The sequence below is a fragment of the Holdemania filiformis genome (genome assembly GCF_003459085.1).
Lineage (GTDB): Bacteria > Bacillota_I > Bacilli_A > Erysipelotrichales > Erysipelotrichaceae > Holdemania > Holdemania filiformis.
On sequence record NZ_QRUP01000014.1, the window covers coordinates 58,077 to 111,771 of the forward strand.

Genomic DNA, 53,695 nt, shown 5'->3' on the forward strand with positions numbered 1-53,695 from the left:
CAGAACTGCCGGATTGTCGGCGGCGAATGTCTGGCCCGCTGGATTCATCCGGAAAAAGGCTTGATTCCGCCCGATCAGTTCATTCCGCTGTTTGAGCATAACGGCATGATCACCCAGCTTGACCGGCTGATGTTTGAAAAGGCCTGCGCGTGGCTGCACGATTATCTGGAAGCAGGACGCCCGCCGATCAACCTGGCGGTCAACGTATCGCGGCTGGATTTGTTCCAGGACGATTTCCTCGACTGGTATACGGCAGTGAAGCGGCGTTATGCGATTCCTGACGGTCTGCTGGAACTGGAATTCACCGAAAGCGTCATGTTGAAAGATGACCAGATCTTTCTGCAGATCGTGGAAGAACTGCGGAAGCGGGGATTTATTTGTTCGCTCGATGATTTCGGCAGCGGTTATTCCTCACTGAACATCTTGAAAAATCTGCCGATTCAGGTGCTGAAGCTCGACATTCTGTTTTTCCGCAAATCCGTGGATATCGCCCGCGAACGCATTATTATCCGCAATATTCTGACAATGGCGCACGAGCTGCAGATGAAAACGATAGCGGAAGGCGTGGAAACGGCGGAGCAGGTGGAATTTCTGAAGGCTGCCGGCTGCGATATCGTGCAGGGCTACGTCTATTTCAAACCCATGCCGCTGGCGGATTTCGATCAGGTGCTGCAGGCGGAACTCGATCAGCCGCAGGGCTGCCGGGAACGGGCCGCGGCAGTCTGACACCGACGATGAATAACGTAAAAACCCACTCTTAAGGTGGGTTTCATTTTGTCTTCGCCGGGAAATACTCCAGGTATCGCGGGTCGCTTGTTGATGTCAGCGTTTATTCCGGATTCAATCGCATGCCGTTGGAGCTTAACAGCCTTTGCCGGTAGACGGAAGGGGAACATCCGGCATATTTATGGAAGCAGGCTGAAAAGTAATCAGCGTTCGCAAAGCCCAGCTGCTGAGCGATCACCTTGATCGGGAAATCTGGATTGCTTAAGTATTCCTGCGCTAAATGCAGGCGGTATTCCAAAATGAAGTTTTGCGGCGATTGCGAGGTGTGTTCTTTGAACAGCTTATACAGATAGATTTCACTGATGTTCAAACTGTCCGCCACTTCTTTGACGGTCAAATGATCGCCGATGTGCTGATAGACATAGCTGACGGCCCGGCTGATCAGATAGCGGGTCGAGGAAAGGGTGACCGGCTGCAAATCTCGCACGGCTTCCCCTTGCTGAGCCATCCGCACCATTTTGATCAGCAGCGAACAAAACAGATTTTGAACGATCAGACTGGAACCCAGCTGCGGCTGCGAGGCTTCGTCGAAGATTCGCTCAAATAAATAGCGGAGGATCTGCCGATCGTTATCGCGCACCTGATAGAAGGGAAACCACTCCAGTAACCGCATCATAAATTCATCCCGCATTGTCAGATTGCTGACATCAAAGTTGATAAAATAGGTTTCCACTTCTTCTTCCGGATTGGCTTGCGTCAGAATTCCCCGCGGGGGAATCATCACAGCATGGCCGGCATGGACGGGAAACGCCTGATCGTCGATCAGGAACAAGGCTTCGCCGCGCACGACGTAATTAATGCGGAATAAATGAACATAAGACTGCGGATTTTCCTCTGCCTTGGCTAGAATGCGGCCGACACGGAAGGCTTTCAGCCGGTAATGATATAATCGCTGCCCCAAGGAATCAGGTTGAATTGAATATTGAAAAAGCTCGTTCTGCATACCGTTCACTTCCTTGAATTCAGTATAACAGAATTCAAGGAAAAGCGTGTGACGATCACTTCGGACAAAAAGAATTATGATCTTTTACACCCTGAAAATAGTAAGGAACGCAAAGGATGCAGGAAACTCATAAGGAGAAGGAATTTGCGTCATTTCCGCTTAACGATATTTCCTTTGTCAAGAAGAACTATGATCCAGAGGATTAACCAGGAAATCCAAGCGGATGATGTTCAACGAGCCGCAAACAACTGCGATCCAACAGAATACCTTACCTAGGAAGACTTTGAGAATACCTGATTTTAGACGGATTTCAGAGGCCGCCGGCAGTTTTTATCGGAGCTGTTTTTCTCTTCTCTCCTTCCTCCCCGACGGGTAAAATTACGAACCCTGAGCGCGATAAAATTTATAAAAAACGCTTGAAATAACTCAAGAATGGAATATACTATGGGTGTAGGGACGCTTGAGAAAGCGATACCCGTCAGACACTATCTCTTATTTGAGAAGTGGTGGACAGATAAGCGCTGGGCTTCTGGGTGAGATGACGCAGCGCTTTTTCTTCTGAGTTCTATAATTTTTAAGATGCAGTCCAGGCTGGTTGTCAAGAGCTGGGCAACCGCCAGAATGTCCCTTATCGTTAAAGAAGACAAAAGTTCCATGAAAAATTTCATAGAAAGCCCCTCCTTTCCAGAGCTGAGAAAACAAGCTCGAAAAACAAATGAATCAAAAGGTGATCCATCCAGGACGGGCAACCGCCTTATCAAAGACCCTACATCTTTAATATTGCGCAAAATTCAAAAAAGCCCCTGTGAAAATTAAAAAAGTTAACATTACTTTTATGTTTTAGTAAAACTTCGCAAAGGCAATTCTTCCCGGCTGCGGACAACATAAACTTTGATTCTTGATGCTGGGCCGGGATCCCAATATTCTTGATGATTGTAATTCTTAACTCGAAAAGGGATGGGCGGCGGACAATGAAAGAAGAAATGAAGATTCTATGAAAATCTTTGAAAAGGGATTTCAAGGCGGGCAAAATATGGTAAAATAGAGATACATAAAAGGAGGCCTTGATTATGAAACTGATCTTAGCCATTGTATCGAATGATGATAGTTCCAGTGTTTCTTCTGCTTTAACCAAAGCCAATTTCCAGGTGACCCGGCTGGCGACGACCGGCGGATTCCTGCGGGCAGGCAATACAACGATGATCGTCGGTACAGATGATGACAAGGTGGATCAGGCGATCGAAATTATCGGCAATGAAAGCAAGCGCAGAACGGAAATCGTACCGTCCACCGCTTCTTACGATATTGGGCGTTACGCCTCATTCCCGGTTGAAGTTCAGGTCGGAGGGGCAACAATCTTCGTGCTGGACGTCGAAAAATTCCTGAAACTGTAATCCAAGGTCAAAAACGGGAGCGCTGAACTTCCGTTTTTTTGTTGACTTCCGCATGAAGAGATCGCCGACAGAAGTCCGGAATTCTATCGGGGTTTTTGAAATCAAGGTTTAAAAATAAAGAAAGTGATCCATCCTGAAATCAGGAGGACAGATCAGAATGAAAAAATGTATGGTGATGTACGTTTCATCAACCGGAAATACGGAACAGATGGCCGCGGCAATTGCGGAACAAGCGCGAAAAGAAGGTGCGGAAGTGGTGCTGTGTCCGGCATCCGCGCTGCCGAAGGCGGAGCTGCCGACGATCACGCACTGGGCGCTGGGCTGCTCGGCGCATGGCGTTGAGGAACTGGACGGCGGCGAGTTTTTACCGGCCTTGGAACAGATTGAACCGTATTTACGGGGAAAACCGGTCTTGTTGTTCGGCTCATACGGCTGGGGTGCAGGAGCGTACATGAAGCCGTGGGAAGAACGGACACGTTTGACGGGCGGCCTGCTGTGCGGCGAAGGCTTTGTATTTGAGGGCGCCCCGGCGGAAGCGGCAATTGAAGAAGGAAAGCAACGGGCGAAGATCCTGCTGGCGCAGTAAATCTTCGCTTTTCTTATGGTGTCGGCCTGCGTTATTTTGTGATACACTGAAAGCATGGACGGAGGGGAAAGCCATGCGCACGTTGACGAAGGAACAAGTGCTGCGCTGTCAGCGCCACGCTCATCATTTAGATAAGAAACTGCCGCGAAAACAAAGACTGGAAGCCGTTTCCGCCTGTGGGCTTGTCAACAGTCCGCCCGGCAGCTGGGAGCTGGCGATGGCGGTCCGGGTTGCGGCCCTGACCCGGGATGATCTGCGGAGTGATTTGATCGAAACGAAAAGCCTGATGCAGACATGGAGTCTGCGCGGTGCGCCGACGATCTTTCCCACCGCGGAAGCCGGTACGTTTTTAAACGCGCTGGCGGCTCAGCCGGACGAAGTGCCGATTTATGCTCAGCCGTTGTCCTATACCGCTCAGGCGTTAGCGGCTCATCGCCATGAACTGCTGGAAGCGCTGCGTCAGGCCTGCGCCGTGCTGGAGCACAAGACCATTGTCGGGAAAGCTCAGCTTGACCATGATTTAGCGGAAGCGATGAAGCCGTTTTTACCCAAGACGGTCCGCGACCATGCCGACGAACCGTCGCTGGTGGCGGAAAATCAAACGCTGCTGGAAGCGGCCGTATCCTATTTACTTCGTCAGTGCGCGCTGGAAGGCCGCGTGATGATGGGGGAACGGCAGGGAAATCAGCCTGCGTTTACCAGCCCTGCGGTCTGGTTTGATCACCCGCTGGATAGGTCAGCGCCGCCGCGGCAAATTGTGGAGAAATTTCTGCATTGTTACGGGCCGGCGACGGTTCAGGATTTTGCCCGTTGGAGCGGATGCGGTCTGCCTCAGGCTAAACGGCTATGGGCTTTGACCGAAGCGGATCGGGTGGAAATCGAAGTGGAAGGAAAGCGCGGATGGATGCTGGAAGCCGATCTGCCCTTGCTGGAAAGTCTGCCGCCGGAAAGTCCGTCAATTCAGCTGCTCGGCCCACACGATCCATTCCTCGATCTGCCTCAGCGCGGCTGGATTCTGCCGGATAAATCAGCGCAGAAGAAGGTCTGGCGAACGGTCGGCAGTCCCGGCGTAGTGATCCGGGACACACAGATTATTGGCTTCTGGAATGCCCGTGTTCAGCGGGAGAAGACGGCGGTCCAGTTCACGCTGTTTGAAACTCTGGACGAGGAAAAACGGTTCCAGGTTCAAACGGAAATGGCCCAGCTTCAGACCTTCCTCGGCCGGTCTCTGGGAACCTGCCGGTTCGTGGAGTAAGGCGAACGAACAGAGATTCAGCGCCGTTGGATTTGCCGCGCTGAAAAAAGGCGAAGGACTCTCATTTGACAGCCGGAATGACAGAAATGATCACAAAAATAAGAAACGAAGGGGGGAATTTCTATGAAAATCAGAACGACGGAAGAACGCGATCTGCCTGCGGTAATGGAAATCCTGCATCAGGCACAGGCGTATTTCAAAGCGCAGGGCATCGATCAATGGCAGGACGGCTATCCCGACGAGGCAACGATCCGTCAGGATATCCAGAACGGCACAGCCTATCTTGTCGAACTGGATGGCATCGTGGCCGCCTGCGCGACAATTGCTTTTACGCCGGATGAAAACTATACGACGATGGTCAGCGGCCAATGGCTGACCGACAGACCCTACGCCGTGATCCATCGGATCGCCGTCGATGACAAACTCAAAGGCCGGGGGATCGCCGGCTGGATTCTGGAACAGGCGGAACACTTGTGCAGACAGCGCGGGGTTGAAAGCCTGAAAATCGACACGCATCAGGATAACACCTCGATGCGGCGGCTGTTGGAAAAACAGAATTATCACTATTGCGGCGTGATCCAGCTGCATCGCGACCTGAGTCTAAGGGTTGCTTATGAAAAGAGGTTAGATAAAAAATGAGCACAAATCAATGGGAATTACTTCAAAAAATCGGGTTTGTAAGAGTCAGCGGCAGCGCGGAGGAGAAACAGGCGGCGGAGATTCTGCGTGAGGAAGTGGAAGCCCGCGGGGAAAAAGCCCGGCTGGAAATGTTTGAGGTCGCCGGCCAGGTCATCAAGAAGGTCAGCTGCGCTACCGAGAAAACCAGCTATCCGGTCACGGCTTACGGCAATTGCGGAGAAACCGATGAAACCGGCCTGACCGCGCCGTTCTATTATATGGAAGTTCCGGGGCCGGTCAGTCTCCAGCAGGCCAGCGGCAAGATCGTACTGGTCAACGGCTATCTGAATTATAAGCTGTATCAATCGCTGATCGACAGCGGTGCGGTGGGGTTCATCACCTATAACGGCGAAGCGCGCGACAGCGAGGAAACGACCGATATCGCTCATCGTGAGCTGCGGGAAAAGCTGGCGGAACTGGGAAAACTGCCGGGGGTCAACATGACGATTCACGACGCGATGCGGCTGGTTCAGGAAAACCCGAAGATGATCACGCTTGTCGTTCAGCAGGAAGCGGCCAACGCCGTTTCACAAAATGTCATCGCGGAAATCCAGGGCTTAACCCGGCCGGAGGATGTGATCGTGCTGACGGCGCATTATGATTCGGTCGAATACAGCACCGGCGTGTACGACAACGGGGCAGGCAGCGTGATTCTGATGGAGCTGCTTCAGCACTACCATGACCATCATCCTAACCGCACGCTGCGCTTTATCTGGTGCGGCAGTGAGGAACGCGGGCTGTTAGGCTCGCATGCTTATGTCGACACCCATGAGGAAGATTTAAAAGCGATCCGCTTCAATCTGAACGTCGACGTGGCCGGCGCAATTCTGGGTCATGACAGCGCCTGGTGCTTAGGCCCGCAGTCGTTGGAAGCGATGGTGCAAACCTATGCCGCCCACAACGGTATCCAGCTGGAAGTCAAAAGCGACGTATATTCCAGCGACGAAGTGCCGTTTTCCGATCAGGGCATCCCGTCGGTCAGCTTCATGCGTTTCGGCGAGCGGGGTGCGAATTATATCCACAACCGTCACGACGTCCTGCGCTATCTCAGCCCTGAAAGTCTGGAAAAAACGACAAAGCTGGTGCTGAACTTTCTGGATCAGCTCGATCAAAGCGCCGTCTTCCCAATTGAACGGACGATTCCGGAGGATCAGAAAAAGAAGATCGACGCTTATTTGAACAAGACGCAGGAAAAGAAATAAACATCCAGAGCGGCTGCCGCAAAGCGCCGCTTTTTGAAAGCTGAAATTGCCGCGCAGTCATCCCGCTCATCAGACAAAAAGCCGTTCAAGTTTACGCAATTCCTGCCGTGCGGCTGCCGGTTTATGGTAAAATAAAGAAAATGAAGGGGACGGGAAGCGCGATGAAGTTCAGCATCCGGCATAAAATCATTTTCTTTTTTTCGCTGGCCAGCCTGCTGGTCTTTTCCGCGTTGGGCGCGTATATCGGCTTTGCGGTCCGGCCCCGGACGATGACGCAGACCCGCTTCGCGATCAGTCAGATGGTCGAATCGAAGGCCAATGAAGTCAGCATGTGGGTGAAGCGCATGGCGGTGGAATACCGCACGATCGCCGCAATTCCGGCGTTCAGTTCAATGGATGTGCGCGAGATTACGCCGCTGATCGACCGTTTCACAGAGCTTTACAAGAAGAATGGGGAAACGATGGAAACCTTCTCTTATATCGGGAAAAATGGCTTCTGCTGGATCAATTCCAGCGCCGTGGAAAATCTGATGGATCACACCGACTACCAACAAGCCTATCAGAATGACCGTGAATTTATTCTGTCGCTGCCGGTGACCAATCCTGAACACCGGCAGGTGATGTTGTTTTACTATCCGATCTTAGGCAGCACGGGGATCAAGGAAGCGCTGATCTGCGCGGCGATCCCGACGGTGCGCTTAAAGGAAATCGTCAATCCGGTCCAGATTTACGAAGGCCGCAGCTGGGTCATGACGCGCAATAAAGACCTGATCACGACCGACGAGGAATACTTTGTTGAAAATGTTCTCTCCCGCCCTACGCTGGATGAGCTTGATATGCGCTCGATCACCAGCTCCGACCAGTTCCGTGTTCGCGATGCCCAGGGAAAACAGGCGACGCTGTTTGTTTCACCCGTGACGGAATACGATGACTGGGTGTTCTGTACGTTGGTGCAGGATTCAGTGATCGGCCGCTCCACCCATCAGATTTTAATCGGCGTGCTGATTCTGTTCTGTGTGCTGTTGTTGATCAACATCGTGATGGGGGCTTCGCTGGTACAGTGGGTGCTCAAGCCGATCCGTGCTTTGCAGGGACGGATGAAAAAGGTCGAGGAAGGCACGCTGGACGCCTACTACACGCTGCCCGGTACCCATGATGAAATCGACTCGCTGGGCCAATCCTACAACGCGATGCTCGACGAGATCATCTCGCTGATTGACAAGATCTATCAGGAACAGGCGGAAAAACGCCAGGCTGAGCTGAAGGTGCTGCAGGCCCAGATCAAGCCGCATTTCCTCTACAACACGCTGGATAATCTCAAATGGATGGCGAAGGCTCAGGGCGCTGACGAGGTGGCCAAAGCGATCACCTCGCTGTCAACCTATTTCCGGATCTTTTTAAGCAACGGTCAGGAAAAGATTACGCTGGCTCAGGAATTTAGACATACCGAGGCTTATTTGACGATGCAGAAAATCCGCTACGGTCAGAAGCTGAATTCCACGCTGGAGCTGGCGGAGGATGCACGCGATTTGCCAATGCTGAAAATTCTGATTCAGCCGCTGGTGGAAAATGCGATCAATCATGGCTTAAAACCCAAGGAGAACGGCGGAACGATTCAGGTCAGCGCCCGCTTGATCGGGGATCGGCTGGAAATTCAGGTGCGGGACGACGGCGTGGGGATGGATGAGGCCACGCTGGCGGCGCTGCGCGAAGCGCTGCAGAAAGAACAGATGGAAGGGCATTACGGGCTGCAGAATGTCTTGCGCCGCTGCCGGATTGAATACGGCGAAAAAGCTTGTCTGAGCATCGACAGCACGCTGGGCGTCGGCACCTGTGTGACGCTGACGCTGCCCGTTGGCGGAAAGGAGGAATCGGTATGATCCGCGCCTTGGTCGGGGACGACGAAGAAAATATCCGCAACGGTTTAATCCGTCAGATCGAATCGCTGGATCTGGGGATCCAGGTGGTCGCCGCCGCGGAAAATGGCCGCCAGGTCATGGAATACTATGAGAAGATGACGCCGGATCTGTTAATTCTGGATATCAACATGCCGCTGATGAGCGGACTGGAGTGCATCGAACAGATCCGCGCTCAGGATCCCGACTGTGTGATTCTGATCCTTTCCGGCTACGATCATTTCAGCTATGCCCAGAAAGCGATCCAGCATCATGTTGATTTCTATTTGTTGAAGCCGGTGGAGGATGAGGAACTGGAGGACGCGCTGCGCCAGTCCGCGGTCCGTTTCCAGCAGCGCATGGAACAACGCAAGCTGATCCGCCAGGCAAAGGAAGCCGAGCCGGAACCGGCGTCCCTGATCCGTTATTTATATGAACACTTTACCGATCCGGATCTTAACGCCGAGAAGCTGCAGGAACAATTTTCGATCAGCCATTCGACACTGTTCAAACTCGTGAAAACCGCCACGGGCAAGACGCTGGTCGAATTGATCACCGACCTGCGGATGGAGCTGGCGCAGAAGCTGTTGGCACAGAAGGAACTGCCGGTCAAGGAAATCGCAGGACGCTGCGGGTACAGCGATCAGTTTTATTTCTCCCGGATTTTTAAGAAGCAAACCGGCCTTTCACCTAAAGAATACCGTGCTGAGGTCTTGAAGGGAGAGCCGGAATGAAGCGGATCATAGCCGCGCTGGCCTTGTGCTTAGCGTTGTCCGGCTGTGTTCCGTCCTCCTCCGCGAATAAACAGACGGATGAACAGGGCCGGGTCAGCGGGACGTTTACCGGTACGGGGCAGGGAAAGCAGGGCGAGATCAAGGTCGACGTGATGATCGACCACAACCAGATCCAGCACATTGAGATTCTCTCGCATAACGAAATTCCGGGTTTCGATACGGCCATGGTGCAGATGAGCGACGAAATCCTGTCGAAGAACTCGCTTCAGGTTGAGGCCGTCAGCGGCGCAACCTATACATCGAAAGGCTTTCTGGAAGCCGTACAGGACGCGCTCGATCAGGCCGGGATCCGCGAGGATCAGCTGGGCTGGAGCGATGAGGAAAACGAGGAACAGGAAATTGAATGCGACGTGCTGATCGTCGGCGGCGGGGGCGCGGGATTTGCGGCAGCGATTGAAGCCCTGACGCAAAGCGACGATGAAGTTACTATTGTGGAAAAAATGTCCTTTGGCGGCGGCAATACGCGGATGTCGGGCGGGGAATTCGCCGCGCCGGGCAACTGGGTGCAGCTTCAGGAGGGCATCGACAACGACAGTCCCGAATTGTTTTATGAGGATTTAATGAAGGGTGGAAAAAATCTCGGCAATCCGGAGCTGGTGCGGATTCTGGCGGACAACGCCTTAAGCAACGCCGAGTGGCTGCGCGATACCGTCGGCGTGCAGTACCGCGATCATCAGTCGTGGTATGGCGGGCATACCGTGGCGCGCACGCTGTGGCCGGTTGGCGATGGTCCGCAGTATGTGGAAACCTTGATCCGCAAGGCGGAATCGTTAGGCGTAAATGTGGAGTACAACACTCGCGCTGAGCGTTTCCTGCAGGATGAAACAGGCCGGGTGATCGGTGTGGAAGCCACCCGCGGCGGCCGTCCGCTGCGCTTTTATGCGCGCAAAGGCGTTATCCTGACGACCGGCGGCTTCGGCGCGAACGTGGAAATGCGGATGCAGTATGACACACATTGGAACAAGCTTGACGCGAGCATTCCGACGACCAACTCCCCGGCGATCACCGGGGACGGGCTGCGGATGGCGGAAGCGATCGGTGCGAATCTGGTGGGAATGGAATACATTCAGCTCTATCCGGTTAACAATCCGGCTACCGGCAATTATTATTTTCTCGATTACGCCCGCCTGACCGCCAACGCGCTGTTAGTCAATAAGGAAGGATTGCGGTTTGTTGATGAGAAAGAAACGCGCGATAATCTATCGGAGGCCGCGCTGAATCAAACCGGCGCGATGATCTACGAGCTGATCGAACAGTCGGTTGTCGACGAGATGCAGCTGGACGAAACGATTGAAGCGGAGGTGCAGCGCTGTTATGATCAGGGCGTACTGGCGATGGGAACACTGGACGAATGCGCGGCGTTCTTCGACATTCCGGTTAAGACGCTGAAAGCAACGGTGGATCGCTATAATCAGTATGCCGAAGCCGGTCGGGATCCGGATTTCGGCCGGACCGATCAGCTCCAGCCGTTAGGCGAAGGTCCGTATATGATGTTCTCCGCCGTCGTGTCTGTGCATCATACGATGGGCGGCGTGCAGATTGATCCGGATGCCCGCGTGATCGATACCGAAGGTCACCCGATCCCGGGCCTGTATGCGGCAGGGGAAGTGACGGGCGGGATTCATGGCGCGAACCGTTTAGGCTCCTGTTCGATTCCCGATACCGTGACATTCGGCCGGATCGCCGCGCGCAGCGCGCTGGCAATGAAATAGATCGTTAGCATTGAAAATCAACCTGCCTTTCCGATACAATAAAGACATTGATTTCAATGAAGAACACAGGAGGAAAGCCATGATATTTGTATGTTATCCGAAATGCAGCACATGTATGAAAGCAAAGAAACATCTGAATCAGCTGGGATTGGCGTTTGAAGAACGGGATATTTCCCGGGAAAATCCGACCGCGGAAGAACTGGAACGGTGGATCGCGCTCAGCGGTCTGCCGGTAAAGAAATTCTTCAATACGTCCGGCCGGCTGTATCAGTCGCTGCAGCTGAAGGAAAAACTGCCAACGATGAGCGAGCGTGAGATGATCACGCTGTTGGCCAGCGACGGGATGCTTGTCAAACGTCCGCTGTTAATTAAGGAAAATCAGGTGCTGGTCGGCTATTGGGCCGAGGCCTATGCCGCGTTAGTATGAAGATTCTGTTATCGCCGGCCAAAACCTTCCGCAAACAGCCGCTGCCGGATGTGCCTGCCGGACAAACCCCGCAGTACATGGAAACGACGGAACAGCTTCGCACGGAGCTGAAAAAACTGACTGTCGATCAATGGCAGACGCAGTTTAAGCTTTCGGAAAAGGCAGCACTGGAAAACAGAGCGCGGATGAATCAGCCGCAGCCGGCGATGGCCGCGCTGGCAGCCTTCCATGGGGAAGCCTTCCGCAATTTCCAGGCGGAAACCTTGAGCGCGGAGGACTGGCGCTATTGCGAGGAACACCTGCGGATTCTGTCCGCGTATTACGGTTTGTTAAGACCGCTGGATTTTATTCAGCCGTACCGGCTGGATCCGTTGGATAAAGCCGGTGCGCTGACGCCGTTAAACCTATGGAAACCGATTTTAAGGCAGGCGTTAGACGGCGGGGAGATCCTGATCCTGGCGTCGCAGGAGTATGCCCGGATGGTCGACGTTTCCGACACGGTGACCGTGCAGTTTGTGAAGAACGGCCGCAAGTCGCCGTCGATGGAAGCGAAGAAGCTGCGCGGCAGAATGGCGCGTCAAATTGTGGATCGGCGAATCATAAAGCGCGCGGACGTGCGTTCGCTGGACGTGGAGGGCTATCGTTACCAACCGGAGCTTTCCACCGCGGAAGTCTGGGTGTTTGAGGAAGGGGAACAGAAATGAAAAACAAAGGGGTTCAGTTTATTTTATTGTCCGCGTTTTTCTTTGCGGTCATGAATTTGTTCGTCAAATTATCCGGCGACCTGCCGTCGGTCCAGAAAAGCTTTTTCCGCAATCTGGTGGCGGCCGGCGTTGCGGCGGTAATCTTGATCCGCAGTCATCAGGGATTCGGTTTCCAGAAAAAGAATCTGCCGCTGCTGATCCTGCGTTCGACGCTTGGTACGATTGGCATTCTGTGCAATTTCTACGCGGTTGATCATCTGGTGATGTCCGACGCGTCGATGTTAAGCAAGCTCTCGCCGTTTTTCGTGATCATCTTCTCGGCGCTGTTCCTGAAGGAAAAAGCGGATAACGTACAGAAGCTGAGCGTTGTGGCGGCGTTTATCGGCAGTCTGTTTATCATTAAACCCGGCTTGCGGATCGAACAGATCGTGCCGTCGCTGGTCGGTTTTGCGGGAGCGATGGCGGCCGGCAGCGCCTATACCTGTGTGCGCGGTTTAAGTCAGCGCGGCGAGCGCGGACCGCTGATCGTCTTCTTCTTTTCCGCTTTTTCCTGTCTGGTGACGCTGCCTTATCTGTTATTCAGCTTTGCGCCGATGACGTTGCTTCAGCTGATTTCGCTGTTGTTAGCGGGCGTGGCCGCGGCCTGTGCGCAGTTCAGCGTGACGGCGGCGTACAGTTACGCTCCGGCCAAGGAAATTTCGGTGTTCGATTATTCCCAGGTCGTCTTCTCGGCGATCCTGGGCTGGATTGTCTTTGGTCAGATCCCGGACGCGCTGTCGTTTGTCGGCTACGCGCTGATCATTGCCGTTGCGGTGCTGTTGTACCGGCATAATCAGAAGGTCGGCGGATGATCAAAGAAGGTTCGCTTTATCCCGTGTATGTCAGTTCTTTTCCGCCATGGCTGCGTCCGTGGACGGCAATCCCCGCAATGCAGCGGCTGAAAGAAATCGGCATGAACTGCGGTCTGGAATATACCCGGTATCCGATCTATCGCCATCTGACAAAACCCTATTCCCGATATGAACACAGCGTCGGAACTGCGTTGATCGTCTGGCATTTCACGCAGGATCAGGCTCAGACGATTGCGGCGCTGCTTCACGATCTCAGCACGCCGGTGTTCGCGCATGTGATCGACTTCCTCAATGAGGATCATCTGACGCAGGAATCGACGGAAGGGCCGACGCGCCTGTTGATCGAGCAGTCGCCGGAATTACGGCAGTTGTTAAAGGAATCGGGTTTAAGCGTCGGACAGGTTTGCGATTATCACCAGTATCCGATTGCGGATAACGATTCGCCGCAGCTGTCGGCGGACCGGTTGGAATATACGCTGGGCAACGCACTGGCTTTTCAGGCCTATCCTCTGGATCGGCTGCGGGCGATCTACGCGGATCTGATCGTCGCTCATGACGAACACGGTCAGCCGGAACTGGTGTTTCGCTCCTTCGATCGGGCACGGGAATTCGCGCGGCTGGCTTTGATCAACTCCTGGATTTACGTCGCGGATGAGGATCGCTATGCCATGCAGCGGCTGGCGGATTTAATCCGATCCGCACTGCATCGCCGCGTGTTGACGTTGGAGGACTTAATGACGAGTGAACCGCAGGTCATCGCCAAGCTGAAACAGGAGGCTCCAAGCGCTCAGGCATGGGATGCCTATTGCCAGCTGCATCAGCTGCGCCGGGCGGCTGCGCCAGGGGTGGAGGATGGCTGGCTGCAGGTCAAAGCGAAACGGCGTTGGATTGATCCGCTGGTATTGAACCAGGGGCGGTTAAGCAAGCTTGATCCGTTTTATGAAGCGGAGATCGAAAGGTTTCTGAATCAGGATCAGACGATCTGGCTGAATGAAATCCTCAATAAATAGAGAACGGCAGAAATGAATCTGCCTTTTTTATTGGGAAAATCCAATAAAAAAAGTGCTGAAAAGCACTGCAAAGATAGAAGCAAAGAATTTAACGAGATAGTTATGCGGCAACGCTTTTAAAACAGGCGCGATGGGATAAGCCTTATTCAGACAGTATAAACGAAATGATAGAGGCCAAACATGCCTGAATTCTCCAAAAGTTCTTTAAAGGTTTCCGTTTCGACAAGGAATCCGGATTTCCACCATGCCCGAAGCATGGAATACATCCCTCCGAAATGATGCGCGAAGATCAATTCCAACTGCTCAGGCGGCAGCTGTGTTTCTGTGCTCCACCCAGCCAGGCAATACTCTTTTTCCGCCTCGTAAATCCCGGAAAGACCCGGTCCGCCGGGACGTTCCAAGACTGAAAAAATCACATCCGCATTTTCTTTTATATAGGTATAAAACTCGATCGAATGAGAAAAGTCCATGTCAAACCGATACTTGCCAATTTCGCTCATCACGTCTTCCAGAATCATCACATCGGATTTTGTGAGGAAATCTTCTATGTTCTTATAATAGGCATAAAAGGTGTTGCGGCTGAATTCCGCTTCCTGACAAAGGTCGCTCACGGTAATCTTGTCCGCTGCTTTGCGTTGGCTCAGGACGGCGTAGGCTTTTAAAAAGGCTGTTTTTGTATTTTTAATCTGCTTCTCCACCTTCATGGAAATCACCTCATTACAAATCAGGGTTGAACTGTCATGGACTGAACAAATCGGCTTCCGTCTGTAAGTTGATACCATTCTAGCAAATCATTAAAATAAAAACAAGCCCGCGCAGAACCGGGCAAAAACACCAATTGTAAGGGAGGAAATGGAAATGAAAAGAACGATCTCTCTCATCCTGGCTTTAACGATGCTTGTCGGACTCTGTTCCTGCGCAGATCAGCCCAGCCAGGACAATCAGGGCAATCCTGATTCCCAAACCGCAGCCGCTTTTACTCCGGAAGGATTCGAGGATTGGTTTATCAGCAGCAAAACCTGGATGACCGTCGATAACGGTCATTGGTCCGATGATCCCGCCGATCAGATGACCGATGAAGAACTGTTAAAAGTCATGCAAGCCGCGACGCTCCCGGAAAGCGCCGGCGGAGGTACATCTGTTTATCTGGTCGCCGTCAAGGATGTCGAGGCCCAGCGGTCGATCATCGGTGAAAAGTATTGCCCGGTTGAAGATTCTTCCACGCCGGGAACGGTTACGATCCTGGTTTTGGCCGACAGCATCCTGTCCAATGAAGAAGGACGCTTAAATGAAAAGGCTCCGGATACGACAGTGAACAACAAAAATTATAATTTCGCATTCCTGGACGCCGGGACCGTTGTCGGAACGATGCTTGCCACCGCGGCGACCATGGGTTATTATGGCCACGTCTGGGGCAGCAATGTCGGCGAAAACGCTCCGTTTGACCTGGGCGGAGGCAAATGGCAGTCGATGAGTCAATTTGTTGAAAGCGACGCGATGGGACACAATGGATATTGGGATACCTACGGAACGCCGGATGACGAGCTGAACAGTGATTACGCAACGCCGATTCGCGGCAATTATGTACTGACCTGCGCCGTCGTTTTAGGCAAGCCGCTTGCGGATGAAGTCGATTCCGTCAGCTTTGCGACGAATCATGCCCGGCCAGCCCGGTATACGATCTGGGACGGCACTTATAATGAGGAACCACTCCCCAATACCGCGTATGCGGAGGATTCAAAGAAGGATGCCGTTGCCGGTGAGAATGAGTATATCGGCACAGGTACCGGTGTAGGCGGAGCTTTAAAGGTCAAAGTCACGCTTGACAACGATAAGATTTCCGCGGTGGAAGTGATCTCTCACCAGGAAACCGACGGGATTGGTACGAAGGCGATCGAGGCTCTGCCGGCGGCCATTGTTTCTGCGAATTCTACCGAAGTTGATAATGTAGCGAGCGCAACGATCACCTCGGAGGCGATCAAAGAAGCAGTCGAGGACGCGATTCGTCAAAGCAAATAATCAATTTTCCACAAAACAGGAGCGCCGGATTGAATTGCCGGTACTCTTTTTTATAGTTTGTGGTTGACAGGCCAGTTATCCTGTGGTAACATTCTATCGTAAGTTAGATAATGCTAACTTAATCGCAGATTTAATCTCCTCTTTCCTGCGATACTGAACAAGAGGGCTGCGGTCCCGGGTTTTCACTCCTGCTGGACAGGATGAAAATTCCGCAGCTTCCACGAACGGATCATCCTAACCTCTGTATTTCCTAACTATTTCCCCAATTAAAATTCAATCAGGATGATCGGAACAAGGCTTTTCCACGCTGGCAGCGGAGAGCCTTTTTTCTTTCTCCAACGGTTGCCTGCGGGAAGTCGCGGTCATAATGTTGCCTTACGCTAATAAAGTTAGTTAATCTTAACAAAATCCGTTGACATGCCGGGGGACCATGCTAAAATTGTACTGATATAGTTAGAAAGAGGGAGTGGCATGACCTTATTTGATTGTCAGGTCGGCGAAAAGGCGGAGGTTCTCGGCGTCAGCGGGGAACGGGCGATCCGCAAACGTCTGATCGATATGGGAATTACCACAGGCACTGTCCTGTTTATCAGAAAAGTAGCACCGATGGGCGATCCGATCGAGATTCGCTGCCGCGGTTATGAATTATCGCTGCGCAAAGATGAAGCCAAAACGATTGAAGTCAGGAGGGTCGGCTGATGAACTTTAAAGTCGCCCTCGCAGGCAATCCCAATTCCGGAAAAACGACGCTGTTTAACCGGCTGACCGGTTCCAAGCAGCATGTCGGCAACTGGCCGGGCGTTACGATTGAGAAAAAAGAAGGTTCCTTTCAGATTGAGGAGCATGAAATCACGCTGGTCGATCTGCCGGGGATTTATTCGATGTCCGTTTACAGTATGGAGGAAATCGTCGCGCGCGATTTCATCATGGACGAACATCCGGATTTGATTTTAAACATTGTCGACGGTACCAACATCGAGCGCAACCTGTACCTGAGCTTACAGCTGAAAGAACTGGGCATCCCGATGGTCATCGCGGTGAACATGCTCGACGAGCTGAAAGGCAAAGGCATTACGATTGATTTAAAACAGCTGTCGGCGCTGTTAGACACGCCGGTCGTCGCGATCAGCGCAAAAAACGGCAGCGGCATGGCCGAGCTGATCCATGAGCTGGTTCACAACACACATAGTTCGGTGCTGGACTATGATCCGGCGACGGAAACCATTTTAAAACAGATCAGCGTGATCCGTGAAGCTTGTCAGCACGATCATGTGCACGACAAGTTCTACGCGATGAAAATGCTGGAAAACGATGAGGCAATCGTCCGCGATCTGCGGATGTCCGACGCCCAGTTAGACGAGCTGCACGCCCTGCAGAAGCAGTTCTGCGATCAGCGCGGTCAACAGGAAATCGACATGGCGGTCGCGGATATGCGTTATTCGTTAATTGAAGCGATGATGAAGCAGTGCGTAAAAAAACGCGAAAGCGAAACCTCGGTTTCCGACCGCATCGACATGATCGTCACGAATAAATATCTTGGGATTCCGGTTTTCTTTCTGATCTTATTTCTGATGTTCATCGTGACCTTTGGCCCGATCGGCGAAGGGCTGAAGGGCTGGGTTGAAATGTTGATCAACGACGTGCTGGCGGAAAATCTGTTAGCGGCGCTGGCTTCGATGTCCGTAGCGCCGTGGGCGCTGGATCTGGTCAACACGGTGATCGGCGGGGGAGGCAGCGTGCTGTCGTTCATGCCCCAGATCATGCTTCTGTTTTTGTTCCTATCGGTGCTGGAAGACAGCGGATATATGTCCCGGGCCGCGTTTCTGATGGATGGAATGCTGCGCAAGATCGGGCTGAACGGCAAAGCGTTCATTCCGATGCTGATGGGCTTTGGCTGTACGGTGCCGGCGGTCATGGCCTCGCGGGTGCTGGAACATGAACAAGACCGCAAGATGACGATTCTGTTGATTCCATTTATGTCCTGCGGCGCGAAGCTGCCGGTCTATGCCCTGTTTGCCGGGATCTTCTTCCCGGAGCATTCCGGCATCGCGATCTTCAGCATGTATGTATTGGGAATTCTGGTCGCTGTCGGCTGCGGTTTCCTGTTGCGTCACACGGTGTTTAAAGACAATGAATCCACGTTTATTTTAGAGCTGCCGCCGTATCGGATTCCGTCGTTTCAGGTCACGATGATCCACATGTGGCAGAAAGCCAAAGGATTTTTGATCAAAGCGGGAACGATCATCTTTTCGATGACGGTGCTGTTGTGGGTGCTGACGAATTTCAGCTTCACCTTGCAGCCGGTAACGGATCCCACTTCCAGTATATTGGGGACTGTCGGACGCCTGATTGCGCCGCTGCTGATTCCACTGGGCTTTGGCCACTGGCAGTCGGCAATCGCGCTGATATCCGGGCTGATTGCGAAGGAAAGCGTCGTATCGTCGATGGCGGTCATGTATAACGTCGGCAATGTTTCGCAGCTTTCCGGCGTTCTAACCAGCGTCTTCACGCCGGCCTCGGCGATCGCGTTTATGACATTCGTGCTGCTTTATGCGCCGTGCGTCGCGGCGATTTCCGCGATTCACTCAGAAGCGGGCAGCTGGAAATACACGCTCAAGTCGATGGGCTTTCAGATCAGCGTGGCGTATTGCGTTTCGTTTGTCGTGTACCATGTCGTTTCCTTATTTATATAGGAAAGTAAATGATATTAAAGAATGAAAAGCTGCCGGAGAAGATCCAAAGTTGCGGCGATGGATTTTGCCAGCCGAATTTGCGGAGAAAGAAAGCGGTTTAGTTGTCCAAGCTTAAAGGATTTGTTATAATTAACTTCAGAAAGCGAGGACCGGATCATTATGGAACGCATTAATGAATCATCAGAAAATTATCTGGAAAGCATATTGATTCTGGAACAGCGCAACCCGAGCGTCAGAATGAGCGATATCGCCGCCATGCTTCATGTCAGCAAGCCCAGTGTCAATAAGGCGATGGGCGTCCTGAAGGATGCCGGATATATTCATCAGGAAGTTTACGGTACGATCCATTTAACCGAGGCCGGCCGGCAATATGCGGAAAAGGTTTACAGCCGGCATGTCTTGTTCAAGCGGTTTTTGACGGAAGTGCTTGAGATCGACGAGGCGACGGCAGAGGAAGACGCTTGTCACATGGAACACTGCGTCAGCGATGAAACCATGGATAAACTGCGGATTTTCTTAACCGAAGCTCTGGAACGCAGCGAACAGAAATCAAGTCAATAACGGAAGGAAGCGGCTCAGCGCCGCTTTTCTGTTGCTTAAAACAAAGAGTTCGCATAAAAAAACGCCGTAATTTTTCTGCGGCGTTTTTGAATAAAGTATTTCTTGTGATCGCGATCCTTGATTTTACTTATGCCCTCATCACTTTCCGGTAACAGATCGAATTGTGAGGACGGCTTGGAAGTTTATTTCGTTGCTTGAATGGAAGCCGCGACGTGCTGCGCCGCGATTCTTCCAAAGGTCATCGCGTTGGAAATGGTATAGCCGTTGGAATTGGTAACGGTTGTGACTTCGCCGGCGGCATACAAGCCGTCGATGACGCTGCCGTCAATCCGCGTAACCTGAGCGTTTTGGTTTTTGGTGATACCGCCATGACAAACGCTCGAGAAGAACGTTGTCTTTAACGCGTAGTAAGGACCTGTCGAGATCGGGAACCAGAACTGTGTCGTGCGGCCGTAGTCTTCGTCTTCCATCTTCGCCGCGAAGGAATTCCAGCGATCCACAGTCGCTTTTAAGGTTTCCGCGTCGATTCCGGTTTTCTGTGCCAGCTCATCGAGCGTATCCGCGACGACAACCCCTTCATGATCCTTGGCCGCATCCGCGATCTGCATCATTTGCAGCGACGCCTCATCGGCCAGACTCCAGAAATAATCAACGCCGGTTCTTCCGTAAAGATCGACGACGTCATCCTTGATTTCCTGATTCCAGGTCTGCGCCGTTCTTTTCTCATCCATAAAGCGGCGGCCATCCTGACCGACAAAAATCGTAAACATATACGGGAACTGGCTCGTGCGGTTTTCCACTTCGCGCAGATAGACCTGAACCTGATCAAGATTCTGAACGCCGGCGCCCGCCGCGGTCGCCATGACCAGGCCATCGCCGGTTTGGTAAGCTAAATTCGACGTCTGAAAATAGCGGTTTTGTTCGGCAACCGCTGCCATTAAATCCCCGTTGGCGCTGTATCCGCCGGTCGCCATGAGCGTCGCCTTGGCTTTAATCCGGATTGGTTCGCCATTTTCGTTCACACATTCCGCACCGATGACGCGGCCGTCTTCCATAATTAAAGCAGTGGCTTCCGTATTCAGCCGCACGTCGATGGCGCGGTCCGCAATGGCTTTTTCAAACGGTTCGCGTAAGCCGGAACCTTCGCCTTCCACCAGATGAATAGTCTGGAGCGTTCCGTAACCGTCTTTGACGATGACTTCCGGCTGGAATTGAACGCCCAGAGTGTCGATCATCCAGTCGATCGTTTTGCCTGCGCTTTCAATCGTTAAACGTGTTAATTCTTCGTCCAGAATGTAGTGCTTTTCCCGCTGCTGCTCCGCAATGACGTCCTCGACGTCGACATGCAGATCCAATGCTTTGGTGACTTCAGTTTCCACACCGCCGAAAATGCCCCCGGAGTAAACGGCGGCGCCGCCCAGCATTCCTGTTTTTTCAACGATCATGATGTTTTCAATCCCTTGATCCGCGGCTTCAACCGCGCTGGCGATACCCGCCGCTCCGCCGCCTACGATCAGGTAGTCAACTTCCGCGTCAAATTTACCAGACGGAGCCTGCGCTTCCGGCGCGGCGCTGCATCCGGCAAAAAGAAGGGCTGCCAGAAGGGGTAAGAAGATCTTTTTCAGTTTCATCTCTTTTTCCTCTTTTAACTCATCATTGATGAGTCTTTCTTTCTGATTTCAGAATACAACATCCGTTACCGGGACAGTCAAGCCGGATTTTTCTTCCCTTTTTCCGCCTTTGTGATCTTGTTTTTTCGCATTTCTGAACATTTAATTATTATTTTCACATTCTTTCTTGAAAAATCTGTCCTGTACGGGTATGCTTTGGCTGGGGTGATTTTCATGCGCGTTCAGGAAGTATGCAAGATAACAGGATTAAGCCGCAAAGCCGTTCATTTTTATATTCAGGAAGGATTGGTCAGACCCGCCAAGAATCAGAATGGTTATTATGATTTAAGCGAGGCGGACGTGAAAACTTTGGAAATTATTCAGCGGCTGCGGCAGCTGGATCTTCCCATCGAAGTCATCCATGAGGCGTTTCGCTATCCGATCTCATTGAATTTCTTCCTTCATCGCCACGTCTACCAGCGTAAACAGAAAATCAATGAAATGGCGGCGCAGCTGGAAGTGATCCGGTATATTCTCGAACGCATTCCCTGCAACGCGACGCCGGATCTGCTTTTGAAGCTGCCGCGCCAGCACTTTGATCCGCTGCCCCCCAACCATCTGGCAGATTCGCTGGGCGTAGTTTCGGATGCGCGGATGATCGCGATTTTATTGCTAGCGCCTTTTTTGGATATTGAAGTGGATCCGTACCGGCAATTTTTGTGGGATCGGATTTCGTCTGAGCTGAGACTGCAGTTTAAAGAGAATCTGACTGTTCTGCAGCAGCTGATTTATCATCTGAGCGCGCAGCAGATCCAGCGGTCGACGGAGGCGCAGTATGCGCTGTTTCTGAGGCTGTCCCAGGGTGACTCGCTGGAGCCTTTTAAAGCGGAGCTTTTAAATCAATGCCGGCTTCTGGGCGAAGACGAACAGCTTCAGGCGGTCTGGGTGCTGCTGTATGAGCTGATCCTGCGTCCAACTCTGGAATTTTATCAGAGTGCGCTGCTGGGCCTGATGATGGAGTTCAGCGATCGTTTCACATTGTGCATGCACCGGCTGGAAGCGATATTGAAGAACATTCAGGAAGATCCCGCGCCGCTTCCGCTGGTCGAACGGCTGAAGACAACGCTGCACGGGAAATTTGAGTTAGGGCAAGGTCTGAATTCTGATCTGTTTCTGGTTTATACCTTTAGCTGCAGTTTGTTTTCCAGCTGCACTGTTGAGCAGCTGCAGGAGTGGCTGAAGCCGTCATCTTATTAAAAGACCTGTTTCCAGAGGAGGAAGAACCAACCGTCGATGTTGTATTAGATAAAGGAAGGATGGGGGCAGGAAGCTTTTCCGTTATTTTTTTGCCGGCTGAGGAATAAACACGGCAGTGCGGGGTATATAAAAAAGAGCTGGAAAACGAAGAAAATCAACAAATGCAACGCCTGAATCAGTGGATTGCGGAGAAAATGGAAAAGAAATGCGTAATTTCTAAAAAGGTTGTTCTTTTCTCGTTGACAATTCACCGATTATCCGCTAGAATTAACCTCGCTTAGCTACGAATAAGGGTTTCCTATGCGGAAACTTATATTTATGCCAAGGAATGGCACGCTTGGAAGTGTGTGCTTGAAAAGATCGAAAGGAGAAAAACCATGCCAACGATTAATCAGTTAGTCCGCAAGGGCCGTGAGAACAAGGTTTGGAAATCGAAGTCCCCGGCTTTAAACAGAGGTTACAACAGCCTGCAGCGTCAGGCCACCACCATCGCATCTCCACAGAAGAGAGGCGTCTGCACCCGTGTCGGTACTATGACACCGAAAAAGCCGAACTCGGCTCTGCGTAAATACGCGCGTGTTCGTCTCAGCAACGGAATGGAAGTTACAGCTTATATCCCAGGAATCGGTCACAACCTGCAGGAGCACAGTGTTGTTCTGATCCGCGGCGGCCGTGTTAAGGACCTCCCAGGTGTCCGTTACCACATCATCCGCGGAACTCTGGACTGCGCCGGCGTTGCCAACCGGAATCAGAGCCGTTCTCTGTACGGGGCAAAGAAGCCGAAAGCTAAGAAATAAGGAGGGAATAACACATGCCAAGAAAAGGTTATATTGCGAAGAGAGATGTATTGGTTGATCCAATTTACAATTCGAAACTGGTCACTCGCTTAATCAACAAGCTGATGCTGGACGGCAAGAAGAACGTCGCTCAGGATATCCTGTACAACGCTTTCGATATCGTCGAAGCGAAGACGGGACGTCAGCCGATGGAAGTCTTTGAACAGGCTCTGTCCAACATCATGCCGCTGCTGGAACTGAAGGTTCGTCGTGTCGGCGGCGCCAACTATCAGGTACCAATCGAAGTTTCTTCTGAAAGAAGACTGACGCTGGGTCTGCGCTGGCTGGTTAACTACAGCCGTCTGCGCCATGAAAAGACCATGGAACAGCGCCTGGCTGCGGAAATCATGGATGCGGCCAACGGCACTGGGGCTTCCGTCAAGAAGAAGGAAGATACCCACAAGATGGCCGAAGCCAACAAGGCCTTCGCTCATTACCGCTGGTAAGCGGCTGCAGAATCTGCAGAGTTACGAAAGGAGAAATTTATGGCTCGTGAATTTTCGCTAGAAAATACCCGTAATATCGGAATCATGGCTCACATTGATGCTGGCAAGACCACCACAACGGAACGTATCCTTTATTACACCGGAAAAACTCATAAACTGGGAGAAACCCATGACGGCGCATCTCAGATGGACTGGATGGCGCAGGAACAGGAACGTGGCATCACGATCACTTCCGCCGCCACCACCGCTTCCTGGAAAGGTCACCGCATCAACATCATCGATACTCCGGGTCACGTCGACTTCACGGTTGAAGTTGAACGTTCCCTGCGTGTCTTAGACGGCGCGGTTACAGTTCTGGATGCGAAAGCAGGCGTCGAGCCGCAGACGGAAACCGTTTGGCGTCAGGCGTCGAACTACAAGGTCCCGCGGATCGTCTTCTGTAATAAAATGGATGCGACCGGCGCAGACTTCATGATGTCGGTTCGCAGCATCAGCGATCGTTTAGGCGCGAAAGCGGCGGCGATCCAATTGCCGATCGGTGCGGAAAACACATTCCGCGGCATCATCGACCTGCTGGAAATGAACGCGATCTTCTATGCGGATGATCTGGGAACCAAGATGGAAGTCAAGGAAATCCCGGCGGATATGCTGGAACAGGCGCAGCAGCTGCGGGCTGAACTGATCGAAAAAGCAGCGGATTACGATGATGAACTGATGATGAAGGTATTGGAAGGCGAAGAGCCGACGATTCCTGAAATCAAAGCGGCGATCCGTAAGGGTGTCTGCTCCTCGGAATTCTTCCCGGTTCTGTGCGGTTCCGCTTACAAGAACAAGGGCGTACAGCTGATGCTGGATGCGGTTATCGATTACCTGCCTTCCCCGCTGGATATCCCGGCGATCCAGGGTCACCTGGAAGACGGCACGCAGGAAGCTCGTCACGCAGACGATAAAGAACCATTCTCGGCGCTGGCCTTCAAGGTCGCGACGGACCCGTTCGTCGGCCGTCTGACTTACTTCCGCGTTTATTCGGGTATGGCAACCGCAGGTTCCTATGTCCTCAACGCGACGAAGGATACCCGTGAACGTTTCGGCCGTATCGTTCAGATGCACGCGAACCACCGTGCGGAAATCACGGAAGTTTACGCGGGCGACATCGCGGCGGCAGTTGGCTTAAAGGCCACAACGACCGGCGATACGCTGTGCGATGAAAAAGCGCCGATCATTCTGGAATCCATGGTGTTCCCGGAACCGGTTATCCAGATGTCTGTCGAACCGAAGACCAAAGCGGACTCCGACAAGATGGGCCTGGCGTTAGCGAAGCTGGCGGAAGAAGATCCGACGTTCAAGACGTATACGGATGAAGAAACCGGCCAGACGATCATCGCCGGTATGGGCGAGCTGCACCTCGACATCATCGTCGACCGGATGCGCCGTGAATTCAAGGTTGACTGCAACGTCGGTGCGCCGCAGGTTGCTTACCGTGAAACCATCCGTCAGGAAGCTGAATGTGAAGGTAAGTTTGTTCGTCAGTCCGGCGGCCGCGGCCAGTATGGTCACGTCTGGATCCGGTTTGCCCCGAACGAAGAAGGCAAGGGCTTTGAGTTTGTCGACGGCATCGTCGGCGGCACCGTTCCGCGCGAATACATTAAGCCGACTCAGGAAGGCCTGGAAGCTGCCCTGAACAACGGTTTAGTCGCCGGTTACCCGGTTGTCGATATCAAGGCTACGCTGTTCGACGGTTCTTACCATGAAGTCGACTCGTCTGAAATGGCGTTTAAGATCGCGGCTTCAATGGCCTTGAAAGAAGCGGCTAAGAAATGTAAGCCGGTTCTGCTGGAACCAATCATGTCGGTTGAAGTTACAGCACCAAACGAATACCTCGGCAGCGTGATGGGCGACATCACCAAGCGCCGCGGTCAGATCCGCGATCAGGAAGAACGCGCCAACGCAATCGTTGTCCGGGCTTTCGTACCGCTGTCTGAAATGTTCGGCTATTCCACGGACCTGCGTTCGTTTACCCAGGGCCGCGGCAACTATGTAATGCAGATGGACCACTATTCAGAAGTCCCGAAGAGCATTGCTGAAAAAATCGCCAAGAAAAACGCTTCCGCTGAGTAATCTGACCTTGATTTCTTCGGACGTTTATCTTAAAATAGACTTGGCTAATTGAATGGAAAATTAGGAGGAATTTGCAAAATGGCAAAAGCAAAATTTGACAGATCTAAAGAGCATGTCAATATCGGCACCATCGGTCACGTTGACCATGGTAAAACTACACTGACAGCCGCTATTACAAACCACCTGGCAAAGAACGGTATGGCGGAAGCGAAAGCTTACGACCAGATCGACGGCGCACCGGAAGAGAAGCAGCGCGGTATTACAATCAACACAGCTCACGTTGAATACCAGACTGAAACTCGCCACTACGCTCACGTTGACTGCCCGGGCCACGCTGACTACATCAAGAACATGATCACAGGTGCGGCTCAGATGGACGGCGCGATCCTGGTTGTTGCGGCAACTGACGGACCGATGCCTCAGACACGTGAACACATCCTGCTGGCTCGCCAGGTAGGCGTTCCTGCAATCGTTGTATTCCTGAACAAGTGCGACATGGTCGACGATGAAGAACTGGTTGACCTGGTTGAAATGGAAGTTCGCGAACTGCTGAGCGAATACGGCTTTGACGGCGAAAACGCTCCGGTTATCCGCGGTTCCGCTTTAAAGGCTCTGGAAGGCGATCCGGCTTGGGAAGGCAAGATCGACGAACTGATGGCTGCGGTTGACAGCTACGTACCGACTCCGGAACGTGACGCTGACAAGCCGTTCCTGATGGCTGTCGAAGACGTCTTCACGATCACAGGCCGTGGTACTGTTGCGACAGGCCGTGTTGAACGTGGTATCCTGAAGCTGGGCGAAGAAGTTGAAATCGTCGGTATCCATGATTCCAAGAAGACGGTTGTTACCGGTATCGAAATGTTCCGTAAACTGCTGGACTTCGCTGAAGCGGGCGATAACATCGGCGCACTGCTGCGTGGCGTTAACCGTGACGAAGTACAGCGTGGACAGGTCCTGGCGAAGCCGGGAAGCGTTCATCCTCATACTCAGTTCAAGGCTCAGGTCTATGTTCTGACAAAGGAAGAAGGCGGACGTCATACACCGTTCGTTTCCAACTATCGTCCTCAGTTCTACTTCCGTACAACGGACGTTACAGGTGTCATTCAGCTGCCGGAAGGCGTTGAAATGTGCATGCCGGGCGACAACGTTGAAATGACGGTTGAACTGATCGCTCCGATCGCTGTTGAACAGGGAACAAAGTTCTCTATCCGTGAAGGCGGCCGTACCGTTGGTTCCGGAAACGTTATCGAAATCATTAAATAAGTTTCGGTTATCGTTAAAAAATCCTGAAAAGAGATCCCTTGCGGATCTCTTTTTGCGTTTGAGAAACGGCAATGGTATAATAAAAAACAGGAGAAAACCCGTATGAAACCATTCCGACATGATTACATTACTTCTCAAGTTCTGCGTTTTCATCAGACGGCGCTGCGGTATTCCGCTTCAGCCTTGAACGTTGTCGCGATTTTGGAAGGCCGCGCCCAGGTGAAGCGGTTCAGCCGTCTGAGTGAAATGAGCGCCGGGGATGTTTTTTTTGTGAATGCCGGGGAAGTGTGGGCCATGACGTCGCGCGAAGGCTGTACGGCACTGTGCGTAGAGATTGAAACCGCGCTGCTGCCGCAGGTCAGCTATCCCTATGCCGACCGTGTTCAGCTGGTGGATTCGCTAGTCGATCCCGATCAGACCCGCGAGGTATCGCTGGTTTACCGCGACTGTATTTTCTTAAAGGACATTTTGGAAACCTATGCTTTGTTCAATCAGAAAGAAAAAGCAAGTCAGCGGCCGTTAATGGAAGAAAAGCTAGGTCTGACGCTGGTTATGGAATATAATGTTCAAAATGAAGTCAACCGGCAGTTTCGGGCGGTCAGCGAAGATAAATTTGTGCGGTATTACCGGATAATGGATTATATTGTAACGCATCTGGAGGAGAAGCTATCGCTGCAGCAGGCCGCGGACGCCGAGAAAATGCAGAAAAGTTATTTTGCCCAGCTGTGGAAACAGAATGACAACATGACGTTTCTAGAATGCGTCAGCCGCTGCCGGCTGCGGGAAGCGGAGCGCCGCCTGTTGTTTACGGCGGAAAGCAACGCCGGGATCTGCAAGGCGTGCGGTTTTTCCGACTCCAAATACTTTTACCGCAATTTCCAGCAGGAATTCGAGATGACGCCGAGTCAGTGGAAAAGCCGGTGGACCCAAGGCCGCTGTCTGGACGAGGAAAGGCTGCCGTTGCAGGAAGGCCTGCGCTGCGTCGCGGTTCAGCAGCGTCAGTTGGATTATGTGAAAACAGATACCCGCCTGTACCAGCAGTATCTGTGGCTGCGCGAAGGGCCTGAAACAAAAGCGGCGGCGCTGGAGCTGAAGCTTGATCTGTATCATCCTGATAATGTCCTGATGCTCGGGCAGCAGCGGGTTCTGACGTGGTATGGCTTCGACCTGTTGATGAATATCGTCCGCCAGCGCCAGCTGAGCGTGACGCTGCAACTGCGGATGGATTGTCTGCTTGAACCGCAGGATCAGCAGGAGTTTGAAGAATTGATCGCCCAGGTCTACGCCCGGCTGGGAACCCGGGTCACGAAAAACTGGAAATTTGAGCTGGCCTGCCGTTCTGAGCGGGAATTGGATCAGGCCGAAAAGCTCTGCGGCTGGCTGCAAAAGAAGCTGCCAACCTGTAAGGCAGTCTGCGTTTTAACGTGAATGGTCAATATATCAAAAAATAAAATCATAAAAATATAAATATTCGCTATACAAATTCCGGACGACTTGTTATAATAATCTCACAAAGGAGAAACGGGGTATGAAGATAGGAATTGCCGAGATCATCGTGATCTGCGTGATCGCGTTGGTGGCCTTAGGACCGGAGAAGCTTCCGATCTATGCGAAAAAGCTGGGGGCGTCGCTGAAAGAAGTCAAGAAAGTGACGGGCGATCTGTCCAAGGACATCCGCGAGAATATCGTCGAACCGCTCGATGAAGCGAGCGCGCCGTTAAAGGAAGCGATTGAACCGATCGTGTCGCTGAAAGAGGACGTCAACAAGTCGATTGACGACGTGACGAAATCGTTCAAGTCGATTGGCAAGCCGGCGAAGAAAGAAGAAGCCAAGCCGGAGGTTATCGAAGCGGAAGTGACCGAAACCGCAGCCGCGGAAGTTGAAACACAGTCCGCTGCGGAAACGGCTGAAGAAACGCCGTCGTTAGCGGAAACGTATACCGGCCGCAAAGCACCGCGCCGTCAGCGTCCAGCTGCGAAAACCGCGGGCCGCCGCTCGCATAACGCGTAATTTATTAAAAATCAGGAGGGAAAAATCATGCTTGGAAAATTGGGAACCACAGAATTATTAGTCATCTTAGTGATCGTCATTGTTATTTTTGGTCCGAAGCAGCTGCCGAAGCTGAGCAAAATGTTTGGCAAGACGATTAAGAACTTTAAGGAAGGCATGTCCGATAATAAGGATTCCGACAAGTCTGACGACGAAGAATAAGCAGTATGGCGAAGCATAAACAGAAACAGGAACAAGAGAATGAAGAAGCGGTCATGTCGCTGACCGGACATCTGAAGGAACTGCGCAACCGGATTCTGATCGTGATCGCGGTTCTGTTCGCTGGCTTACTGATCTGTTTCAACTACGCGGGGCCGATTGTCAACCTGTTGACGGAACAGGGAACGGAGCTGGGCTATCAGTTCGTTTACCTTTCGCCGCAGGCGCTGTTCATGCAGTATATCAAGGTTGCACTGATCGGCGCGGTCTGCCTCGGTTCGCCGGTGATCCTGTATGAAATCTGGGCGTTTATTCGTCCGGGCCTGGAACGCAAGGAAAACTTCGTGTTCTTCTTCGCGATGGTCGCCGGTTTGTTTTTCTTTGTTCTCGGCGCCGGGTTTGCTTACAAGATCGCGCTGCCGTTCATGTTGTATTTCTTCATTCATGTCAACGCCTCGACATCGATCATCGCGTCGATCTCAATCGAGAGCTATCTCAGCTTCATCATGACGATTTTTATCACCTTCGGCGCGGTGTTTGAAATGCCGGTTGTGACGGTGATTCTGACCCAGCTGGGGCTGATGCGGCCGGAATGGATGATCAAGGGCCGCTCGGTAGTGATCGTCGTCATCTTCATTGTCGCTGCGATCATTACGCCGCCGGATGTCGTGTCGCAGATCATGATCGCCCTGCCGATGCTGCTGCTGTATCAGCTGAGCATCTGGCTGTGCCGGATTTTCCGGAAACGTAAAATTGCCGGAAATGAAGACGAAGACGAGGATGAGGAAGAAACGAAGGCATCAAAGCAGGCATAAGCCGTCATTCTCAAACCGGATCAGGAGCAATCCTGATCTTTTTTTTCGAAAATACTCGAAATCTGCCGCAATCCTAGGATTTTTCTCAGTCTTCGTGTAAAATGAAATCAGAATGGGGGAGATTTATATGTTTGTACGCGCAGAATTGAAACGCCGGGCGAAAGAGGTATTGAGCCGGAAATATTTAAAACTGTTTGTCGCCTGTTTGCTTTTGTATTGGCTGGGGAATGGAATTGGAAATTTTAAGATCTTTCAGATCAACTTCAATTTCAGCGGACCGACGGCGCAGTGGCTGGACGCCATGACGATCACTTTGTTTGGCAAGACCTATTCCGGGTTGAGTTCCTTAATGACGCTGTTTGGTCCGCTGGTTCTGATGTATACGCTGCTTTCGGCGGCCGTTGCGGCGCTGATCCGGCTGATCGTGCTGAATCCGCTGAGCTTCGGTTTGATGAATTATATGAAAAAGGCGTCCACAGATGAGGAAAACGCCAACGACGTGTTCCGCTGCTTCAATCAATGGGAAGATTTGAAACGGGTGGCGCTGACCGGTTTCTGGCGGGATCTGATCGTGTTTCTGTACTCGCTGTTGTTTGTTATTCCAGGGATTGTTAAATCGTACAGCTATCGGTTTGTGCCGTATTTGACTGAGGATGAACCGGATCTTGATCCGCAGCAGATTCTGGCGCTTTCCCAGGAAATGACGCAGGGGATCAAGCTGGATCTGTTTGTGCTGGATCTTTCCTTCTTTTTATGGTATTTATTAGGGGCGGTTACGTTTAATATCGGCACGTATTTCATCCGGCCTTATATCAACCAGACGGATGCGGAGTGCTATCTGGAAGTGCGTAATCAATATTATGGAGGAACGCATGAGAACTGGGATTAAAGGGATTTTGTTTGATTTGGACAACACGCTGATCGACCGGCAGGCAGCCGCTGACGCCAAGGTCAGAAAATTAGTGGACGAGCTGTTTCCACAGCTGCGGGATGAACCGGTGGAGCGGGAAAATATTGTTCAGAAGCTGTTGACCTGGGATGAATATGGTTCAATTCCAAAGATTCACATGTATTCGATGCTGGCAAAGGAATACGGTCTCAGCCAGGAACAGGTCGACGCGCTGTGCCAGGATTGGTACGATACGTTTGGCGATTACACCGTCGTGTTTCCGCAGGCGCGCAGAGTCGTGGAGCAGCTGAAGAAAAAATACAAGGTGGGCATTGTCACCAACGGCAATTCACACATGCAGCGGCGTAAGCTGGAATTGTGCGGCCTGGCGGATTTGTTTGAGGTGATCGTCATTTCCGGCGAATTCAAGGCCCATAAGCCGGATGTGGAAATCTTTCTGGAAGGGGCGCGCCAGCTGGAGCTGCCGCCGGAGGAAATCGCGTTTGTCGGCGATACGTTCTTTACCGATATCATCGGCGCTTATCGGGCAGGCATGCAGCCCATCTGGATTTTCGCGAATCCCGGCCAGCAATGCCAGGCAGATCTGCCGCGGATTTACCGGATTGAGGAATTGCTCGATCTGTTATAAGCCGAGGACTTGAATAAAACAGGCGGGAGAAAGCGGATTCGGATTACAAGAATCAAGGCTGGAACCTGGCCTTTTTCTTTTTTTTGGGGGGGAATGCCGGAGAGCTGAATCCCAGCTCAGACCGTGAAGTAAAAAGTATTTGTCAAGCTGAATGCTCGGAAAAAAGGAAAATCCTTCAAAAAAAGATTGACATAGTTGTTAGACTAAGATAACATATAGATTGTAAGTTAGCTGAAGCTAATTAAACAGAGCTTTTTACTTAAAGGAGGAGTGAGGTTGATGCCGTTAACCTTGGCACAGGCTGGTCAGATCAACGCCGTAAAACGAATCGGCGGGAAGGAAGAAGTTCGGCGCTTCTTAAATTCACTCGGTTTTATCGAGGGCAGCGAGGTCATGCTCGTTTCGCAGAATCAGGGCAATGTCATCGTCAAGGTGAAGGAGTCCCGCGTGGCCATCAGTAAGGAAATGGCCAGCAAGATCATGATATAAAAAGGGGGGAACAGAATGAAAACGTTAAAGGATATCCGGGTCGGAGACACCGTTTCCGTCAAGAAGCTTCATGGCGAAGGCGCGGTTAAGCGCCGGATCATGGACATGGGCATTACGAAGGGAGTCGAAGTCTATGTGCGTAAGGTTGCGCCGCTGGGCGATCCGGTGGAGATCAACGTCCGCGGTTATGAATTATCGCTGCGCAAAGCCGACGCCCAAATGATCGAAGTGGAATAAAGGCCGGAGGGCCTGTCTTTTTTAGGCACATAGTTAGCTTAAGCTAATTTTAGGAGGGATAGAACATGGCAGTTAAAATTGCGCTGGCCGGCAATCCGAACAGCGGAAAAACAACACTATTCAACGCTCTGACGGGTTCCAATCAATTTGTGGGCAACTGGCCGGGGGTTACGGTCGAAAAGAAGGAAGGCAGGCTGAAGGATCAAAAGGACGTCATGATCACCGATCTGCCGGGGATTTATTCCCTTTCCCCGTATACGCTGGAAGAAGTCGTCGCCCGGAATTATCTGATTCACGAACGTCCTGAAGCGATTCTGAACATCGTTGACGGTACCAATCTGGAACGCAATCTGTACTTAACCACGCAGCTGCTGGAGCTGGGCATTCCGGTTGTCGTTGCCGTTAATATGATCGACGTTGTCAACAAGAACGGTGATCTGATCGACACGCAGCAGCTCGCCAAGGCGCTGGGCTGTGAGGTCGTCACGATTTCGGCACTGAAACAAACAGGAATTCAGGAAGCCGCGGCGCTGGCCGTTAAATTGGCGAAGCAAGGGCAAGCCTTGCCGCCGGCGCATCGTTTCAGCCCGAAAGTGGAAAAGGTGCTCGACGCAATCCTCTCCCAGCTGCCTGCAGAAATTCCTTCGGAAATGCAGCGGTTCTACGCGATCAAGCTGTTTGAGCGTGATGATAAGATCACGGCAAAGATGAACACTGTTCCGGATGTCGGAGCGCTGATTCAAAAAGCGGAAGATGAGCTGGACGACGACGCGGAGAGCATCATCACCAATGAACGATATAATTATATCGGTTCGATCATTCATCAATGCTATACGAAGAAAAATCAATCCCGGATGTCGGTTTCCGATAAAATTGACTCCATCGTGACCAACCGCTGGCTGGCGCTGCCGATTTTCATCCTTGTCATGGCGCTGGTCTACGCGATTTCGATGGGCGGCTGGTCAATCTCAATCGGCACGCTGGGCACAGACTGGGCCAACGATGTGTTGTTCGGCGAGTGGGTGCCGGGCGCCGTTGACGCTTTCTTACAGACGATGGGCGTCGGCGGCTGGCTGGCCAGTCTGATTCAGGACGGAATGGTTGCGGGCGTCGGGGCGGTCTTAGGCTTTGTGCCGCAGATGCTTGTGCTGTTCTTCCTGCTTTGCATTCTTGAGGATATCGGCTACATGGCACGGATCGCGTTCATTATGGACCGGATCTTTCGTCGGTTCGGTTTAAGCGGCAAGAGCTTTATCCCGATGCTGGTGGCGACCGGCTGCGGGGTGCCGGGGATTATGGCTTCGCGCACGATCGAACAGGACCGCGACCGGAAAATGACAATTATGACGACTGGTTTCATTCCCTGCGGTGCGAAAATGCCGATCATCGGTCTGTTCGCCGGGGCGCTGTTCAACAATTCCGCCTGGGTTGCGACATCAGCGTATTTCATTGGCGTGGCCGCGGTGATTGTAAGCGGAATTATCCTGAAAAAATTTAAGATGTTTGCGGGTGATCCGGCGCCATTTGTCATGGAGCTGCCGGCCTACCATATTCCCTCGGCATCCAATGTGCTGCGGGGAACGTGGGAACGCGGCTGGTCGTTTATCAAACGGGCCGGTACGATCATTCTGTTAAGCTCGATTGTCTTGTGGTTCTTACAGGGCTATGGCTTTGTGGACGGCGTCTTCCAGGCGGTTGAGGATAACAACAGCTCGCTGCTGGCCCTGATCGGCAACGCGGTGTCCTGGATCTTCTATCCGCTGGGCTGGATCGGCGATATGGCGTGGAAAGCGACGGTAGCGACGGTAACCGGCCTGATCGCCAAGGAAGAAGTTGTCAATACCTTCGGTGTTCTTTACCATTACAGCGGGGAACTGAGCGAAGCAGGCAATGAGATTTGGACGCTGATCGCGGCGGATTTCACGGCTCTCTCGGCGTACAGCTTCATGATCTTCAACCTGCTGTGCGCGCCATGCTTCGCGGCGATGGGCGCGATCAAACGAGAGATGAACAATTCGAAATGGACACTCGGGGCGATCGGCTACATGTGCGGCTTCGCTTACGTCATTGCCATGATCGTCTACCAGATCGGCGGTCTGATCACGGGTGAAACACCGTTTACGATCTTCACGGTGATTGCGATGGTACTGCTTGCGGCTTTAGTTTATCTGTTAATCCGGCCATATAAAGAAAGCCGGACGCTGGAAGTTGAACTGAAGGAAACGGCAAAAGTTTAAAAGCCGGAATCGGCGGAAAGGAGAACGAATGCTCGCTGCTATTCAAAGTTATTTTGGCGAAGTCGCTGTATTGTTGATGGTGATCGGCGCCTGCCTGTTGGCAATCCGCAGTCTGCGGCGGCAACATCGTCAAAAAGGCTCCGCCTGCGCCGGCGGCTGTGCGGGCTGCGGCATGAAGGGAATCTGTCACAGCGAGGGATCGCAGAACCCGCTGCTCAGCGCTTACCGGCACGATCATCCTCCGGGGCAATCGCCGCGTTATCCTGGCTGATTTTCCGGCGGCGATTCAGCGTCAGAGCGTGGCTGCGGAAATTGGAAAACGATCACGCAGCGTCCAACCTTCCGGTCATTTCCATTCATCCCCTGTTAAAATCCTGATATAATAAGGAAAAGAAAGGCGGGAAGGACGATGGCGACGGGGCTAGTCATTCTAATCATTGGCGGCTGGACGGCGTATTGCCTGATCCGGCTGCGCTCCAAAAAGAACCGCGGCTGTGCGGCGTGCGCCAGCTATCAAGCAGGCAGCTGCCAGGCAAAGCAGGCGTTGTGCGATTACCGTAAGGATCACCCGCGCTCTGTTCAATAAAAAAAGATCCCGCTTGTCCTCTGCGACAGGCGGGATTCGTTTATTTGGCCGGCGTGTTGAACAACTTCATCTTGCGTTCCAGCACCGCCAGATTTTCCTGCAGCTGTTCAATCTGATGTTCGATTTGAGCTTTGTGATGCTCAAACAAGGCTGTCCGCTGTTCCAACGTCGCGTCGCCCTGACGGATCAGGCCGACGAACTCACGGATTTCTTCGACCGGCATACCGGTTCGTTTTAAACATTGGATGATCTGCAGCAGTTTGAGATCCTCTTCAGAGAAGACGCGAACCTGGCCCGTGCTGCGCCGCAGCGGACCGATTAATCCGCGCTTTTCATAATACCGCAGCGTGGAGGCGGGGATGCGGAGCCGCTCAGAAATTTCTTTGATCGAATAATCCATACCATTTCTCCTTTTCGGCTTGACTTCAACCTGGGTTTAACTTGTATTATAGAGAAGTCATAAGGGGGATGCAAGCATGACAAAAAAGAAATCAGTGTTCAGGATGCTGGTGATCACGGTCTTGTTGGGAATCGGTATGAATTTCCATCATCCGGTAACGCCGACTTTATATACGGCGATGGGACTGCCGTCGCGGATTTTCGGAACGTCGATGGCGGTGATGTGCTTCTTTTCATTTCTGACGTCTGTATTCTGGGGCGAGTTCAGCAATCATATCGGCCGGGTGAAGGTCTTTACAATTTCCTGCGTTTGTTACGGGCTGGCGCAGCTGAGTCTGGGGTTTTCATCGAGCGAGCTGATGGTGCTGATCTCGCGCGGGGCCGCGGGTGCTTTTGCGGGCGGCGCGGGGGTTGCGACGATGGCGTATGTGATCGACGTCAGCGAACCTCCAAAGCGCGCCGCGAATCTGGCGGTCTATACGGCGATGCAGTCGGTGTCGCTGGCGGCAGGGTATCTGCTGGGCGGTGTTCTGGGAACGATTCACTTTCAGCTGGCGTTTAACGTCCAGGCGGTCTGGATGATCGCACTGGGCATCGGCACGGCGTTCTTTGCCGAAGATTCGATTGTCGATCCGCAGACGGTTCGCCCGCGCGAGCTGTTGAAAGCCGTGAATCCGTTTAATTCCTTTGCCAGCGCCCGCAGTCTGATGAGCACGGTCATGGTTCTGTTTCTGATCGTCGTCTTTCTGACCGGGTTCGCCAGCAACTGCCACGAAAACGCGTTCAACTATTTCTTAAAGGCTGAGCTGGACTTTAAACCGGTCTATAACGGTTTGATCAAAGCGGTCATTGGTCTTGTCGGACTGATCGCCAATTTCTCCATCAATCTGTGGATTATCCGCCGCACAGACGCGAAGAAATCGCTGATCGTCGTGCTGGCGCTGTGCGCGCTGAGCGCGGCCGGAGCGCTGATTCCTGGCAATCTGACGCTGTTTATCGCAATGAACCTGGCGTTCTTCACCGCCAACGCCGTTTATCAGCCGATCACTCAGGCTTTATCCGTGGAAGGCCGGAAAAACAGCGAGGTCGGCGTCATCACCGGGCTGTTCAACGCGATCAAGTCGATGGGCAACGTGCTCGGATCGCTGGCCGCGGGGATCGTCTACGATCTGAATATGTTGTTTCCGTTTATGCTGAGCGCCGGGGCGTTCGTTCTTTCGGCGGCTGCGGCATTCGCTTACTGGCGCAGCGCGAAGCGATAGTCAGGAAAGCGGAAAAAGCAGGACATAAAGCAAAACATAAAAAGGCTGCGGCGCAAACGGATTTACTGCGTGGCAGCCTTTTGTATTTCAGATAGAATGGGAATTGCGGAATTAGAAATGAATCTGATCCTCGATGAACGCGGCGATCGTATTCAAGGCCAATGAAGCATAGACCGGATCGTCCAGAATCGCATGGCCGACGCCTTCCAGCAGGATCAATCCCTTTTGCGCGGCAGGGATTTTCTTGTAGATCCTGCGGCTGGAGGAAACGGCAATCGTATCGTCCTCCGTGCCGTGCAGAATCAGCACCGGACATTCCACCATCGCCGCGTCCTGCTTTAACAGATCGACGACGTTCATGAACACCGAAGTAAAATCAGCGGGCAGCGGCGGATAGGCTTCCGGCTGTTCTTTTTTATTCGGGCTGCTGAACCAGCCGGTGATGTAGTCTGCGGCGTTGCCGACATTGATATAATTGAACGCCGGGGCTAACAGGATCAGCTTCTTCACGGGTTTGACAGCGGCCAGGTGCGCGGCGATGACGCCGCCCATTGAGAAGCCGATCAGAATCACGTCGGCATTCTGAGCTGTCAGTTCGTCGACGACTTCCTCGGCCCGCTGAATCCATTTCTGCGGATCAACGTCCTGCGGATTGCGCGGATTAAATAATTCCGGCAGGATCAGCTCAATTTTCTTGGCGGCAAGGAAATTCTTCAGCGGCAGAAATTCGTCCGTCCGCCGCCGGCCGAACCCGTGCAACGCCACGACAACGCATCGGCGTTCCTGTTTTTTTGATTTTAGAAATTCAAACATGGGCTCACCTCCTGGAAATATCCTTATTATAATATAAAACAAGTCGTCCGGGGGAAGGTTTCCTGATTAAAAATAGAAAAGAACGGCGGATTTCGGCAAATGTAAGCGGTAACAACCGGCGAATATCGAGAAAATGATCAAAAAAACGCGAAAAACAGTGTGAAAAACAAGGAGAAACAGGAGGAAAAAGGAGAGGAATACTCTCAATGACCCACTGATCTGCGTTGTTTTGGTTCAAGCAAAATCATTGATTTTCAAAACTTGAAAAGAGCTTGATCTGAAGCCGTTTTTCTAAGTATTTAACTTTTTTTAAAAAAGTGTTGCATTGCCTGTTTTTGAGTGCTATAATAGCGAAGCATTCGCATGGACGTGGGAGGTTGCCGGCACGCTGATCGGCGTTGTCACGATAGCGCCAGCTAAGCGTGAAGACCGGGGAATTCACACCGAGCGAATCTGCCGAAAAGGCGGATGAAATGAAGGAGGAAGATTTCATGGCAAAAAACAGCGTAAGAATTCGTTTAAAAGCTTACGAACACAGAATCCTGGACACAGCCAGCGAAAAGATCGTTAAGGCTGCTCAGGAACACGGCGCAAAGAAAGTCGTCGGACCTGTACCCCTGCCGACAGAACGTCAGGTGGTAACCGTTTTAAGAGCTGTCCACAAGTACAAGGACTCGCGTGAACAGTTTGAAATCAGAACACATAAGCGTTTGATCGAGATCGTCGGACCGACCGCAGAAACCATTGACGCATTGAGCCGTCTGGAACTGCCGAGCGGCGTCGACATCGAGATCAAGCTGTAAGGACAGTGGAGGTGACATCATGAAAGGTATTTTAGGACGTAAACTTGGCATGACGCAGGTATTCACTACGGATGGCGTATTGATTCCTGTCACAGTCGTTGAAGCACTGCCGAACGTAGTGCTGCAGAAGAAAACCCTGGAAAACGATGGCTACGAAGCTGTTCAGCTGGGATTTGAAGATCTGAGCGAAAAGGGTTCCAATAAAGCTGAAAAGGGTCATGCTGCCAAGGCATCGACCGCAGCGAAGCGTTTCGTCCGCGAAATCCGCGGTACGGAAATGACAAACCTGGAAGTCGGCAACGAAGTCAAGGTTGATCTGTTCGCCGCCGGCGAAATCGTCGACGTAACCGGCACCAGCAAGGGTCGCGGCTACAACGGCACGATCGTCAGAAACAACGCGACGATGGGCCCGAAGACGCATGGCGGATCCAAGAACATGCGGCATATCGGTTCTCTGGCAACGACCGGACGTAACAACGGCCGGATCGAAAAGGGAACGGCTGGCGCTGGCCAGGAAGGTGGATATACCACAACGACACAGAATTTGGAAATCATCAAGGTTGATGTTGAAAACAACTATATGCTGATCAAGGGCAACGTTCCGGGACCGAAGCGCGGACTGGTTGTTGTTAAATCATCCGTCAAAGGAACAGCTGCTGTTTCGGCCAAGGATCTGATCAGCTATTCCGAAGAAGCAAAAGAGGAGGAATAACAGATGCCAAAGTTAAATGTATATAACCTGGAAGCTAAAGAGATTCGTGAAATCGAACTGGCTGAGGCTGTATTCGGCATTGAACCTAATCAGCAGGTCATGTTTGACGCGCTCATCATGCAGCGCGCGAATATGCGTCAGGGAACGCATGACACCAAGAGCCGTCATGAAGTCAGCGGCGGCGGCAAGAAGCCTTGGCGTCAGAAGGGCACAGGCCGTGCCCGTCAGGGTTCCATCCGCGCTCCGCAGTGGAGAGGCGGCGGCATCGCTTTCGGTCCGACGCCGCGCAGCTATGCTTACCGTCTGAACCGCAAGGTCCGCCGGCTGGCTCTGAGATCGCTGCTTTCTGAAAAGGTCATTGAAAACAATCTGGTTGTCGTCGATGCGCTGAAGTTCGACGCGATCAAGACAAAGGAATTTGTCAAGGTTATGGATGCGTTCAAGTTTGAAGGCAAGACGCTGTTTGTAGCGGATATCGCCGAGGACTTCGACAATGCCTTCATGTCCCTGCGCAACATTCCGAACGCTGCCTTATTGACAGTTGAAGAACTGAACGCCTTCGACATCGCCAACGCTCAGAAGCTGGTTATGACGGAAGCGGCTGCCAACAAAGCTGGGGAGGTATTCGCATAATGAGTAACGCAAGAGATATCATTATCCGCCCGATCATCACTGAAAAGACGATGAAGCTGATGGACACTGACAACAAGATCACTTTCGCGGTCGCTAAGGGCGCGAACAAAACGCAGGTCCGTCTGGCTGTTGAAGAAATTTTCGGCGTCAAGGTTGAACAGGTCAACATCCTGAACTGCAAGCCGAAGACGAAGAGAATGGGCAAATACGTCGGCAAGACGAGCGCTGTCCGCAAAGCAGTTGTCAAGCTGCCGGAAGGACAGGATATCAACTTATTCTCGGAATAAGCTGATCAACATATCGGAAGAACACGCTATTTCCGGAAAAATGCGTAAGGAGGACTAAATCCAATGGCGATTAAGAAATATAAACCAACGACTCCAGGTCGTCGCGGTATGTCAAGCCTGAGCTTCGAAGAAATCACATCGACTTCTCCAGAACGCTCGCTGCTTGAACCGCTGTCCAAAAAGGGCGGCCGCAACAACACCGGTCGGATCACAACCCGTCATCAGGGCGGTGGACACAAGCGTCAGTACCGCGTGATCGACTTCAAGCGTAATAAAGACAACATCCCGGCGAAGGTCGCGACGATCGAGTACGATCCGAACCGTTCCGCCAACATCGCGCTGCTGAATTATGCAGACGGTGAAAAGCGCTATATCCTGGCTCCGAAGGGAATGCAGGTCGGACAGACCATCGTTTCCGGCGAAGCGGTCGACATCAAGGTCGGCAACGCGATGGAGCTGCGCAACATCCCTGAAGGTACTTTCGTTCACAACGTTGAACTGAAGCCGGGCAAGGGCGGCCAGCTGGCACGTTCCGCTGGCGTTTCCGCACAGATCCTGGGTTCCGAAGGCCGCTACACGATTCTGCGTCTGGCGTCCGGCGAAGTCCGCAAGGTTCTGAGCAACTGCCGCGCCACCATCGGCACGGTCGGCAATGAAGATCACAGCTTGGTTAACTTAGGCAAAGCTGGACGTTCCCGCTGGATGGGCATTCGTCCGACAGTCCGCGGTTCTGTTATGAACCCGAACGATCACCCGCATGGCGGCGGTGAAGGCAGAACTCCGGTTGGCCGTAAATCACCAATGACGCCATGGGGCAAGAAGGCGATGGGCGTTAAGACCCGCAAAGCCAAGAAGGCCTCGACGAAATTGATCACACGCCGCCGCAACGGTAAGTAAACGAAAGGAAGGAAGCTAAAATGAGTCGTAGTTTGAAAAAAGGACCGTTCTGTGATGACCATTTAATGAAAAAAGTGGAAAAGCTGAACGCGTCAGGCAAGAAAGAAGTCATCAAAACATGGTCTCGCCGTTCCACTATTTTCCCGCAGTTCGTTGAACATACGTTCGCGGTTTACAACGGTAAGGAACATGTCCCTGTCTATGTCACAGAAGATATGGTCGGCCATAAACTTGGCGAATTCGTCCCAACCCGCAAATTCGGCGGTCATGGCGACGACAAGAAAGCGTAGGAGGTGCCACAATGGAAGTCAAAGCAACAGCGAAAACTGTCCGCATCGCCCCTCGCAAAGTCAGACTTGTTCTGGATTTAGTCAGAGGCAAAGATGCGAAGGAAGCAGAAGCGATCCTGAAGTTCACACCGAACCACGCTGCCGAAGCAGTTGGAAAAGTGCTGAAATCAGCGGTTGCCAATGCGGTCAACAATCATCAGCTGGATGAATCAAAATTGTATGTCAAAGCGTGCTATGCCAACGAGGGAATCACCATGAAGCGTTTCATGCCTCGGGCAAAGGGCAACGCCGCTCAGATTTTAAAGCGCACCAGCCACATTACTGTTGTGGTTGAAGAACGGTAGGAGGTACTCTCATGGGTCAGAAAGTTAGTCCAATTGGAATGCGTGTCGGCGTCATCCGCGACTGGGAATCCAGATGGTATGCTGAAAAAGATTACGGCACCCTGTTGATGGAAGACGTCAAAATCCGTGAATTCCTGTTGAAGGAACTGCATGCGGCTTACGTTTCCAGAATCGAAATCGAACGCTCTAAGAACCGTGTTGAGATCATCATCCGTGCCGCTCGCCCGGGCGTGATCATCGGAAGCAACGGTGAAAGCATTGAAATCTTAAAGAAGAAGCTGCAGAAAATGTGCGCTGGCAAGCAGATCCACATCAAAGTGGTCGAAGTTGCCAATCCGGATCTGGATGCACACCTAGTTGCCCGCGCTATCGCTGAGCAGCTGGAACAGCGTGCTTCGTTCAGAACCTGCCAGAAGCGTCAGATTCAGAAGACGATGCGGGCAGGCGCCAAGGGTATCCGTACCCTGGTTTCCGGCCGTTTAGGCGGTGCGGATATCGCGCGCAGCGAAGGCTATTCCGAGGGCGTCGTTCCTCTGCATACGCTGCGTTCGGACATCGACTTCGCGATTGTTGAAGCGATGACGACCTACGGCAAGCTGGGCGTTAAAGTCTGGATCTGCCGCGGTGAGGTTCTGCCGGGCCAGATGGTTCAGGAACCGGAAGCACCGAAGATGCCGCAGGGCCGCGATCGCCGGCGTGGCGGACGGAATGACCGCCGCGGCAACCGGAACAACAATAACAACAGCCGCAATGCCGAAGCTAAAGCAGCTGCGCCAAAGGCGGAAGGAACCGTTGAAGGAGGTAAGTAATCATGTTAATGCCTAATCGAACAAAATATAGAAGACCTCATCGTCAGAGTTACGAAGGTCGCTCTAAGGCCGGACGTGAGATCGTATTCGGTGAATACGGATTAATTGCTTACTCCGGTGCATACGTCAGCAACCGTCAGATCGAGGCGGCGCGTGTCGCCATGACTCGTTACATGAAGCGTGGCGGCCAGGTTTGGATCAAAATCTTCCCACATCTGGCAATTACGAAGAAACCGCTGGAAGTCCGAATGGGTTCCGGTAAAGGCGCACCTGAAGGATGGGTAGCCGTAGTTCAGCCAGGCCGCGTCCTGTTTGAAGTCGGCGGCGTCGATGAAGAAACCGCGCGTGAAGCCCTGCGCTTAGCAGCCCACAAGCTGCCGGTCAAGTGCAAATTCGTGCGCCGAGGCGAGGAGGAATAGGAAATGAACGTTAAGGAAATTCGTGATAAGAGCAATACTGAATTACTTCAGGAAATTGAATCTTTAAAAGAAGAGCTGTTCAACCTGCGTTTCCAGCAAGCTACCGGCCAGCTGGAGAATCCTTCCCGCATGAAGGAAATTCGCAAGACGATCGCTCGCATCAAAACTGTCATCACTGAGCGCGAACTCAGTGAGGCGAAATAAGGAGGATAACTGGTCATGGAAAGATCAAACCGTAAAGTATTACGCGGAAAAGTCGTTTCTGATAAGATGGACAAGACCATTACGGTTGAGGTAGCAACCAGCAAGAGTCATCCGCTTTATTCGAAGCGTATTAAATATTCAAAGAAATTCAAAGCACATGATGAGAACAATGAGGCGAAGCTCGGTGATATCGTAGAAATCATGGAAACTCGTCCGTTATCCGCGACCAAGCGTTTCCGCCTGGTTAAGATCATCGAAAAGGCTGTAATTCTTTAATAGCACAAGGAGGAACTGACAATGATTACGAATGAAAGTAGATTAAATGTCGCGGACAACACCGGTGCTAAGGAATTATTAGTCATCCGTTGCCTGGGCGGCAGCAAGCGCAAAAGAGCGAACATCGGCGATATCATCGTCTGCTCGGTCAAGACAGCAGCTCCTGGCGGAACTGTAAAGAAGGGCGACGTCGTTAAGGCGGTCATCGTCCGGACTCGTTACGGCATCCGTCGTGAGAACGGCAGCTACATCAAGTTTGATGACAATGCAGCCGTTATCATCAAGGACGACAACACACCAAAGGGAACCCGTATTTTCGGGCCTGTTGCAAGAGAACTGCGTGACAAAGACTTCATGAAGATTGTTTCTTTGGCACCAGAAGTTTTATAGGAGGTGGCTTGAGATGAAAATTAAAAAAGGCGATAAAGTAAAAGTCATCACAGGACATTACAAGGGAACGATCGGCGAAGTTCTGGCCGTTATGCCGAAAGAGAACAAAGTCATCGTTGAGGGTGTCAATCTGATGAAGAAGCACCTGAAGCCGACTCAGGCTAACCCGGACGGAGGTATCATTGAAAAGGAAGCTCCGATTCATGTATCCAATGTCATGGCGTATGATTCCAAAGCCAAAACAGCCAGCCGGATCGGCTTTAAGGTCGAAAAGGGCGAAAAGGTCCGCGTATTTAAGAAATCCGGCAACGTCGTCAAGGGAGGTAAGAAATAATGAACCGTCTTGTTGAAAAATACCAGAAGACAGTCATTGAATCTCTGATGAAGCAGTTCAATTACAGCTCTGTCATGCAGTGCCCGAAGATCGAGAAAGTCGTCATCAACATGGGTGTCGGCGATGCGATCGCCAACCCGAAGGCGCTGGACGAAGCGGTTGCCGAACTGACTCAGCTGGCAGGCCAGAAGCCGGTCATCACGAAGGCGAAGAAGTCCATTGCGAACTTCAAACTGCGTGAAGGCATGCCGATCGGCTGCAAGGTCACCCTGCGCGGTGAACACATGTATGAATTCCTGGACAAGCTGTTCAACATTTCCCTGCCGCGTGTCCGCGACTTCCGCGGCGTCAGCACAACGGCGTTCGACGGTCGCGGCAACTACACGCTGGGCGTGAAGGAACAGATCATTTTCCCGGAAATCAACTTTGATAAAGTAAGCAAAGTACGCGGTATGGACATCGTTATCGTAACGACGGCCAATACTGATGAAGAAGCAAAGGCATTGCTGGCAGGTATGGGCATGCCGTTTGCGAAATAAGGAGGACAACAACCATGGCAAAGACATCAATGAAAATTAAGCAGCAGCGTCCTCAGAAGTACAAAGTCAGAGAGTATACGCGCTGCGAACGTTGTGGACGTCCGCACTCTGTCTTAAGCAAGTACAAAGTCTGCCGTATCTGCTTCCGCGAATTAGCCTATAAGGGCCAGATTCCGGGAGTCAAGAAGGCAAGCTGGTAAGGATACGGAAGGAGGAAAAAGCAATGATGAATATGACTGATCCTATCGCAGATATGCTGACCAGAATCCGTAACGGTGTTCAGGCACGCCACGAAGCCGTTGAAATTCCGGCAAGCAAGCAGAAGGTTGAAATTGCGAAGATCCTGAAGAACGAAGGATTTATCCTGAATTACGCAGTCACAGGTGAAACCGCTGCAGAAAAGAAGATCACAGTCACTTTGAAATACGGCCCGAATAACGAAAAGGTTATCAGCGGCATCAAGCGTATCTCGAAGCCAGGCTTACGGGTATACGCCAAGAGCGGCTCGATCCCACGTGTCCTGAACGGTTTAGGCATCGCGATCATCTCTACCTCTCAGGGATTGATGACCGACAAAGAAGCAAGAGCGAAGCATACAGGCGGCGAAGTTATCGCCTACGTATGGTAAGCGTGTTAGAGAAAGGAATAGAAAACAATGTCACGTATCGGTAATAAAACGATTACCATTCCAGCCGGTGTTGAAGTCACGGTTGCGGCTGGCAATGAGGTGACGGTCAAAGGACCTAAGGGTACTTTAACACGTCAGTTTAACGAAAACATGCAGATCGATGTCAACGGCAATGAAATCAAAGTCGTTCGTCCGAACGATGAGAAGCATATCAAACAGCTGCACGGCACAACCCGTGCGCTGCTGCACAACATGGTCGTCGGCGTTTCTGAGGGCTTCACCCGTGAACTGGAAGTTGTCGGTATCGGCTTCCGTGCCGCTGTCAGCGGCAACAAGCTGACACTGAACGTCGGCTTCTCTCACCCGGTTGAATTCGAGGTTGAGGAAGGCCTGAAAGTTGAGTGCCCGTCCGCAACTGAAATTAAAGTTTCCGGCATCGACAAGCAGCGCGTCGGCGAATTCGCTGCGGTCGTCCGGGCAACAAAGAAACCTGAACCTTACAAGGGTAAAGGTATTCGCTATAAAGGCGAACATGTCCGTCGTAAAGAAGGCAAGACGGCTGGTAAGAAATAGTGGGAAAGGAGAGAGTGAACAATGCTTAAGAAAGTATCTAAAAATGATGAAAGAATTCGTCGTCACATTCGTGTCCGTACAAAGATCAGCGGAACTCCGGAACGCCCACGCCTGAACGTCTTCCGTTCTAACAGCCACATCCACTGCCAGATCATCGACGATGTTAACGGCACGACGTTGGTTGCCTGCAGCAGCGTGGATCTGAAGCTGGAAAACGGCGGAAATATCGAAGCCGCAAAAACTGTCGGAACTGAACTGGCAAAGCGCGCTTTAGCTAAGAACATCACTAATGTTGTATTTGACCGTGGAGGTTATGTTTATCACGGACGTGTCCAGGCCCTGGCCGAAGCTGCCAGAGAGGCCGGACTGAAATTCTAGGAGGGCTCGCTGAATGGAACGTAAACCAAGAAGAGTTGAACGCGATAAAGAATTTGAAGAACGCGTTGTTGTCATCAACCGTGTAACCAAGGTTGTTAAAGGTGGACGTCGTTTCCGCTTTGCCGCCCTGGTTGTCATTGGTGACAAAAAAGGCCGCGTAGGCTACGGCACAGGAAAGGCTAACGAAGTTCCTGATGCAATTAAGAAGGCCAGTGAAAATGCCAAGAAGAATCTGTTCAGAGTTCCTCTGGTAAACAATGGCTCCACGATCCCACATGCTGTCACCGGCGTTTACGGCGCAGGTGAAGTGTTCCTGAAACCGGCTGCAGAAGGTACCGGCGTTATCGCCGGCGGCGCTGTCCGTGCGGTTCTGGAACTGGCAGGCGTCAGCGACGTTCTGTCCAAGTGCATCGGTTCCCGCACTCCGATCAACATGGTTCATGCCACAGTTGCCGGTCTGAAAGAACTGAAAACGATCGAAAGCGTTAGCAAACTGCGTGAGAAGAAGCCGCAGGAAATTCGCTAAGTTAGACGGGAGGCAGCTTAAATGAAATTAAACGAACTGAAATACACAGAAGGTGCACGTCGTAACTCCAAGAGAATCGGCCGCGGCCATGGCTCCGGATGGGGCAAAACTGCAGGTAAGGGTTCCAAGGGCCAGAACGCTCGTTCCGGCGGCGGAGTCGCACTGGGCTTTGAAGGCGGTCAGACACCGATCTGGCGTCGTCTGCCGAAGCGTGGATTCACCAACTTCACCCGTAAGGAATACTCGATCGTCAACGTCGAACTGCTGAACCGGTTCGAGGACGGCGCAGAGATTACTCCGGAACTGTTAAAGCAGGCGGGTTTAGTCCGCAAGGAACTGGACGGCGTGAAGATCCTGGGCGTCGGCGAACTCGAAAAGAAGCTGACGGTCAAAGCCAATAAATTTTCCAAATCAGCAGTAGAAGCAATTGAAAAAGCAGGCGGAAAAGTAGAGGTGATCTAACATGATCCAGACCTTTACCAGCCTGTTCAAGAATAAAGAAATCCGGTCTAAGATTATCTTTACTCTGGCCATGCTGTTCATCTACCGACTCGGATCCGGCATTCCGGTTCCGGGCGTAGATGCGACGGCGCTGACCGCCGGCATCGCTGATAATTCCATTCTGGGAATGATGAACCTGCTGGGCGGCGGCGCGTTACAGCGTCTGTCGGTCTTCGCCTTGGGCGTTACCCCGTACATCACCGCTTCGATCATCATCCAGCTGATGTCGATGGACGTCATTCCGGCACTGACGGAAATGGCGAAATCCGGTCAGCAGGGTCGCATGAAAATGGATAAGATCACACGATATATGGGTGTGGTCTTAGCGTTTATTCAGGCCTTTACGATGGTCTACGCGTTTGACAAGAGCTATGGAATCCTCTCCGGCGCCGGCGTTTCCACTTACTTGTATGTGGCGACGGTGCTGACGGCGGGCACCATGTTCCTGTTGTGGGTCGGCGACCAGATCTCAACGAAGGGCATTGGAAACGGCGTTTCCATCATCATCTTCGCGGGGATCGTCGCGAACATTCCGTTCCAGTTCATCCAGGTCTTCAACACCCTGGTTGACACGACGAACAACACGGCGATGTTCAACGGCATCCTGACGTTCATGCTGTATGTATTAATGTATCTCTTGATCATCGTGCTGGTTGTCTTCATGCAGCTGGCAACACGGAAGATCCCGGTACAGTACACATCCAGTTCCATGACCAAAGGCCGCAACGATATGACCTACTTACCGTTGAAAATCAACTCCGCCAGCGTTATCCCGGTTATCTTCGCTTCGGCGATCATGACGGCGCCGCTGACGATCATGAGCTTCTTTGAAGCCAACAGCTTCACAACCACTCTGAATAACATCCTTTCGCTGCAGAAGCCGTTAGGCCTTTGCATCTATGCGGTATTGATCGTTCTGTTTACCTTCTTCTACACCAATTTACAGGTGGATCCGGAGAAGATTGCAGAAAATCTCGGCAAGTCCGGAACGTATATTCCTGGCATCCGCCCGGGTACAGAAACCAAGGAGTACTTATCCAAGGTGCTGAACCGGATCACGGTGCTGGGCGCGATCTTCCTCGTGTTTATCGCGCTGCTTCCGTATGTGCTGCCGATGGTGACAAGCCTGCCGTCCTCGGTTTCAATGGGCGGAACCGGAATCATCATCGTCGTCGGCGTTGCCATGGAAACGATGAGCCAGCTGAAAGGTCAGCTGACCCAGAAATCGTACCGCGGTTTTATTCAAAAATAAGAGGTGAGTGAGAATGAACATTCTGATCATGGGACCTGCCGGAAGCGGCAAGGGGACAATGTCGGCAAAAATTCTTGAAAGCTTCAATATTCCGCATATCTCCACCGGAGATATGTTCCGCGCCAACATCAAAGAAGGCACAGAGCTGGGTAAAAAAGCGCAGGAATACATGAATGCCGGCAAGCTCGTACCGGATGAAATTACGGTCGCAATGGTCGCAGATCGGCTGAAACAGCCGGACTGTCAAGCTGGATATCTGTTGGATGGCTATCCAAGAACGCTGGTTCAGGCAAAATTTTTCGAAAATTTATCAAAAGAAATTGCCAAACCGGTGGAAGTTGTTATAAACTTAGTAGTGGAGTTTGAAGCTCTGGCCGATCGCATCACGGGCCGCCGCATGTGTAAGAACTGCGGTGCGATCTATCATGTCCGCAACCACCCAAGTCAGGTGGACGGTATTTGTGATGTCTGCGGTTCTCCGCTCATTCAGCGTGCTGATGATACAGAGGAACAACTTCGTGTTCGTCTTGACGAGCATGAAAAGAATACCAAGCCGGTTCTTGATTACTACCGTGAAAAAGGACTGGTCGTCGACATCAATGCCACGCGCTCGATTGACGAAGTGTGGAACGATGTCGCCGCGGCATTGGAGAACGTGAAATGATCTCTGCCAAGTCGCCGCGAGAAATCGCAACGATGAAGCAAGCCGGAAAGATCGTAGCGCTGGCCCGCGCGGCTGTGGCGGCTGCGATCGCTCCGGGAGTAACTACTAAACAGCTGGACAGGATCGCCGAACGGGTGATCCGGCAACAGGGAGCCTCACCGTCCTTTAAAGGGTACGGGGGCTTTCCTGCGTCTATCTGTACTTCGATCAATTCAGTGCTGGTTCATGGGATTCCGGATCAGACTGCGTTGAAAGACGGAGATCTCATTTCCATTGACATCGGAGCTTGTTATAAAGGCTATCATGGGGACGCCGCGTGGACGTTCGCCGTCGGCCGCGTCAGCGAGGAAGCGGTGCGATTGATGGAAGTTACGCGCCAATCTCTTTTTATAGGTTTAGAACAGGCAAAACCTGGGAATCGTTTAAGTGATATTTCGCACGCGATCGGCGATTTTGTCGAAGCGCACGGATATTCAGTGCCAATCGATTATACAGGTCATGGAATCGGCACGCACCTGCACGAAGAACCTGCGATTCCGAATTTTGGTTCGCCGGGCAAAGGCATTCTGTTAAAGGAAGGCATGACGTTCGCAATCGAACCGATGGTTCACGCAGGCAAGCCGCACACACGGGTGTTGGCTGATGACTGGACAGTCGTTACCAAAGACGGCTCTCTGGCAGCACATTACGAACATACCATTGTCATCACGCATGACGGGTATGAAATTCTGACAATCAATCCAGATGAGGAGGAAGATTCAGTTTATGGGCAAACAGGATGTCATTGAAATTGACGGGATAGTAGAAGACACACTTCCCAATGCGATGTTTAAGGTGAAGCTCGCCAACGGTCACACCATTTTAGCTCACGTTTCTGGTAAAATCCGTATGCATTACATTCGCATTTTACCGGGAGATCGGGTTACCGTTGAAATTTCACCGTATGATTTAACACGTGGGCGTATTACATTTAGACACAAATAGTCTACAGGAGGAAAAACGCATGAAAGTAAGACCATCTGTCAAACCAATATGCGATAAGTGCCGCATCATCAAGCGCAAAGGCCGCGTTATGGTTATTTGTGAAAACCCTAAGCACAAGCAGCGTCAAGGAAACTAGGAGGAATTAGAGAGATATGGCTCGTATTGCAGGAATCGATATCCCACGTGACAAGCACGTCGTGGTATCCTTAACTTATATCTACGGAATCGGCAGCTCCACAGCGAAGACCATTCTGAAGAAATGCGGAATCAGCGAAGATATCCGTGTTAAAGATCTGACTGACGAACAGGTCAACGCAATCCGTCAGGAAGTTGACCAGATTAAAGTTGAAGGCGATCTGCGCCGTGAAACCCAGCTGAACATCAAGCGTTTGATGGAAATCGGCTGCTACCGCGGTGTTCGTCATCGTAAAGGACTGCCTGTCCGCGGACAGCGCACCAAGACCAACGCACGTACACGCAAAGGACCGCGTCGTACAGTAGCGAATAAGAAGAAATAAGCGGGAGGATAGTAGTCAATGGCAAAAGTGAAACAGACAAGCCGCAAGCGTCGTGTCCGCAAGAATGTCGCTCGGGGCGTTGCACATATTCATTCAACATTTAACAATACAATCGTAACGATTACTGATGAAAGCGGAAATGCCATCGCATGGTCCAGTGCTGGCGCATTAGGCTTCAAGGGTTCTCGTAAATCTACACCGTTTGCCGCTCAGATGGCAGGCGAAGCTGCCGGCAAGGCTGCTGTCGATCACGGCATGAAGGTTGTCGAAGTTAACGTTAAGGGTCCGGGACCTGGACGTGAAGCGGCTGTCCGTTCTTTACAGACGGCTGGCTTGGAAATCACAGTCATCAACGACGTTACTCCGATTCCGCACAATGGATGCCGTCCACCGAAGCGGCCACGTGGTTAATAACCTAATTGAGGAGGGAAATGGTTATGCAAAAATTTGAACGCGCAAAGTTTGAAGTCAAAGAATATGTTGAATCTGACCATTATGGAAAATTCGTTGTAGAACCTCTTGAAAGAGGGTTCGGCACTACCCTTGGTAATGCCCTCAGACGTGTTTTACTCTCCTCTTTACCGGGAGCTGCGGTTTACTCGATTAAGGTCGAAGGTGTTTACCATGAGTTTACATCCATTCCTGGCGTTGAAGAAGACGTCACGATGATGATTCTGAACATCAAGAATCTGATCATGAAGATTGATGATGATGAATCCTATACCTTAAGAATTGCCGCAAAAGGCCCAATGACCGTGACCGCGGGCGATATTATCTGCCCGACGGGTGTGGAAGTATTGAACAAAGATCTGGAAATCGCGCACCTGGAAGAAGGCGCCACGCTGGAAATGGAGCTTAAGGCCCGCAATGGCCGCGGCTACATCAGCGCTGATGGCAACAAAGCCTTGTACCAGGGATCTTCTCAGGGGATTGGAACGGTATATACCGATTCCATCTATACCCCGATCGACCGTATTTCGTACAATGTGGAACCGACCCGTGTCGGCCAGGATGCGAAATACGACCGCCTGATTTTTGAAATCTGGACGAACGGTTCGATTACGCCGCAGATGTCGCTGGCGCTGGGCTCCAAGATTCTGATCGATCATCTCGATCTCTTGACCCATGTCAATGAATCCGTAGCGGATATGGAATCCGTCATGAAGGATGTCAACGGCGAATCGCCGAAGAACATGCAGTCCATGGCGATCGAAGATCTGGATCTGTCTGTCCGTTCTTACAACTGTTTGAAACGGGCCGGTATCCAGACGGTCGAAGAACTGACTCAGCGTTCTGAAGAAGAAATGATGAGAGTCCGGAATCTGGGTAAAAAATCGTTAAAAGAAGTCAAAGACAAGATTTACGAATTGGGTCTGAGCTTCAAATCATACGACTAATCGCAAGTAAAGGAGGAACCCCCTATGTGGAATCGTAAATTAGGACGCACTGCTGACCACCGGAAAGCGATGCTTCGCAATATGGCTACCAGCCTGATCCTGAACGGCAAAATTGAAACAACTGAAATGAAGGCGAAAGAACTGCGCTCCGTTGTCGACGAACTGATCACGTTGGCTAAGCGCGGGGATCTGCATGCCCGCCGTCAGGCTGCCGCTTACATCCGTAACGTTGTTGCGGACGAAAAGACAGGCGAAACAGTACTGAAGAAGCTGTTTGACGAAATCGGTCCGAAATATGCCGACCGCAACGGCGGATATACCCGCGTCTTAAAGACCGGCTTCCGTCGCGGTGACAGCGCACCGATGGCAATCATCGAACTGGTTTAATTATTGAATGAGAAGCATGGCTCCGGCTGTGCTTTTTTCTTTTTCTTCTGAACTGCAGGGAATACACCTGCCTGATTGAAAAACTCGCGGCTGCCAAGTTGTCCCAAATGCTGTGAAATCGCTCTTAGAGGCTGTTTACGGGCGAATTTGAGTCCGATTAGGGATTACTCGATGGATAAGAATAGAAATGCCGCAGCAATGTTAAGATGCGCTGCTTCTTTGGCAAGAAATTCATGTTCATCTGATGATTTCCTGGGGGTTGTAATGCTGAGTCAATCCCCTATAATAAAAATTGTAGACTGACCTGGTCAGTCAGGAGGAATTCTCATGAACGAGAAGTTCTATGAACTGCCGCCGGAAAAGCAGCAGCGGATTATCAACGCTGGATTGGAAGTATTCGGCGCTCATGATTATCCGCAGGCATCGACGGATGATATTACGGCTAAGGCTGAGATCTCCAAGGGGTTACTATTCTATTACTTTAAAAATAAGAAGGAATTCTATCTGTTTCTGTTTGATTACTGCTGCGAATTCTTCCGCTCGCAGGTAGTCACTGAGGATTTCATAAAGATCACCGATTTCTTTGACCTGATGGAATATGCTGCGCGGATCAAATATTCGGTTATCCTGCAATATCCTTATATGATGAACTTTGTGATGAAAGCATATTATTCACGCCGTGAAGAAGTCAGCGAGGCGATGAAAACCCGGATTGCGTCACCCCTGGGTGAAATCTATACAGTGTATTTCAAAAATATTGATTTTTCCCGGTTTAAACCCAATGTGGATCCCCAGCAGCTGCTGCAGATGCTGACGTGGATGGCGGAAGGGTATATCCAGGATAAGCTGAGGCAATCAGAAACGTTGAATATCGACGAATTGATGCAGGATTTTCATTCCTGGCAGGAAATGTTCCGTAAAATCGCATATAAGGAGGAAGACGATGAAAACGATGATGAAGGTTAAAAATATAACCAAGGACTACGGCCATCAACGCGGCGTGTTCGATCTGAGCTTCAATGTGGAAGCAGGCGAAGTCATGGGCTTTCTCGGCCCGAACGGCGCTGGGAAGACAACGACAATCCGCACATTAATGGGGTTTATTCAACCCGATCGCGGGCGTGTCAGTATAAAAGGCCATGATTGTTTCCGTAATGCCGCGCAGATCCAGAAAGATGTCGGCTATCTGCCGGGCGAGATCGCGTTTATGGATGATATGGACGGCATGGAGTTTATCAAATTCATCGCCGCGATGAAAAAAATGTCGAATCTAAGGAAAGCCCAGGAACTATTGGACTATTTTGAGTTGGAGCCCAAGGGCCGGA

71 protein-coding genes (2 of these 71 only partly in view) are annotated in these 53,695 nt (G+C 51.7%); 65 read left to right on the forward strand and 6 right to left on the reverse strand.

All coding sequences use genetic code 11. From position 1 onward, the window contains the following. Positions 1–726 carry the final stretch of a bifunctional diguanylate cyclase/phosphodiesterase gene (locus DWY25_RS11550; protein ID WP_117895369.1) on the forward strand. The gene continues 1,545 nt to the left of window position 1, outside the view, so the window shows 726 of its 2,271 coding nt (coding positions 1,546–2,271); its start codon lies beyond the left edge, outside the window; its stop codon occupies positions 724–726. A 103-nt stretch (positions 727–829) separates the two neighbouring features. Here DWY25_RS11550 and DWY25_RS11555 read toward each other — a convergent pair whose 3' ends face one another. Both DWY25_RS11555 and DWY25_RS11560 read right to left on the reverse strand, forming a co-directional pair. Further along, complete coding sequence (locus DWY25_RS11555) at positions 830–1,729, reverse strand: helix-turn-helix transcriptional regulator (RefSeq protein WP_117895370.1); 900 nt, start codon at positions 1,727–1,729, stop codon at positions 830–832. Between the two features lie 485 nt (positions 1,730–2,214). After that, the gene (locus tag DWY25_RS11560; protein ID WP_117895371.1) at positions 2,215–2,397 is read right to left on the reverse strand and encodes a hypothetical protein; all 183 of its coding nucleotides are present in this window, start codon (positions 2,395–2,397) and stop codon (positions 2,215–2,217) included. A gap of 402 nt (positions 2,398–2,799) precedes the next feature. Between DWY25_RS11560 and DWY25_RS11570 the strand changes: the two genes are divergently transcribed. The 12 genes from DWY25_RS11570 (at position 2,800) to DWY25_RS11625 (ending at position 14,237) form a co-directional block, all read left to right on the forward strand. Beyond that, positions 2,800–3,123: a cyclic-di-AMP receptor gene (locus DWY25_RS11570; protein WP_006058515.1), complete on the forward strand. Its 324-nt coding sequence runs from the start codon at positions 2,800–2,802 to the stop codon at positions 3,121–3,123. 157 nt (positions 3,124–3,280) lie between these two features. Then, on the forward strand, positions 3,281–3,709 hold the full coding sequence (locus DWY25_RS11575) for a flavodoxin domain-containing protein (RefSeq protein WP_006058517.1): 429 nt from the start codon (positions 3,281–3,283) through the stop codon (positions 3,707–3,709). Positions 3,710–3,782: 73 nt separating this feature from the next. Continuing rightward, the gene (locus tag DWY25_RS11580; protein ID WP_117895373.1) at positions 3,783–4,964 is read left to right on the forward strand and encodes a winged helix DNA-binding domain-containing protein; all 1,182 of its coding nucleotides are present in this window, start codon (positions 3,783–3,785) and stop codon (positions 4,962–4,964) included. A 123-nt stretch (positions 4,965–5,087) separates the two neighbouring features. Further along, complete coding sequence (locus DWY25_RS11585; RefSeq protein ID WP_117895374.1) at positions 5,088–5,603, forward strand: GNAT family N-acetyltransferase; 516 nt, start codon at positions 5,088–5,090, stop codon at positions 5,601–5,603. Further along, positions 5,600–6,844 carry a M28 family metallopeptidase gene (locus DWY25_RS11590; protein ID WP_117895375.1) on the forward strand — a complete coding sequence of 415 codons (1,245 nt, stop codon included), beginning with the start codon at positions 5,600–5,602 and terminating at the stop codon, positions 6,842–6,844. Before DWY25_RS11585 ends, DWY25_RS11590 begins: the two co-directional genes overlap by 4 nt. Positions 6,845–7,005: 161 nt before the next feature. After that, entirely contained in the window at positions 7,006–8,724 is a 1,719-nt protein-coding gene (locus DWY25_RS11595) for a sensor histidine kinase (RefSeq protein ID WP_244925971.1), read from the forward strand. Next, positions 8,721–9,473, forward strand: a complete 753-nt coding sequence (locus DWY25_RS11600) for a response regulator transcription factor (RefSeq protein ID WP_117895377.1) — start codon at positions 8,721–8,723, stop codon at positions 9,471–9,473. Before DWY25_RS11595 ends, DWY25_RS11600 begins: the two co-directional genes overlap by 4 nt. Beyond that, positions 9,470–11,245, forward strand: a complete 1,776-nt coding sequence (locus DWY25_RS11605) for a flavocytochrome c (RefSeq protein WP_117895378.1) — start codon at positions 9,470–9,472, stop codon at positions 11,243–11,245. The genes DWY25_RS11600 and DWY25_RS11605 overlap by 4 nt, the downstream gene beginning before the upstream one ends. A gap of 79 nt (positions 11,246–11,324) precedes the next feature. After that, positions 11,325–11,672 (forward strand): arsenate reductase family protein, encoded by a 348-nt coding sequence (locus tag DWY25_RS11610; protein ID WP_117895379.1) that lies wholly within the window; start codon positions 11,325–11,327, stop codon positions 11,670–11,672. Beyond that, positions 11,669–12,376 (forward strand): YaaA family protein, encoded by a 708-nt coding sequence (locus DWY25_RS11615; RefSeq protein ID WP_117895380.1) that lies wholly within the window; start codon positions 11,669–11,671, stop codon positions 12,374–12,376. The genes DWY25_RS11610 and DWY25_RS11615 overlap by 4 nt, the downstream gene beginning before the upstream one ends. Continuing rightward, positions 12,373–13,227, forward strand: a complete 855-nt coding sequence (locus DWY25_RS11620; RefSeq protein ID WP_117895381.1) for a DMT family transporter — start codon at positions 12,373–12,375, stop codon at positions 13,225–13,227. The genes DWY25_RS11615 and DWY25_RS11620 overlap by 4 nt, the downstream gene beginning before the upstream one ends. Then, positions 13,224–14,237 (forward strand): hypothetical protein, encoded by a 1,014-nt coding sequence (locus DWY25_RS11625; RefSeq protein ID WP_117895382.1) that lies wholly within the window; start codon positions 13,224–13,226, stop codon positions 14,235–14,237. Before DWY25_RS11620 ends, DWY25_RS11625 begins: the two co-directional genes overlap by 4 nt. Before the next feature lie 146 nt (positions 14,238–14,383). Here DWY25_RS11625 and DWY25_RS11630 read toward each other — a convergent pair whose 3' ends face one another. Next, entirely contained in the window at positions 14,384–14,941 is a 558-nt protein-coding gene (locus tag DWY25_RS11630) for a TetR/AcrR family transcriptional regulator (RefSeq protein ID WP_117895383.1), read from the reverse strand. Positions 14,942–15,095: 154 nt separating this feature from the next. Here DWY25_RS11630 and DWY25_RS11635 point away from each other — a divergent pair, with 154 nt between their 5' ends. The 4 genes from DWY25_RS11635 to DWY25_RS11650 all read left to right on the forward strand — a co-directional run bounded on the left by DWY25_RS11635 (position 15,096) and on the right by DWY25_RS11650 (position 19,510). Then, complete coding sequence (locus DWY25_RS11635; RefSeq protein WP_181981800.1) at positions 15,096–16,256, forward strand: FMN-binding protein; 1,161 nt, start codon at positions 15,096–15,098, stop codon at positions 16,254–16,256. Between the two features lie 471 nt (positions 16,257–16,727). Next, positions 16,728–16,955: a FeoA family protein gene (locus DWY25_RS11640; RefSeq protein WP_006058537.1), complete on the forward strand. Its 228-nt coding sequence runs from the start codon at positions 16,728–16,730 to the stop codon at positions 16,953–16,955. Next, on the forward strand, positions 16,955–18,949 hold the full coding sequence (gene feoB, locus DWY25_RS11645) for a ferrous iron transport protein B (RefSeq protein ID WP_117895385.1): 1,995 nt from the start codon (positions 16,955–16,957) through the stop codon (positions 18,947–18,949). Before DWY25_RS11640 ends, feoB (DWY25_RS11645) begins: the two co-directional genes overlap by 1 nt. A 159-nt stretch (positions 18,950–19,108) precedes the next feature. Continuing rightward, entirely contained in the window at positions 19,109–19,510 is a 402-nt protein-coding gene (locus DWY25_RS11650) for a metal-dependent transcriptional regulator (RefSeq protein ID WP_117895386.1), read from the forward strand. A gap of 182 nt (positions 19,511–19,692) precedes the next feature. Here DWY25_RS11650 and DWY25_RS11655 read toward each other — a convergent pair whose 3' ends face one another. Continuing rightward, complete coding sequence (locus tag DWY25_RS11655; RefSeq protein WP_117895387.1) at positions 19,693–21,141, reverse strand: FAD-dependent oxidoreductase; 1,449 nt, start codon at positions 21,139–21,141, stop codon at positions 19,693–19,695. Positions 21,142–21,354: 213 nt separating this feature from the next. On the opposite strand from DWY25_RS11655, the gene DWY25_RS11660 reads away from it, so the two are divergent. The 16 genes from DWY25_RS11660 (at position 21,355) to DWY25_RS17750 (ending at position 35,151) form a co-directional block, all read left to right on the forward strand. Beyond that, a complete protein-coding gene (locus DWY25_RS11660) occupies positions 21,355–22,377 on the forward strand; it encodes a MerR family transcriptional regulator (protein ID WP_117895388.1) in 1,023 nt (340 codons plus the stop codon). 377 nt (positions 22,378–22,754) lie between these two features. Further along, positions 22,755–23,174 carry a 30S ribosomal protein S12 gene (rpsL, locus tag DWY25_RS11665; RefSeq protein WP_039864122.1) on the forward strand — a complete coding sequence of 140 codons (420 nt, stop codon included), beginning with the start codon at positions 22,755–22,757 and terminating at the stop codon, positions 23,172–23,174. Positions 23,175–23,188: 14 nt separating this feature from the next. Continuing rightward, positions 23,189–23,659 (forward strand): 30S ribosomal protein S7, encoded by a 471-nt coding sequence (rpsG, locus tag DWY25_RS11670; RefSeq protein WP_006058545.1) that lies wholly within the window; start codon positions 23,189–23,191, stop codon positions 23,657–23,659. A gap of 39 nt (positions 23,660–23,698) precedes the next feature. Next, complete coding sequence (gene fusA / locus DWY25_RS11675) at positions 23,699–25,777, forward strand: elongation factor G (RefSeq protein ID WP_117895389.1); 2,079 nt, start codon at positions 23,699–23,701, stop codon at positions 25,775–25,777. A gap of 78 nt (positions 25,778–25,855) precedes the next feature. Next, complete coding sequence (gene tuf, locus DWY25_RS11680) at positions 25,856–27,040, forward strand: elongation factor Tu (RefSeq protein ID WP_117895390.1); 1,185 nt, start codon at positions 25,856–25,858, stop codon at positions 27,038–27,040. Between the two features lie 102 nt (positions 27,041–27,142). Then, on the forward strand, positions 27,143–28,468 hold the full coding sequence (locus DWY25_RS11685; RefSeq protein ID WP_117895391.1) for a helix-turn-helix transcriptional regulator: 1,326 nt from the start codon (positions 27,143–27,145) through the stop codon (positions 28,466–28,468). Between the two features lie 100 nt (positions 28,469–28,568). Beyond that, the gene (locus DWY25_RS11690) at positions 28,569–29,051 is read left to right on the forward strand and encodes a twin-arginine translocase TatA/TatE family subunit (RefSeq protein WP_117895392.1); all 483 of its coding nucleotides are present in this window, start codon (positions 28,569–28,571) and stop codon (positions 29,049–29,051) included. 27 nt (positions 29,052–29,078) lie between these two features. Then, positions 29,079–29,252, forward strand: coding sequence for a twin-arginine translocase TatA/TatE family subunit (gene tatA / locus DWY25_RS11695; RefSeq protein WP_117895393.1), 174 nt, complete (start codon positions 29,079–29,081; stop codon positions 29,250–29,252). Between the two features lie 5 nt (positions 29,253–29,257). Next, positions 29,258–30,064 (forward strand): twin-arginine translocase subunit TatC, encoded by an 807-nt coding sequence (tatC, locus tag DWY25_RS11700; protein WP_006058551.1) that lies wholly within the window; start codon positions 29,258–29,260, stop codon positions 30,062–30,064. 127 nt (positions 30,065–30,191) lie between these two features. Further along, on the forward strand, positions 30,192–30,953 hold the full coding sequence (locus DWY25_RS11705; RefSeq protein ID WP_050766927.1) for a DUF975 family protein: 762 nt from the start codon (positions 30,192–30,194) through the stop codon (positions 30,951–30,953). Continuing rightward, the gene (locus DWY25_RS11710) at positions 30,937–31,602 is read left to right on the forward strand and encodes an HAD family hydrolase (protein WP_181981801.1); all 666 of its coding nucleotides are present in this window, start codon (positions 30,937–30,939) and stop codon (positions 31,600–31,602) included. The genes DWY25_RS11705 and DWY25_RS11710 overlap by 17 nt, the downstream gene beginning before the upstream one ends. Positions 31,603–31,881: 279 nt before the next feature. After that, positions 31,882–32,091 carry a FeoA family protein gene (locus DWY25_RS11715; RefSeq protein WP_117895396.1) on the forward strand — a complete coding sequence of 70 codons (210 nt, stop codon included), beginning with the start codon at positions 31,882–31,884 and terminating at the stop codon, positions 32,089–32,091. 15 nt (positions 32,092–32,106) lie between these two features. Further along, entirely contained in the window at positions 32,107–32,328 is a 222-nt protein-coding gene (locus DWY25_RS11720) for a FeoA family protein (protein WP_006058555.1), read from the forward strand. Between the two features lie 65 nt (positions 32,329–32,393). Further along, positions 32,394–34,565: a ferrous iron transport protein B gene (feoB, locus tag DWY25_RS11725; RefSeq protein WP_117895397.1), complete on the forward strand. Its 2,172-nt coding sequence runs from the start codon at positions 32,394–32,396 to the stop codon at positions 34,563–34,565. A gap of 28 nt (positions 34,566–34,593) precedes the next feature. After that, positions 34,594–34,836: a FeoB-associated Cys-rich membrane protein gene (locus tag DWY25_RS11730; RefSeq protein WP_117895398.1), complete on the forward strand. Its 243-nt coding sequence runs from the start codon at positions 34,594–34,596 to the stop codon at positions 34,834–34,836. A gap of 138 nt (positions 34,837–34,974) precedes the next feature. Further along, positions 34,975–35,151 carry a hypothetical protein gene (locus tag DWY25_RS17750; RefSeq protein ID WP_181981802.1) on the forward strand — a complete coding sequence of 59 codons (177 nt, stop codon included), beginning with the start codon at positions 34,975–34,977 and terminating at the stop codon, positions 35,149–35,151. 40 nt (positions 35,152–35,191) lie between these two features. Here the strand turns inward: DWY25_RS17750 and DWY25_RS11735 are convergent, their stop codons facing one another. After that, on the reverse strand, positions 35,192–35,551 hold the full coding sequence (locus DWY25_RS11735; RefSeq protein ID WP_117895399.1) for a MerR family transcriptional regulator: 360 nt from the start codon (positions 35,549–35,551) through the stop codon (positions 35,192–35,194). 76 nt (positions 35,552–35,627) lie between these two features. Here DWY25_RS11735 and DWY25_RS11740 point away from each other — a divergent pair, with 76 nt between their 5' ends. Further along, a complete protein-coding gene (locus tag DWY25_RS11740; RefSeq protein ID WP_117895400.1) occupies positions 35,628–36,812 on the forward strand; it encodes an MFS transporter in 1,185 nt (394 codons plus the stop codon). A 111-nt stretch (positions 36,813–36,923) separates the two neighbouring features. Here DWY25_RS11740 and DWY25_RS11745 read toward each other — a convergent pair whose 3' ends face one another. Next, complete coding sequence (locus DWY25_RS11745; protein WP_006058561.1) at positions 36,924–37,625, reverse strand: alpha/beta hydrolase; 702 nt, start codon at positions 37,623–37,625, stop codon at positions 36,924–36,926. A 491-nt stretch (positions 37,626–38,116) separates the two neighbouring features. Here DWY25_RS11745 and rpsJ point away from each other — a divergent pair, with 491 nt between their 5' ends. From rpsJ to DWY25_RS11900, 31 genes are all read left to right on the forward strand, one after another. Continuing rightward, positions 38,117–38,428 (forward strand): 30S ribosomal protein S10, encoded by a 312-nt coding sequence (gene rpsJ, locus DWY25_RS11750; protein WP_039864127.1) that lies wholly within the window; start codon positions 38,117–38,119, stop codon positions 38,426–38,428. Between the two features lie 19 nt (positions 38,429–38,447). After that, entirely contained in the window at positions 38,448–39,140 is a 693-nt protein-coding gene (gene rplC / locus DWY25_RS11755; RefSeq protein ID WP_006058565.1) for a 50S ribosomal protein L3, read from the forward strand. Between the two features lie 3 nt (positions 39,141–39,143). Continuing rightward, complete coding sequence (rplD, locus tag DWY25_RS11760; protein WP_006058566.1) at positions 39,144–39,773, forward strand: 50S ribosomal protein L4; 630 nt, start codon at positions 39,144–39,146, stop codon at positions 39,771–39,773. Continuing rightward, complete coding sequence (gene rplW, locus DWY25_RS11765; RefSeq protein WP_006058567.1) at positions 39,773–40,060, forward strand: 50S ribosomal protein L23; 288 nt, start codon at positions 39,773–39,775, stop codon at positions 40,058–40,060. Before rplD ends, rplW begins: the two co-directional genes overlap by 1 nt. A 63-nt stretch (positions 40,061–40,123) precedes the next feature. After that, positions 40,124–40,957 carry a 50S ribosomal protein L2 gene (gene rplB / locus DWY25_RS11770; RefSeq protein ID WP_006058568.1) on the forward strand — a complete coding sequence of 278 codons (834 nt, stop codon included), beginning with the start codon at positions 40,124–40,126 and terminating at the stop codon, positions 40,955–40,957. A 20-nt stretch (positions 40,958–40,977) separates the two neighbouring features. Then, positions 40,978–41,247: a 30S ribosomal protein S19 gene (rpsS, locus tag DWY25_RS11775; RefSeq protein WP_006058569.1), complete on the forward strand. Its 270-nt coding sequence runs from the start codon at positions 40,978–40,980 to the stop codon at positions 41,245–41,247. Between the two features lie 11 nt (positions 41,248–41,258). Then, the gene (gene rplV, locus DWY25_RS11780; protein ID WP_006058570.1) at positions 41,259–41,591 is read left to right on the forward strand and encodes a 50S ribosomal protein L22; all 333 of its coding nucleotides are present in this window, start codon (positions 41,259–41,261) and stop codon (positions 41,589–41,591) included. A gap of 11 nt (positions 41,592–41,602) precedes the next feature. Then, positions 41,603–42,400, forward strand: a complete 798-nt coding sequence (gene rpsC / locus DWY25_RS11785) for a 30S ribosomal protein S3 (RefSeq protein ID WP_006058571.1) — start codon at positions 41,603–41,605, stop codon at positions 42,398–42,400. Positions 42,401–42,402: 2 nt separating this feature from the next. Further along, entirely contained in the window at positions 42,403–42,819 is a 417-nt protein-coding gene (rplP, locus tag DWY25_RS11790; RefSeq protein ID WP_006058572.1) for a 50S ribosomal protein L16, read from the forward strand. Positions 42,820–42,822: 3 nt separating this feature from the next. Continuing rightward, entirely contained in the window at positions 42,823–43,023 is a 201-nt protein-coding gene (gene rpmC, locus DWY25_RS11795) for a 50S ribosomal protein L29 (RefSeq protein WP_006058573.1), read from the forward strand. Positions 43,024–43,038: 15 nt separating this feature from the next. Then, positions 43,039–43,299, forward strand: coding sequence for a 30S ribosomal protein S17 (rpsQ, locus tag DWY25_RS11800; RefSeq protein WP_181981803.1), 261 nt, complete (start codon positions 43,039–43,041; stop codon positions 43,297–43,299). A gap of 21 nt (positions 43,300–43,320) precedes the next feature. Beyond that, complete coding sequence (rplN, locus tag DWY25_RS11805) at positions 43,321–43,689, forward strand: 50S ribosomal protein L14 (protein ID WP_006058575.1); 369 nt, start codon at positions 43,321–43,323, stop codon at positions 43,687–43,689. A gap of 13 nt (positions 43,690–43,702) precedes the next feature. Further along, positions 43,703–44,023, forward strand: a complete 321-nt coding sequence (rplX, locus tag DWY25_RS11810; RefSeq protein WP_006058576.1) for a 50S ribosomal protein L24 — start codon at positions 43,703–43,705, stop codon at positions 44,021–44,023. Then, positions 44,023–44,562, forward strand: a complete 540-nt coding sequence (rplE, locus tag DWY25_RS11815) for a 50S ribosomal protein L5 (protein WP_006058577.1) — start codon at positions 44,023–44,025, stop codon at positions 44,560–44,562. Before rplX ends, rplE begins: the two co-directional genes overlap by 1 nt. 14 nt (positions 44,563–44,576) lie before the next feature. Next, entirely contained in the window at positions 44,577–44,762 is a 186-nt protein-coding gene (locus tag DWY25_RS11820) for a type Z 30S ribosomal protein S14 (protein WP_006058578.1), read from the forward strand. A 26-nt stretch (positions 44,763–44,788) separates the two neighbouring features. Beyond that, entirely contained in the window at positions 44,789–45,190 is a 402-nt protein-coding gene (gene rpsH / locus DWY25_RS11825; protein WP_039864159.1) for a 30S ribosomal protein S8, read from the forward strand. Between the two features lie 27 nt (positions 45,191–45,217). Next, on the forward strand, positions 45,218–45,763 hold the full coding sequence (gene rplF / locus DWY25_RS11830) for a 50S ribosomal protein L6 (protein WP_072685406.1): 546 nt from the start codon (positions 45,218–45,220) through the stop codon (positions 45,761–45,763). A gap of 21 nt (positions 45,764–45,784) precedes the next feature. Continuing rightward, positions 45,785–46,141: a 50S ribosomal protein L18 gene (gene rplR / locus DWY25_RS11835; RefSeq protein WP_006058581.1), complete on the forward strand. Its 357-nt coding sequence runs from the start codon at positions 45,785–45,787 to the stop codon at positions 46,139–46,141. Between the two features lie 13 nt (positions 46,142–46,154). Then, positions 46,155–46,667 (forward strand): 30S ribosomal protein S5, encoded by a 513-nt coding sequence (gene rpsE, locus DWY25_RS11840; protein ID WP_006058582.1) that lies wholly within the window; start codon positions 46,155–46,157, stop codon positions 46,665–46,667. Positions 46,668–46,688: 21 nt separating this feature from the next. After that, positions 46,689–47,129, forward strand: a complete 441-nt coding sequence (gene rplO, locus DWY25_RS11845) for a 50S ribosomal protein L15 (protein ID WP_006058583.1) — start codon at positions 46,689–46,691, stop codon at positions 47,127–47,129. Position 47,130: 1 nt separating this feature from the next. After that, positions 47,131–48,420, forward strand: coding sequence for a preprotein translocase subunit SecY (gene secY / locus DWY25_RS11850; protein ID WP_117895402.1), 1,290 nt, complete (start codon positions 47,131–47,133; stop codon positions 48,418–48,420). A gap of 13 nt (positions 48,421–48,433) precedes the next feature. After that, on the forward strand, positions 48,434–49,084 hold the full coding sequence (locus DWY25_RS11855) for an adenylate kinase (protein WP_006058585.1): 651 nt from the start codon (positions 48,434–48,436) through the stop codon (positions 49,082–49,084). After that, a complete protein-coding gene (gene map, locus DWY25_RS11860) occupies positions 49,081–49,872 on the forward strand; it encodes a type I methionyl aminopeptidase (RefSeq protein WP_006058586.1) in 792 nt (263 codons plus the stop codon). Before DWY25_RS11855 ends, map begins: the two co-directional genes overlap by 4 nt. Then, entirely contained in the window at positions 49,850–50,068 is a 219-nt protein-coding gene (gene infA, locus DWY25_RS11865; protein ID WP_006058587.1) for a translation initiation factor IF-1, read from the forward strand. Before map ends, infA begins: the two co-directional genes overlap by 23 nt. Before the next feature lie 19 nt (positions 50,069–50,087). Beyond that, complete coding sequence (gene rpmJ, locus DWY25_RS11870) at positions 50,088–50,204, forward strand: 50S ribosomal protein L36 (protein WP_008979808.1); 117 nt, start codon at positions 50,088–50,090, stop codon at positions 50,202–50,204. A gap of 16 nt (positions 50,205–50,220) precedes the next feature. Then, positions 50,221–50,586 carry a 30S ribosomal protein S13 gene (gene rpsM, locus DWY25_RS11875; RefSeq protein WP_006058588.1) on the forward strand — a complete coding sequence of 122 codons (366 nt, stop codon included), beginning with the start codon at positions 50,221–50,223 and terminating at the stop codon, positions 50,584–50,586. A gap of 18 nt (positions 50,587–50,604) precedes the next feature. Continuing rightward, complete coding sequence (rpsK, locus tag DWY25_RS11880) at positions 50,605–50,997, forward strand: 30S ribosomal protein S11 (RefSeq protein WP_006058589.1); 393 nt, start codon at positions 50,605–50,607, stop codon at positions 50,995–50,997. A gap of 26 nt (positions 50,998–51,023) precedes the next feature. Beyond that, positions 51,024–51,983, forward strand: a complete 960-nt coding sequence (locus tag DWY25_RS11885; protein WP_020226066.1) for a DNA-directed RNA polymerase subunit alpha — start codon at positions 51,024–51,026, stop codon at positions 51,981–51,983. 24 nt (positions 51,984–52,007) lie between these two features. After that, entirely contained in the window at positions 52,008–52,370 is a 363-nt protein-coding gene (rplQ, locus tag DWY25_RS11890) for a 50S ribosomal protein L17 (RefSeq protein WP_006058591.1), read from the forward strand. Between the two features lie 327 nt (positions 52,371–52,697). Next, the gene (locus DWY25_RS11895; protein WP_117895403.1) at positions 52,698–53,336 is read left to right on the forward strand and encodes a TetR/AcrR family transcriptional regulator; all 639 of its coding nucleotides are present in this window, start codon (positions 52,698–52,700) and stop codon (positions 53,334–53,336) included. Next, positions 53,314–53,695, forward strand: partial view of an ABC transporter ATP-binding protein gene (locus tag DWY25_RS11900; RefSeq protein WP_117895404.1) — the 5' end (the start) only. Its footprint extends 509 nt past the window's final position; 382 of the gene's 891 nt are visible here — the first part of the coding sequence; its start codon is at positions 53,314–53,316; its stop codon lies off the right edge, out of view. The genes DWY25_RS11895 and DWY25_RS11900 overlap by 23 nt, the downstream gene beginning before the upstream one ends.

Excerpts from the sequence above, each read along its gene's own strand:
- DWY25_RS17750 (WP_181981802.1), top strand. The coding sequence starts at position 34,975 with ATGGCGACGGGGCTAGTCATTCTAATCATTGGCGGCTGGACGGCGTAT.
- rplP (WP_006058572.1), top strand. The coding sequence starts at position 42,403 with ATGTTAATGCCTAATCGAACAAAATATAGAAGACCTCATCGTCAGAGT.
- DWY25_RS11660 (WP_117895388.1), top strand. The coding sequence starts at position 21,355 with ATGCGCGTTCAGGAAGTATGCAAGATAACAGGATTAAGCCGCAAAGCC.
- tuf (WP_117895390.1), top strand. The coding sequence starts at position 25,856 with ATGGCAAAAGCAAAATTTGACAGATCTAAAGAGCATGTCAATATCGGC.
- rpsG (WP_006058545.1), top strand. The coding sequence starts at position 23,189 with ATGCCAAGAAAAGGTTATATTGCGAAGAGAGATGTATTGGTTGATCCA.
- rplN (WP_006058575.1), top strand. The coding sequence starts at position 43,321 with ATGATTACGAATGAAAGTAGATTAAATGTCGCGGACAACACCGGTGCT.
- infA (WP_006058587.1), top strand. The coding sequence starts at position 49,850 with ATGGGCAAACAGGATGTCATTGAAATTGACGGGATAGTAGAAGACACA.
- fusA (WP_117895389.1), top strand. The coding sequence starts at position 23,699 with ATGGCTCGTGAATTTTCGCTAGAAAATACCCGTAATATCGGAATCATG.
- rplF (WP_072685406.1), top strand. The coding sequence starts at position 45,218 with ATGTCACGTATCGGTAATAAAACGATTACCATTCCAGCCGGTGTTGAA.
- rplE (WP_006058577.1), top strand. The coding sequence starts at position 44,023 with ATGAACCGTCTTGTTGAAAAATACCAGAAGACAGTCATTGAATCTCTG.
- DWY25_RS11635 (WP_181981800.1), top strand. The coding sequence starts at position 15,096 with ATGAAAAGAACGATCTCTCTCATCCTGGCTTTAACGATGCTTGTCGGA.
- rpsQ (WP_181981803.1), top strand. The coding sequence starts at position 43,039 with ATGGAAAGATCAAACCGTAAAGTATTACGCGGAAAAGTCGTTTCTGAT.
- rplQ (WP_006058591.1), top strand. The coding sequence starts at position 52,008 with ATGTGGAATCGTAAATTAGGACGCACTGCTGACCACCGGAAAGCGATG.
- tatC (WP_006058551.1), top strand. The coding sequence starts at position 29,258 with ATGGCGAAGCATAAACAGAAACAGGAACAAGAGAATGAAGAAGCGGTC.
- DWY25_RS11575 (WP_006058517.1), top strand. The coding sequence starts at position 3,281 with ATGAAAAAATGTATGGTGATGTACGTTTCATCAACCGGAAATACGGAA.
- map (WP_006058586.1), top strand. The coding sequence starts at position 49,081 with ATGATCTCTGCCAAGTCGCCGCGAGAAATCGCAACGATGAAGCAAGCC.
- rplD (WP_006058566.1), top strand. The coding sequence starts at position 39,144 with ATGCCAAAGTTAAATGTATATAACCTGGAAGCTAAAGAGATTCGTGAA.
- DWY25_RS11730 (WP_117895398.1), top strand. The coding sequence starts at position 34,594 with ATGCTCGCTGCTATTCAAAGTTATTTTGGCGAAGTCGCTGTATTGTTG.
- rpmJ (WP_008979808.1), top strand. The coding sequence starts at position 50,088 with ATGAAAGTAAGACCATCTGTCAAACCAATATGCGATAAGTGCCGCATC.
- DWY25_RS11650 (WP_117895386.1), top strand. The coding sequence starts at position 19,109 with ATGGAACGCATTAATGAATCATCAGAAAATTATCTGGAAAGCATATTG.
- DWY25_RS11630 (WP_117895383.1), bottom strand. The coding sequence starts at position 14,941 with ATGAAGGTGGAGAAGCAGATTAAAAATACAAAAACAGCCTTTTTAAAA.
- DWY25_RS11585 (WP_117895374.1), top strand. The coding sequence starts at position 5,088 with ATGAAAATCAGAACGACGGAAGAACGCGATCTGCCTGCGGTAATGGAA.
- secY (WP_117895402.1), top strand. The coding sequence starts at position 47,131 with ATGATCCAGACCTTTACCAGCCTGTTCAAGAATAAAGAAATCCGGTCT.
- DWY25_RS11605 (WP_117895378.1), top strand. The coding sequence starts at position 9,470 with ATGAAGCGGATCATAGCCGCGCTGGCCTTGTGCTTAGCGTTGTCCGGC.
- DWY25_RS11895 (WP_117895403.1), top strand. The coding sequence starts at position 52,698 with ATGAACGAGAAGTTCTATGAACTGCCGCCGGAAAAGCAGCAGCGGATT.
- rpmC (WP_006058573.1), top strand. The coding sequence starts at position 42,823 with ATGAACGTTAAGGAAATTCGTGATAAGAGCAATACTGAATTACTTCAG.
- DWY25_RS11560 (WP_117895371.1), bottom strand. The coding sequence starts at position 2,397 with ATGAAATTTTTCATGGAACTTTTGTCTTCTTTAACGATAAGGGACATT.
- rplV (WP_006058570.1), top strand. The coding sequence starts at position 41,259 with ATGGAAGTCAAAGCAACAGCGAAAACTGTCCGCATCGCCCCTCGCAAA.
- DWY25_RS11885 (WP_020226066.1), top strand. The coding sequence starts at position 51,024 with ATGCAAAAATTTGAACGCGCAAAGTTTGAAGTCAAAGAATATGTTGAA.
- DWY25_RS11555 (WP_117895370.1), bottom strand. The coding sequence starts at position 1,729 with ATGCAGAACGAGCTTTTTCAATATTCAATTCAACCTGATTCCTTGGGG.
- DWY25_RS11735 (WP_117895399.1), bottom strand. The coding sequence starts at position 35,551 with ATGGATTATTCGATCAAAGAAATTTCTGAGCGGCTCCGCATCCCCGCC.
- DWY25_RS11705 (WP_050766927.1), top strand. The coding sequence starts at position 30,192 with ATGTTTGTACGCGCAGAATTGAAACGCCGGGCGAAAGAGGTATTGAGC.
- DWY25_RS11855 (WP_006058585.1), top strand. The coding sequence starts at position 48,434 with ATGAACATTCTGATCATGGGACCTGCCGGAAGCGGCAAGGGGACAATG.
- DWY25_RS11685 (WP_117895391.1), top strand. The coding sequence starts at position 27,143 with ATGAAACCATTCCGACATGATTACATTACTTCTCAAGTTCTGCGTTTT.
- tatA (WP_117895393.1), top strand. The coding sequence starts at position 29,079 with ATGCTTGGAAAATTGGGAACCACAGAATTATTAGTCATCTTAGTGATC.
- rplX (WP_006058576.1), top strand. The coding sequence starts at position 43,703 with ATGAAAATTAAAAAAGGCGATAAAGTAAAAGTCATCACAGGACATTAC.
- rplO (WP_006058583.1), top strand. The coding sequence starts at position 46,689 with ATGAAATTAAACGAACTGAAATACACAGAAGGTGCACGTCGTAACTCC.
- DWY25_RS11620 (WP_117895381.1), top strand. The coding sequence starts at position 12,373 with ATGAAAAACAAAGGGGTTCAGTTTATTTTATTGTCCGCGTTTTTCTTT.
- feoB (WP_117895397.1), top strand. The coding sequence starts at position 32,394 with ATGGCAGTTAAAATTGCGCTGGCCGGCAATCCGAACAGCGGAAAAACA.
- DWY25_RS11720 (WP_006058555.1), top strand. The coding sequence starts at position 32,107 with ATGAAAACGTTAAAGGATATCCGGGTCGGAGACACCGTTTCCGTCAAG.
- rpsK (WP_006058589.1), top strand. The coding sequence starts at position 50,605 with ATGGCAAAAGTGAAACAGACAAGCCGCAAGCGTCGTGTCCGCAAGAAT.
- DWY25_RS11600 (WP_117895377.1), top strand. The coding sequence starts at position 8,721 with ATGATCCGCGCCTTGGTCGGGGACGACGAAGAAAATATCCGCAACGGT.
- DWY25_RS11655 (WP_117895387.1), bottom strand. The coding sequence starts at position 21,141 with ATGAAACTGAAAAAGATCTTCTTACCCCTTCTGGCAGCCCTTCTTTTT.
- DWY25_RS11640 (WP_006058537.1), top strand. The coding sequence starts at position 16,728 with ATGACCTTATTTGATTGTCAGGTCGGCGAAAAGGCGGAGGTTCTCGGC.
- rpsL (WP_039864122.1), top strand. The coding sequence starts at position 22,755 with ATGCCAACGATTAATCAGTTAGTCCGCAAGGGCCGTGAGAACAAGGTT.
- rpsC (WP_006058571.1), top strand. The coding sequence starts at position 41,603 with ATGGGTCAGAAAGTTAGTCCAATTGGAATGCGTGTCGGCGTCATCCGC.
- rpsH (WP_039864159.1), top strand. The coding sequence starts at position 44,789 with ATGAATATGACTGATCCTATCGCAGATATGCTGACCAGAATCCGTAAC.
- DWY25_RS11820 (WP_006058578.1), top strand. The coding sequence starts at position 44,577 with ATGGCAAAGACATCAATGAAAATTAAGCAGCAGCGTCCTCAGAAGTAC.
- DWY25_RS11745 (WP_006058561.1), bottom strand. The coding sequence starts at position 37,625 with ATGTTTGAATTTCTAAAATCAAAAAAACAGGAACGCCGATGCGTTGTC.
- DWY25_RS11570 (WP_006058515.1), top strand. The coding sequence starts at position 2,800 with ATGAAACTGATCTTAGCCATTGTATCGAATGATGATAGTTCCAGTGTT.
- DWY25_RS11625 (WP_117895382.1), top strand. The coding sequence starts at position 13,224 with ATGATCAAAGAAGGTTCGCTTTATCCCGTGTATGTCAGTTCTTTTCCG.
- rpsE (WP_006058582.1), top strand. The coding sequence starts at position 46,155 with ATGGAACGTAAACCAAGAAGAGTTGAACGCGATAAAGAATTTGAAGAA.
- rplC (WP_006058565.1), top strand. The coding sequence starts at position 38,448 with ATGAAAGGTATTTTAGGACGTAAACTTGGCATGACGCAGGTATTCACT.
- DWY25_RS11615 (WP_117895380.1), top strand. The coding sequence starts at position 11,669 with ATGAAGATTCTGTTATCGCCGGCCAAAACCTTCCGCAAACAGCCGCTG.
- feoB (WP_117895385.1), top strand. The coding sequence starts at position 16,955 with ATGAACTTTAAAGTCGCCCTCGCAGGCAATCCCAATTCCGGAAAAACG.
- rpsJ (WP_039864127.1), top strand. The coding sequence starts at position 38,117 with ATGGCAAAAAACAGCGTAAGAATTCGTTTAAAAGCTTACGAACACAGA.
- rplW (WP_006058567.1), top strand. The coding sequence starts at position 39,773 with ATGAGTAACGCAAGAGATATCATTATCCGCCCGATCATCACTGAAAAG.
- DWY25_RS11740 (WP_117895400.1), top strand. The coding sequence starts at position 35,628 with ATGACAAAAAAGAAATCAGTGTTCAGGATGCTGGTGATCACGGTCTTG.
- rplR (WP_006058581.1), top strand. The coding sequence starts at position 45,785 with ATGCTTAAGAAAGTATCTAAAAATGATGAAAGAATTCGTCGTCACATT.
- rpsM (WP_006058588.1), top strand. The coding sequence starts at position 50,221 with ATGGCTCGTATTGCAGGAATCGATATCCCACGTGACAAGCACGTCGTG.
- DWY25_RS11710 (WP_181981801.1), top strand. The coding sequence starts at position 30,937 with ATGAGAACTGGGATTAAAGGGATTTTGTTTGATTTGGACAACACGCTG.
- DWY25_RS11610 (WP_117895379.1), top strand. The coding sequence starts at position 11,325 with ATGATATTTGTATGTTATCCGAAATGCAGCACATGTATGAAAGCAAAG.
- DWY25_RS11715 (WP_117895396.1), top strand. The coding sequence starts at position 31,882 with ATGCCGTTAACCTTGGCACAGGCTGGTCAGATCAACGCCGTAAAACGA.
- DWY25_RS11580 (WP_117895373.1), top strand. The coding sequence starts at position 3,783 with ATGCGCACGTTGACGAAGGAACAAGTGCTGCGCTGTCAGCGCCACGCT.
- DWY25_RS11595 (WP_244925971.1), top strand. The coding sequence starts at position 7,006 with ATGAAGTTCAGCATCCGGCATAAAATCATTTTCTTTTTTTCGCTGGCC.
- DWY25_RS11690 (WP_117895392.1), top strand. The coding sequence starts at position 28,569 with ATGAAGATAGGAATTGCCGAGATCATCGTGATCTGCGTGATCGCGTTG.
- DWY25_RS11590 (WP_117895375.1), top strand. The coding sequence starts at position 5,600 with ATGAGCACAAATCAATGGGAATTACTTCAAAAAATCGGGTTTGTAAGA.
- rpsS (WP_006058569.1), top strand. The coding sequence starts at position 40,978 with ATGAGTCGTAGTTTGAAAAAAGGACCGTTCTGTGATGACCATTTAATG.
- rplB (WP_006058568.1), top strand. The coding sequence starts at position 40,124 with ATGGCGATTAAGAAATATAAACCAACGACTCCAGGTCGTCGCGGTATG.